This is a genomic window from Clostridium sp. AF28-12 (assembly GCF_003435225.1).
In the GTDB taxonomy this organism is placed as follows: Bacteria; Bacillota; Clostridia; order Lachnospirales; family Lachnospiraceae; genus Pilosibacter; species Pilosibacter fragilis.
Genome location: NZ_QWGJ01000020.1, coordinates 7,945 through 48,695, shown reverse-complemented (window position 1 = coordinate 48,695; position 40,751 = coordinate 7,945). Strand labels below are relative to the sequence as shown.

44 protein-coding genes and 1 pseudogene are annotated in these 40,751 nt (G+C 46.6%); 17 read left to right on the top strand and 28 right to left on the bottom strand.

Annotation, left to right across the window (positions count from 1 at the left end):
* Positions 1-87 precede the first annotated feature (87 nt).
* The 6 genes and pseudogenes from DWY93_RS14465 to DWY93_RS14440 form a co-directional block, all read left to right on the top strand.
* Positions 88-996 (top strand): annotated as a pseudogene (locus DWY93_RS14465) (hypothetical protein); the annotation flags it as partial.
* 180 nt (positions 997-1,176) lie between these two features.
* Positions 1,177-1,449 (top strand): type II toxin-antitoxin system RelB/DinJ family antitoxin, encoded by a 273-nt coding sequence (locus DWY93_RS14460; protein ID WP_117470666.1) that lies wholly within the window; start codon positions 1,177-1,179, stop codon positions 1,447-1,449.
* Positions 1,446-1,727, top strand: coding sequence for a type II toxin-antitoxin system YafQ family toxin (locus DWY93_RS14455; RefSeq protein WP_117470667.1), 282 nt, complete (start codon positions 1,446-1,448; stop codon positions 1,725-1,727). The genes DWY93_RS14460 and DWY93_RS14455 overlap by 4 nt, the downstream gene beginning before the upstream one ends.
* A 53-nt stretch (positions 1,728-1,780) precedes the next feature.
* Positions 1,781-2,191 carry a TIGR04076 family protein gene (locus DWY93_RS14450; protein WP_117470668.1) on the top strand — a complete coding sequence of 137 codons (411 nt, stop codon included), beginning with the start codon at positions 1,781-1,783 and terminating at the stop codon, positions 2,189-2,191.
* A 135-nt stretch (positions 2,192-2,326) separates the two neighbouring features.
* On the top strand, positions 2,327-3,172 hold the full coding sequence (locus tag DWY93_RS14445) for a phage tail tape measure protein (RefSeq protein ID WP_278286488.1): 846 nt from the start codon (positions 2,327-2,329) through the stop codon (positions 3,170-3,172).
* On the top strand, positions 3,173-4,084 hold the full coding sequence (locus DWY93_RS14440; protein WP_242990667.1) for a recombinase family protein: 912 nt from the start codon (positions 3,173-3,175) through the stop codon (positions 4,082-4,084).
* 62 nt (positions 4,085-4,146) lie between these two features.
* Here the strand turns inward: DWY93_RS14440 and DWY93_RS14435 are convergent, their stop codons facing one another.
* The 7 genes from DWY93_RS14435 to DWY93_RS14405 all read right to left on the bottom strand — a co-directional run bounded on the left by DWY93_RS14435 (position 4,147) and on the right by DWY93_RS14405 (position 11,577).
* Positions 4,147-5,778 carry a hypothetical protein gene (locus DWY93_RS14435; protein ID WP_117470669.1) on the bottom strand — a complete coding sequence of 544 codons (1,632 nt, stop codon included), beginning with the start codon at positions 5,776-5,778 and terminating at the stop codon, positions 4,147-4,149.
* Between the two features lie 281 nt (positions 5,779-6,059).
* Positions 6,060-7,736, bottom strand: coding sequence for a recombinase family protein (locus tag DWY93_RS14430; protein ID WP_117470670.1), 1,677 nt, complete (start codon positions 7,734-7,736; stop codon positions 6,060-6,062).
* 103 nt (positions 7,737-7,839) lie between these two features.
* Positions 7,840-8,031 carry a hypothetical protein gene (locus DWY93_RS14425; protein WP_117470730.1) on the bottom strand — a complete coding sequence of 64 codons (192 nt, stop codon included), beginning with the start codon at positions 8,029-8,031 and terminating at the stop codon, positions 7,840-7,842.
* A complete protein-coding gene (gene mobV, locus DWY93_RS14420) occupies positions 8,024-9,004 on the bottom strand; it encodes a MobV family relaxase (protein WP_117470671.1) in 981 nt (326 codons plus the stop codon). Before mobV ends, DWY93_RS14425 begins: the two co-directional genes overlap by 8 nt.
* Positions 9,004-9,219: an LLM class flavin-dependent oxidoreductase gene (locus DWY93_RS14415; protein ID WP_117470672.1), complete on the bottom strand. Its 216-nt coding sequence runs from the start codon at positions 9,217-9,219 to the stop codon at positions 9,004-9,006. The genes mobV and DWY93_RS14415 overlap by 1 nt, the downstream gene beginning before the upstream one ends.
* A gap of 440 nt (positions 9,220-9,659) precedes the next feature.
* Positions 9,660-10,979: a phage/plasmid primase, P4 family gene (locus DWY93_RS14410; RefSeq protein ID WP_242990665.1), complete on the bottom strand. Its 1,320-nt coding sequence runs from the start codon at positions 10,977-10,979 to the stop codon at positions 9,660-9,662.
* The gene (locus DWY93_RS14405) at positions 10,945-11,577 is read right to left on the bottom strand and encodes a CHC2 zinc finger domain-containing protein (protein ID WP_117470673.1); all 633 of its coding nucleotides are present in this window, start codon (positions 11,575-11,577) and stop codon (positions 10,945-10,947) included. Before DWY93_RS14405 ends, DWY93_RS14410 begins: the two co-directional genes overlap by 35 nt.
* 229 nt (positions 11,578-11,806) lie before the next feature.
* On the opposite strand from DWY93_RS14405, the gene DWY93_RS14400 reads away from it, so the two are divergent.
* From DWY93_RS14400 to DWY93_RS14375, 5 genes are all read left to right on the top strand, one after another.
* The gene (locus DWY93_RS14400; RefSeq protein ID WP_117470674.1) at positions 11,807-12,004 is read left to right on the top strand and encodes a helix-turn-helix domain-containing protein; all 198 of its coding nucleotides are present in this window, start codon (positions 11,807-11,809) and stop codon (positions 12,002-12,004) included.
* 26 nt (positions 12,005-12,030) lie between these two features.
* On the top strand, positions 12,031-12,870 hold the full coding sequence (locus tag DWY93_RS14395; RefSeq protein WP_117470675.1) for a helix-turn-helix transcriptional regulator: 840 nt from the start codon (positions 12,031-12,033) through the stop codon (positions 12,868-12,870).
* Positions 12,857-13,498, top strand: a complete 642-nt coding sequence (locus DWY93_RS14390) for a sigma-70 family RNA polymerase sigma factor (RefSeq protein WP_177610473.1) — start codon at positions 12,857-12,859, stop codon at positions 13,496-13,498. The genes DWY93_RS14395 and DWY93_RS14390 overlap by 14 nt, the downstream gene beginning before the upstream one ends.
* A gap of 692 nt (positions 13,499-14,190) precedes the next feature.
* Positions 14,191-14,751: an RNA polymerase sigma factor gene (locus tag DWY93_RS14380; protein WP_117470678.1), complete on the top strand. Its 561-nt coding sequence runs from the start codon at positions 14,191-14,193 to the stop codon at positions 14,749-14,751.
* Positions 14,748-16,226 carry a hypothetical protein gene (locus tag DWY93_RS14375; protein WP_117470679.1) on the top strand — a complete coding sequence of 493 codons (1,479 nt, stop codon included), beginning with the start codon at positions 14,748-14,750 and terminating at the stop codon, positions 16,224-16,226. The genes DWY93_RS14380 and DWY93_RS14375 overlap by 4 nt, the downstream gene beginning before the upstream one ends.
* A 65-nt stretch (positions 16,227-16,291) precedes the next feature.
* Here the strand turns inward: DWY93_RS14375 and DWY93_RS14370 are convergent, their stop codons facing one another.
* The 5 genes from DWY93_RS14370 to DWY93_RS14350 form a co-directional block, all read right to left on the bottom strand.
* Positions 16,292-16,540, bottom strand: a complete 249-nt coding sequence (locus DWY93_RS14370; protein ID WP_117470680.1) for a DUF6061 family protein — start codon at positions 16,538-16,540, stop codon at positions 16,292-16,294.
* Between the two features lie 11 nt (positions 16,541-16,551).
* On the bottom strand, positions 16,552-18,498 hold the full coding sequence (locus tag DWY93_RS14365; RefSeq protein ID WP_117472541.1) for a recombinase family protein: 1,947 nt from the start codon (positions 18,496-18,498) through the stop codon (positions 16,552-16,554).
* A gap of 55 nt (positions 18,499-18,553) precedes the next feature.
* Positions 18,554-18,715, bottom strand: coding sequence for a hypothetical protein (locus DWY93_RS17235; protein ID WP_002576183.1), 162 nt, complete (start codon positions 18,713-18,715; stop codon positions 18,554-18,556).
* Between the two features lie 79 nt (positions 18,716-18,794).
* Positions 18,795-19,145, bottom strand: coding sequence for a type II toxin-antitoxin system PemK/MazF family toxin (locus tag DWY93_RS14360; protein ID WP_002576184.1), 351 nt, complete (start codon positions 19,143-19,145; stop codon positions 18,795-18,797).
* Positions 19,146-19,630: 485 nt separating this feature from the next.
* Complete coding sequence (locus DWY93_RS14350) at positions 19,631-20,056, bottom strand: sigma factor-like helix-turn-helix DNA-binding protein (protein WP_025491709.1); 426 nt, start codon at positions 20,054-20,056, stop codon at positions 19,631-19,633.
* 490 nt (positions 20,057-20,546) lie between these two features.
* Between DWY93_RS14350 and DWY93_RS14345 the strand changes: the two genes are divergently transcribed.
* Positions 20,547-20,915 (top strand): helix-turn-helix transcriptional regulator, encoded by a 369-nt coding sequence (locus DWY93_RS14345; RefSeq protein WP_117472539.1) that lies wholly within the window; start codon positions 20,547-20,549, stop codon positions 20,913-20,915.
* Between the two features lie 79 nt (positions 20,916-20,994).
* On the opposite strand, the gene DWY93_RS14340 is transcribed toward DWY93_RS14345, so the two are convergent.
* From DWY93_RS14340 to DWY93_RS14305, 8 genes are all read right to left on the bottom strand, one after another.
* Positions 20,995-22,032 carry an AraC family transcriptional regulator gene (locus DWY93_RS14340; RefSeq protein ID WP_025580752.1) on the bottom strand — a complete coding sequence of 346 codons (1,038 nt, stop codon included), beginning with the start codon at positions 22,030-22,032 and terminating at the stop codon, positions 20,995-20,997.
* Between the two features lie 137 nt (positions 22,033-22,169).
* A complete protein-coding gene (locus tag DWY93_RS14335; protein WP_080637114.1) occupies positions 22,170-22,313 on the bottom strand; it encodes a FeoB-associated Cys-rich membrane protein in 144 nt (47 codons plus the stop codon).
* A 140-nt stretch (positions 22,314-22,453) separates the two neighbouring features.
* Positions 22,454-24,493: a ferrous iron transport protein B gene (feoB, locus tag DWY93_RS14330; RefSeq protein WP_117472537.1), complete on the bottom strand. Its 2,040-nt coding sequence runs from the start codon at positions 24,491-24,493 to the stop codon at positions 22,454-22,456.
* 6 nt (positions 24,494-24,499) lie between these two features.
* Complete coding sequence (locus DWY93_RS14325) at positions 24,500-24,715, bottom strand: FeoA domain-containing protein (RefSeq protein ID WP_002576189.1); 216 nt, start codon at positions 24,713-24,715, stop codon at positions 24,500-24,502.
* A gap of 13 nt (positions 24,716-24,728) precedes the next feature.
* Entirely contained in the window at positions 24,729-26,102 is a 1,374-nt protein-coding gene (locus DWY93_RS14320) for an MATE family efflux transporter (RefSeq protein ID WP_117472535.1), read from the bottom strand.
* A 207-nt stretch (positions 26,103-26,309) separates the two neighbouring features.
* A complete protein-coding gene (locus DWY93_RS14315; RefSeq protein ID WP_002578546.1) occupies positions 26,310-26,573 on the bottom strand; it encodes a metal-sensing transcriptional repressor in 264 nt (87 codons plus the stop codon).
* A 10-nt stretch (positions 26,574-26,583) separates the two neighbouring features.
* Positions 26,584-29,163, bottom strand: coding sequence for a heavy metal translocating P-type ATPase (locus DWY93_RS14310; protein WP_227108924.1), 2,580 nt, complete (start codon positions 29,161-29,163; stop codon positions 26,584-26,586).
* Between the two features lie 59 nt (positions 29,164-29,222).
* A complete protein-coding gene (locus tag DWY93_RS14305) occupies positions 29,223-29,513 on the bottom strand; it encodes a hypothetical protein (RefSeq protein ID WP_117472533.1) in 291 nt (96 codons plus the stop codon).
* Positions 29,514-29,554: 41 nt separating this feature from the next.
* Between DWY93_RS14305 and DWY93_RS14300 the strand changes: the two genes are divergently transcribed.
* A complete protein-coding gene (locus DWY93_RS14300) occupies positions 29,555-29,773 on the top strand; it encodes a cation transporter (RefSeq protein ID WP_002576192.1) in 219 nt (72 codons plus the stop codon).
* 101 nt (positions 29,774-29,874) lie between these two features.
* A complete protein-coding gene (locus tag DWY93_RS14295; RefSeq protein ID WP_002576193.1) occupies positions 29,875-31,755 on the top strand; it encodes a heavy metal translocating P-type ATPase in 1,881 nt (626 codons plus the stop codon).
* A 47-nt stretch (positions 31,756-31,802) separates the two neighbouring features.
* On the opposite strand, the gene DWY93_RS14290 is transcribed toward DWY93_RS14295, so the two are convergent.
* Positions 31,803-32,168 (bottom strand): metalloregulator ArsR/SmtB family transcription factor, encoded by a 366-nt coding sequence (locus tag DWY93_RS14290; protein WP_117472531.1) that lies wholly within the window; start codon positions 32,166-32,168, stop codon positions 31,803-31,805.
* An 83-nt stretch (positions 32,169-32,251) separates the two neighbouring features.
* On the opposite strand from DWY93_RS14290, the gene DWY93_RS14285 reads away from it, so the two are divergent.
* Positions 32,252-32,569, top strand: a complete 318-nt coding sequence (locus tag DWY93_RS14285; protein WP_002576195.1) for a metalloregulator ArsR/SmtB family transcription factor — start codon at positions 32,252-32,254, stop codon at positions 32,567-32,569.
* Between the two features lie 46 nt (positions 32,570-32,615).
* On the opposite strand, the gene DWY93_RS14280 is transcribed toward DWY93_RS14285, so the two are convergent.
* Positions 32,616-33,134: a nitroreductase family protein gene (locus tag DWY93_RS14280; protein ID WP_002576196.1), complete on the bottom strand. Its 519-nt coding sequence runs from the start codon at positions 33,132-33,134 to the stop codon at positions 32,616-32,618.
* 150 nt (positions 33,135-33,284) lie between these two features.
* Between DWY93_RS14280 and DWY93_RS14275 the strand changes: the two genes are divergently transcribed.
* Positions 33,285-33,641, top strand: a complete 357-nt coding sequence (locus DWY93_RS14275; protein WP_009003386.1) for a helix-turn-helix domain-containing protein — start codon at positions 33,285-33,287, stop codon at positions 33,639-33,641.
* A 53-nt stretch (positions 33,642-33,694) separates the two neighbouring features.
* On the opposite strand, the gene DWY93_RS14270 is transcribed toward DWY93_RS14275, so the two are convergent.
* The 6 genes from DWY93_RS14270 to DWY93_RS14245 all read right to left on the bottom strand — a co-directional run bounded on the left by DWY93_RS14270 (position 33,695) and on the right by DWY93_RS14245 (position 40,094).
* A complete protein-coding gene (locus DWY93_RS14270) occupies positions 33,695-34,246 on the bottom strand; it encodes a coproporphyrinogen III oxidase (RefSeq protein ID WP_227108925.1) in 552 nt (183 codons plus the stop codon).
* A gap of 284 nt (positions 34,247-34,530) precedes the next feature.
* Positions 34,531-37,092: an ABC transporter permease gene (locus DWY93_RS14265; protein WP_117472529.1), complete on the bottom strand. Its 2,562-nt coding sequence runs from the start codon at positions 37,090-37,092 to the stop codon at positions 34,531-34,533.
* Between the two features lie 12 nt (positions 37,093-37,104).
* The gene (locus DWY93_RS14260) at positions 37,105-37,770 is read right to left on the bottom strand and encodes an ABC transporter ATP-binding protein (protein ID WP_117472527.1); all 666 of its coding nucleotides are present in this window, start codon (positions 37,768-37,770) and stop codon (positions 37,105-37,107) included.
* Between the two features lie 155 nt (positions 37,771-37,925).
* The gene (locus DWY93_RS14255) at positions 37,926-39,209 is read right to left on the bottom strand and encodes an ATP-binding protein (RefSeq protein ID WP_117472525.1); all 1,284 of its coding nucleotides are present in this window, start codon (positions 39,207-39,209) and stop codon (positions 37,926-37,928) included.
* Positions 39,206-39,916 carry a LytTR family DNA-binding domain-containing protein gene (locus DWY93_RS14250; protein ID WP_117472523.1) on the bottom strand — a complete coding sequence of 237 codons (711 nt, stop codon included), beginning with the start codon at positions 39,914-39,916 and terminating at the stop codon, positions 39,206-39,208. The genes DWY93_RS14255 and DWY93_RS14250 overlap by 4 nt, the downstream gene beginning before the upstream one ends.
* Positions 39,917-39,920: 4 nt before the next feature.
* Positions 39,921-40,094 carry a helix-turn-helix domain-containing protein gene (locus tag DWY93_RS14245; protein ID WP_002576203.1) on the bottom strand — a complete coding sequence of 58 codons (174 nt, stop codon included), beginning with the start codon at positions 40,092-40,094 and terminating at the stop codon, positions 39,921-39,923.
* Between the two features lie 170 nt (positions 40,095-40,264).
* On the opposite strand from DWY93_RS14245, the gene DWY93_RS14235 reads away from it, so the two are divergent.
* Positions 40,265-40,621: a helix-turn-helix transcriptional regulator gene (locus DWY93_RS14235; RefSeq protein WP_117472518.1), complete on the top strand. Its 357-nt coding sequence runs from the start codon at positions 40,265-40,267 to the stop codon at positions 40,619-40,621.
* Positions 40,622-40,751: the final 130 nt, after the last annotated feature.

Sequence of the window (40,751 nt, the reverse complement as noted above, 5' to 3'; positions counted from 1 at the left end):
GTTTCTTTATATTATTTTATCTAGCACAACAGGTTAAATTAGATTGTAACATACATTGATTAACACATCTTAGGTTATCCGACTGGAGAATATCTAGATCCGGAAAGCTGGCGTTGCTCCATGGTATGGGCTGCCACGATGGGACTCCCCTTATCCCTTGAAGGAGTCGGAGCGGTTCTTGGACTTGAAAAGCAAAAGCTCACAGAAGGAAAAGACCTCATCAAATACTTCTGCCAGCCTTGTGTTCCCACAAAAAACAATGGGCAGCGTACAAGGAATCGTCCCTTCCACACTCCGGACAAATGGGCCATGTTCAAAAAATATAATATCCATGATGTAGAGACCGAAATGGGAATCCAGCAGAGACTTGCAAAGTTCCCGGTGCCAGCTCAGGTCTGGGAGGAATACCACATGGACCAAGAAATCAACGACCGTGGTGTACGTTTGGACATGGAGCTTGTTGCTGCTGCCATCGAAATGGATACTCGCTCCAGAACGAAGCTGACCAAAACCATGAAGAAAATCACAGAACTTGACAATTCTAACTCCGTCCAGCAGATGAAGGCCTGGCTTTCTGACAATGGTTTGGAAACAGATACCCTTGGCAAGAAAGCTGTGGCAGAGCTCCTAAAGTCTGCTCCTCCAAAGCTCTCACAGGTTCTCAACTTAAGACAGCAGCTTGCCAAGTCCTCTGTCCGCAAATATCCGGCGATGGAAAAGACCGTATGCGCTGATGGGCGTGCCCGTGGCATGTTCCAATTCTACGGAGCCAATCGAACCGGCAGATTCTCCGGTCAATTCTGGTGGGATGTAGATCATGCTGTCACAGAAGCCGTAAAATATAAGCACACGACTACCGAATACGGTCTTACCTTCTCCTGCCGAAGCGGCATGCTTTTTATCACACTACCTTCCGGCAGAAACCTGGCCTATGTGAAGCCAAAGCTCGGTACAAACAAGTTCGGCGGCACCTGCATCACCTACGAAGGCATCGGCCCAATCGGGATGGTGAACGATATGTACGCAGAAAGCAGCAATGATGAGTACAAAGGCTATGCGCAGATCGCTACGCAGAAGGATTTCGATGCATTTTAACAAAATGCATCTCACACAATGACAATGTATTGACATTGCCCGAATTTCCGTATATACTATGCTTGAATGGAGGTGTTCTGTATGGCAACAACTAATTTAAATATTCGTACAGACAAGGCAATCAAGGATCAGGCGGAGGAAATCTTCAATGAGCTTGGTCTGAATATGACAACTGCTGTAAATATGTTCCTGAGAACCGCTATCCGTGAGCATGGTATTCCTTTCGAATTAAAACTGGAAGTACCGAATGATACTACAGCCGCTGCCATTGAGGATGGGAGAAAAATGATGAAGGATCCTTCTGCTCCGCGTTATTCCAGTATGGATGCGCTGAAAGCGGCACTTGAAGTATGAAATATGATGTGCAATTTACCAATCAGTTTAAAAAGGATTTGAAGCTTGCCAAAAAGCAAAATAAAAATCTTGATAAGCTGTTTGAGGTAATCGCTATTCTGGCGAATGGCGGTACGCTGGATGCAAAATACAGGGATCATGACCTTACAGGAAACTACAAAGGTACTCGCGAATGTCACATCGAACCAGACTGGTTGCTCATTTATGAGATTCGTGGAGATGTGCTTGTTTTAATGCTCTACCGACTTGGTTCACATTCTGAGCTGTTTAAGAGATAATCCCAAAATCGGAATTAAATGAACTCAACACAGTGAAGACTCAGGAGGTTTTTATGAATTACGAATGCAAAATAACGGTATTGGAGACAAAGGTATTTCCGGAATTGCAGGAAAAGTATTTGGCTGATCCGAAATCAGGTCCGTGTCCCTGCTTCAAGGCTAGAGATACATTCCTCCTGAAAAGAACGCCGGAGCAGGATGACTTTTACCATCTAATGAACGGCAAATTCTGCGGCGAGGCATGGGATGCCATCAGCCGATATGTCTATGCGGCGCTGCAAGGTGGCTCCATTATGCGTAAGTGGACAAATGACGACAGGATGATGATCACCTGTTGCAATGACGGCACGCGCCCTGTTATCTTCAAAATAGAGCGGATTGATATTCCGGAAAACGAAGAAGAGAAGCAATGGTTGGAAAAGCAGAATTTTAAGAACACGGCAGATGATGCTTATACAGGCTGACAGCTTCCAGTTTGTAAATCTCAATAGAATAGCAGTTTATTAGCATCGGTCGGAGAAATCTGATCGGTGCTTTCTTTATGCTCGGCAGCAATGCCAGGCAATTTTTATGCCCATTTTGCAGAGAGGAGGTGCGCTATGGCGGGAAGTAGAATCAAGGGTATCACGGTCGAAATCGGCGGCGATACTACCAAGCTTCAGAGTGCCTTAAAGGGTGTCAATGCAGAAATCAAGAATACGCAGAGTCAGCTCAAGGATGTCGAAAAGCTCTTAAAACTGGATCCAGGCAGCACCGAGCTGCTTGCGCAGAAGCAGAAGCTCCTCTCCAGCGCCGTCAGTGAAACAAAGGAAAAGCTCGCTACTCTCAAGACTTCTGCAGAGCAGGCAAATCAGGCACTTGCGAATGGCGACATTTCCAAAGAACAGTACGATGCCCTGCAGAGGGAAATTATCGAAACCGAGCAAGATCTCAAAAAGCTGGAGACACAGGCAAATCAGTCTGCCACTGCTATGCAGAAGATTGCTACTGCTGGTGAAGGCCTGAAGTCTGCAGGCGATAAGGTTTCCTCCGCCGGTGAAAAGCTCCTTCCTGCCTCTGCTGCAGTTACAGCTCTTGGCGTTGCTGCTGTAAAAACAGCCTCCGATTTTGATTCTTCTATGAGCCAGGTGGCCTCCGTGTCTGGTGCAACCGGAGAGGACTTCGACAAGCTCCGCGCAAAGGCTCGTGAGATGGGTGCGAAAACAAAGTTTTCAGCATCCGAGGCTGCAGATGCCATGAACTATATGGCGATGGCTGGATGGAAAACCTCCGACATGCTGGATGGTATCGAAGGTATCATGAACCTTGCGGCGGCAAGCTCTAACGCAAATACAAATGTGTTCAGGACTTTGGCAGCGTATCAAGAACCTTGCTGGTACCGTATCTACGCCGATGATGGTATTTCCGGCACCAACACAAAAAACGTGAGGGCTTTAACCGTATGATTGACGATTGCGAAAGGACTGGAATCAGACGGCATTCTCACCGGTGCAGGCAAAACAAAATGGTGGACCAGCACCACCAACAAAATCCTCCGAAACGAGAAATACATCGGTGATGCCCTTCTTCAGAAGACCTACACCACAGACTTCCTGAATAAAACCAGAGTGAAGAACAATGGCATCGTTCCGCAATACTATGTGGAAGGCAACCACGAAGCAATCATTCCGAAGGACATTTTCTTGCGGGTACAGGAAGAGCTGATACGCAGGCGAGTGGTCAATACAAGCGCTAATGGCAAAAAGCGCTCCTACAGCTGCAACCACTGCTTTGCACAGATTGTCATTTGCGGCGAATGCGGTGAAATGTTCCGCAGAATTCACTGGAACAATCGTGGCTGCAAATCCATCGTCTGGCGCTGCATCAGTAGGCTGGAACCCACCGGGCAGGAATGCCACGCAAGAACCGTCAATGAGCCGGTATTGGAGAATGTGGTAGTTCAGGCGATTAACACGCTCCTTGGCGATAAGTCCACCTACCAGGCGCAGCTCCAGCAAAACATTGCAAAGGTGATCCAAAGCGCTCAGCAAAATACCGCTGATGGCATTGACGAAAGACTGCAGGAGCTCCAGAAAGAGCTTCTCAAAAAAGCCAATAACAAAGAGGCCTATGATGAGATTGCCGACGAGATCTTCAAACTCCGGGAACAGCGAGAAAAATGCACTGTTGACACTGCTACCAGAGACGCACAGATTGCCCGCATCAATGAACTGCAGGATTTCATCAAGCAGCAGACCGCACACCTGGAAGCCTTCGACGAGGCCCTAGTAAAACGCTGGCTTGCACAAATCATCGTCTGGGAGGACCACTTCACTGTGGAGCTTAAGTCCGGACTGAAAATTGAAATTGAAGGGTAATGCTTATAGACGCAAAAAGGCTCCCTCACCACTGGAATACATCTGGTGATGTGGAGCATTTTCTATTTAGCGTATGTTACTATTCCAGACAAATCTCCATCTGAGTGCTTTGATTTTATGGAATATTCAATATTGAAACTATCTGTTAACGGATTAAGTAATAAAGCTGGTCCTAACCATTTCATTTCTTTTGCCCTTAGCGAGCTTATAGAAAATTCAAACTCGATAATGTTTCCCTTGACATTAGGCATTGCAATATATTTTGTTATCTCCCTACCATAGTCATCCGAATTATATCGAGGATTTCCATTAATTCCAGCACCACTGAACTGGGCTCTCACTGCTGCCTGACTTTCTGCCAAGCTATCTGCTAATGTGTATGATATATCGGTATCATAGGAAATATCTGATGATTCAGGCATCATCAAAAGTTCTTTAATAACATCCTCTTCATAAATCAAACCCTCTAACCCTTGCATATCCGGATTTATAAGCTCCTTAGAGGGAATAATTGCTTCTGCGACATCTTTTTTTATTTTAATGTGCACATCCACATCCTCATCGTAAACTTTAGATGCATTTTCGATTGCAAGTGGGATAAAAAGCATTCCGTTAAAAGTTGTAACGTACCAATCCATCATTTGTACACGATGCAGATTATATTCAAGCATCATAATGCTATCATATTTTTCTTCTTCCTCTTTGGTTCCTTCATAAGAATATGATGACATCAAATCATATCTTCTTTCTAAGTTTCCTATATTAAAAAATTCTGTATCTTCAGATATATCTATTCCGAGATATTCTTTGCATAAACCTGTTATCGAACCTCTATCCTCATCATTTATGCATACTTTCTGTAACTTGAAAAGATTTAATTTAAAAGAGCTAGTAACTGGAGTTAGAATTGAGCCATCATTTCTAATAATAGGAGTAGCATCACTTGTTTTTTTCTCATCTTCATCATTTGCCTCTTCTTTGCTTTGGAGTTCAGATGGTTCTGTAATTTTGTTACTCCTAATTTGTTCTACCAATTTCAAAGACTCTTCTAAAATTTGTGTTTTATGCTTAACAAAAGATACTGAGCTTGATACTTCAATCGGACAAATCAAATTAAAAACAGCACCATCGACAAAACAACCCAGACGTAAGTCTGAGAATCCTGCTTTAACACGCTTTCCATTTACTAAAATATTTTCAACAGTATCTTGTATTACCCCTTTTATATACCGCCTTACCTCTCCCTTACTTTTTCCGTCTTTTAATGAGAATGGAGTCAATCTTCGACTTGCAATGTCAAAAGGCATGTTTTCTGGTGCACCGTAATCAGAGTTTAAAACACATATTACCCTATCCCAGCCTAAAACATGCGTGGCATACCCTAATTCAAGCATTACATTAGGATTTGGCATATATTTTATCTTACTATTTCCATCTTTATCGACTGTCTCATATTGACATACCGCACTAACATCAGCAATGAAAATATCACAATCGTCAATCTTTGAAAAAATTGTCTGTGCTATGTCCGGGGAACCAAATTCTCCCTTTGTGTCACGGTCAGCTTCAATATCAACTGTGTCTCGCAATAAACGAACTGCATCTTTGATACTGTCTTGAATTATATTTCTAGTATCACTTCCCGGCAAATCAGATTGCCAAGAATAAAAAATAGTAATCTGTGAATCACTCACATTAATACCTCCTCAACATCTAATCCACTGCCTGCAAACACCAAAACTGGTCGAGTTGCCGGATTGGTTGTCAATCCTTTCTTTTTTCCAAAAACCATCCCAAAATGCCTGACATCTAATCCACTGCCTCAAATCGTGACATCTAATCCGAGGTCACAACCTGACACAGATTTTTCGGTAGATATGTTTCCATATAAAATAACCGAGCTTTTTCAGATGTCGGGGCTTACATCCCAACTTCCGAAAAAGCCCGGAAATACGCCGCTTTCTGGCACTTGATTTTATTTCCTTGACACCAAGACAACCGACTCAACTTGTGTATCGTTGTCCAAACTTATTTCCATATCTTCCTCTATGATCGGGAGCTTGAATTTGATGGATTTCAGCCATTGTCCGTTCGGCTTCCGTTCCTCAAAGATATGGATTTCGGAGATCAGCGACTCCATAAGCTGTCGGCGTTCCTGTTCATCCATCACGGCGTACAGCTTATCAAAGTAAATCAAAACTTTGTAGATATTATCGGCAGTCAGCTTTTCAGCTTCGATTGCCATTTTCTTTGCTCTGGCTTCAATCAGCAGAGACTCCGTATCCTCGATTTTATCATACATCTTGTAAAGACGATCATCAAGGTCTGCCTTGCGTTTGATGTAATGTTTATCATCGGGGTCAAGTGTATCAATTTCCTCTATCAATCGGGACTTGATGGAATAGCTCTGGCGAAGCTGTTTTTCGTAGTTTGCAATCTCCTGTTCGATAGCGGAAGTATCCACTTTCATGCTGATTTTCTGCTGCATCAAAGCGGCAAACTTCGGATTGCTGACCAACTTGGTAATCACCTCTGCGACAGCGGTTTCCAAGAGTTCTTCGTGGATTTGCTTCTTATAGTCGCACTTGTGACCACGGGTCATGGTGCGGTGTTTGCAGCCGTAGTAGTAGAAATCCTTGTACTTCGTGCCGTCTGCCTTGTGCTTGACACTCTTATTGCCGTACATACCGGCTCCGCAGATCGGGCATTTGAGCAAGCCTGTCAGCAGATGCACCTTGTTATCCTTACCATGGTTGACCTTCTCGTATTTCTTTGCCTGGGCAACCAATTTCACCTGTGCATCATGCCAGAGTTCTTCGGAAACAAGTGCTTCGTGCAGACCATCGACCAACAGATAGTTGTCCTGTTCAATAAGACGGTAATCGTTTCTTGTGCCATGCACCTTTTCCGTCCTGCGTCTGCCATAGGCGATCTTGCCGCAGTAAACAGGATTTTTCAGTATCCTGCGGATAAGCGCCGCATCAAACAGAGGATTCTTGCCGTTCTGTCTTTGGATTTTTCCAATGCCATGATTGGCGAGGTATCGGGCAAGACCGTTTGCGCCCATGTCGGTATGCACGTACTTGTCAAAGATGATGCGGATTGCTTCTGCTTCTTCCTCATTCACATACAGCTTGCCTTTTTCAAGCGTATATCCATAAGGAGCAAAGCCGCCGTTCCATTTGCCCTCACGGGCTTTCTGGATTCTGCCCTCCATCGTCTGAACACGGATATTCTCACGCTCGATCTCGGCAACCGCTGACAGAACGGAGATCATCAGTTTTCCTGCATCCTTGGAGGAATCAATACCATCCTCAACACAGATCAGATTGACACCGAAATCCTGCATAACCTGCAAGGTGGACAGCACATCTGCCGCATTTCTGCCGAAACGGGAGAGCTTGAACACCAGCACATAGGAAACACCGTCCTTGCCGGATTTGATGTCCTCCATCATGCGGTTAAACTCTAATCTGCCCTCGATGGACTTACCGGATTTACCGGCATCCTCATACTCACCGACAATCTTATAGTCATTGTACTCGGCAAATGCTTTCATTCTGGCTTTCTGAGCATCCAGAGAGTATCCATCCACCTGTATCGTGGTGGATACTCTCGTGTAAATATATACTTTTATCTTGTCTTTTTTCATATCGTTATCCTCATTCGTGCCGCCGTATGCAGCACCGTTATGTAACCCCTACTCCGAAATCACTCTCAGAGTAGGTTTGGACACTTATCACACGTATATTATATCATGCAATGTCCGTTTTTTCAATAGATTCCTCAAAAAGTTTGGAATTGTTTACAATTTCTTTTTTCTCGCTGTCCAAACAAATCGGCGGCTCCGGAAGATTTTCAATATCCAGAACCGCCGCATATTTCTCTATTAAGTTGGCAAGTAAATCGGCAAAGCCGCTCCATTCATCCTTTTTTCTGTTATCTATAATGGCGTACCTCCTGCGTTTTGCTGTCACGATGTGTATATGCTCGAATGATCTCCGGCGGGATGCGGTCAAGAATGCCCTTGATGCGCTCATAATCGCTATGCAGCCGCATTTCCTGCAACTTCTTGACGGTGCTTTCTTTCTCGCTCTTTTCCAGAGCGGCGGTCAGCTCGTCATTTTTCTTTTCCAACGCTTTCTGTTTGCCGTCCGCTGTTTTGAAGAACTTTTTGTATTTCTTCATCTGCGTTTCCATAGCGGCAACATCGGGGATATACTTTTCAAGAAACGCCGCAATCTGTGCCGAACGCTCCTTGTAGTTCGTGAACTTCATATCGGAGAGCAGTTCTGCCAGCTTGTCATGCTGCTTGTTCAGACGTGCCATCTGTTTGAATACCCTTGTGGGGATGTGGTCACGCCCGGTCTCGCTGGCACTTTCGCCACGTTCCAGATCGGGATATTTCTTTACCATGTGTTCCCAATACTTGTCCTGCCACTGTGTCAGCTTCTTTTTGTTCCCTAAAATCTCCTTGGCACACAACCTTTTATCCTCCGTCAGAGGTACAAAGCAAAGGTGCATATGGGGCGATTTCTCGTCCAGATGCACCACAGCGGATATGATCGTTTCGGGAGCTTGATTCTGCTTGATGAACTCCAACGCTTCATTGAAGAACTCACGGATTTCAGCTCGTTTCTTTCCCTTGAAAAACTCCGGCGTAGCGGTTATGAGAGCTTCCACCACACGAACGCTGTCCGAGCGTGTGCGGCATCCGGCTTCTGCAATCTGACACTCGGATTCAGCTCTGTACTTCCTTTCGGGCTTGATAAGATGGAAATTCAAGTGTGTACGGGACGGGTCAATGTCTGGATTGCTTGCGTATTTCTCCTTGGTGCGCTCGTTATGAGCTTCAATGCCGCTGATCTCCGGTCCCTTGTATTTCGCAAATCTTAAAATAGCGTACTGTGCATTTGCCATTATTTGCCCCTCCTTTTCTGCCATACGATGTCGTAGCCCAGCACATCGGCAAGCTCCACGACTTCCTTGTATCGGATACTTTCTCTCTGTAGTTTTGCGGACAGATTGGAAACGCTGTCGCTCCATCCGTACTCGTCCGAGAGCAGGTCAACAACTTCCTGCATAGTCATTCCGGTACGGATGATCTGTGCCTTTATTTCGTTGCGTACATTCATATTGATAAAATCCTCCATAAATTTTGTTTGTAATGCGGCGAAAACGGTACGCTCTACGGCATACCCACTTCACCGATTAGTGAAAATCTGCAATCTCTGAAATCCGTTCAGAATTTTGCTTGTGATGTCCTGCCCATATATGACCATATCCCACTTTACTGTTCCGTGTGATTTGCTCTGGAACAGAGAAAATACCTATTGTTCCGTAAGCGGGATACATTGTTCAGAGAAGCACGATTTCGTGAAATGGTTTTGTTCTGCGGTCAAAATCTTTCCTGTTTTCATTACCATTGATTTTCAATGCCCAAAAACAGGGCATCCGCCAACAGCATTGAAAAATAATAGTGAAACGGACTGAAAAGTACGTGTACCAAGTGTACTTGCTGTACCGTGGTACACTTGGTACGGATGGTACACGTATTTTCGGGTCAATATCATTTTTACAGAAATGGTCTTTGCAGAAGCTCGATGCCGACAAATCCTCTGGCATACCTCCCGCCGCCGATATTGACCTTATTGGTGTACTCGATGTTGTACCGACTCTCATTCTGTTTGAGAAACGAGCAGAAACTCTTTTGGGAAAGGCTGCTCAAAGCGTTATCATCACACCACAGCTTGTAAACGGCGTACAGGTCTTTGGAGCTGACCTCATAATCTGCCTTGAAGCGGATATACCCCTCGGAGCTTAAAAACTCGATGATGTTGTTTCCGTCCGATACGGCAGCGTCCATGTTGTCCTGTGCCGACTGGCTGACCGTAAACTTGTAATCGTTGTCGATCAAACGGTGCAAGCCCTCCAACGCCCACAGGAAGATGCCCTCCGCTTCGGCGCACATCTTTTCAGCGATATAGGGATCGTCCTTTCTGTTCGGGTCTTTCTCCTTGGTGGAGAGGATGATCTGTCTGCGGAAAAAACCAACGCTGCGGTCATAGAGAGATTGCAGGACACCGTTACCCAAGCCGATGAAGCGTACATACAAATCACCTTGATAGCTCTGCTGTCCCTTTTTCTCCAAATCCATCGGCAGCTCCGCTGTGATAATCGCCTTGATGTTGTTGGTCTGGGGGAGAGCTTCCAGTTTCATATCATCGTCCAGCATCACAAGTTCATGTTCCAAATCTGCACGAGCAAAGGGACTTGTCTCCACCTTTGCGATACTGCCTGTGTTCATGTTGCTGCCAAGCAGCGCACGAAGGACGATACCGATGCGGCTTTTCCCCTCGCCGCCCTTACCGATCAGCAGGAGCATCTTCTGTCCCTTGGTGGAGGGGATAAAGCAATATCCCATAAACTCCTGCAAGGTCAGAATGTCCTCCGGCTCTAAAAGTTGGGATAAAAAATGCAGCCATGTCACAGGCTGCGGAGCATCGGGATTATAGGCAACGGGCAGACGGTTGCGGCAGAAATCCTTTTCGGGACTGAATGTGCCGTTCAGATAGTACGTGCCGTTCGCCACATGGATACGGTCTTGGTACAGAGATAGCTTTGCGGTGCAGCACTCCATACGCATGACATCCAGCAGATTGGTGACTTTCTTTGCAACGCCGCTGGTCACATAATACTTGATGCGGTCATAGATGACCTTTTTCAAGCGGTTTTCATCGTGTACTCTGCCATTGACCGTGAAAAAAGCATCGTTCACCGTGACCATCGGATAATCACGGAGAAATTCTTCACAGAATACAGTTTCATTGATTTTCTTTCCGTCAAACCACGCCGGACACTCAAAGGGCGAGGTCTGCATCATTTCTTCGCTCATGGCGCATATCCTCCTTTTTCTTTCTTGTGGTGTAGTCCTGTAGGAACGTGATCTTGCCATTTTTCATCAGCTCGTCCACCACGGCAACACGTTCTTCCAGATCACCTACGGTCAAAATATCTGCCAGATATTCGATATAATCAATCATCTGGCAGGCTTCCACAAAGCGATCATCCAGAGCATCATCCGGCGTTTTCGGTGCATACCACACTTTCCAATCTTCCAGCAGATGCAAATAATCCGTCAGCACTCGGAAGCACAGCATTTCGTCCTCCCGGAACTGACGGATATAGGGATGCTTTAACTTGTGGGGAACTGCCACAGGCTGTCCCGGCTCGGTGCTGATACCGAAGTCCGCAGCCAGTCTTTGCGCCGCTTCGTAGCTGCTCAGATCAAAGAGCCTTGCCACGAAGTCGATCACATCCCCCTTGGCTCCGCAGCCGAAGCAGAAGAAATATTCCTCGTTCAGCTTCAAGCTCGGATGCCTGTCATTGTGGAACGGGCAGCAAGCCATGCCGTTGCGGCTCACTTTCAGCCCGTAGTGTTCGGCGGATTGCTTTACGCTGATTGCCGCCTTGATGCTTTCATAAATGTTCATCGCATTCCTCCATAAATTTTTCTCGACGATTTTGTTCGTCTGCTTGAATATACGGAGAAAATGTCTATAGACCGAAAAATCACGCACAAATGCAGGAAAACAAAAAAGCCGCCCTGCAATTTTGCAAAAATGCAAAACGCAGGACGGCGATTGTTCACAGTTATGATATTGATTTTATTCCACTTGTGGTATATAATATAAAGTAGTACAGGAATGGAGGGTAATACCGATGAAATATCTTTCTACCTTTGAGGTTGCAGAAAAATGGGGCATTTCCCACCGCCGTGTCGGTATCCTCTGCAATGAAAACCGCATCCCCGGCGCACAGAGGGCGGGTGGACGATGGATTATCCCCGAAAATGCAGAGAAGCCCGCCGATGCAAGAGTCAAGAGCGGAAAATATATCAAGTCAAAAACAAAAGATTGATGCCAATAGGAAAGGGGGCGCAGAGCATGGAGCGCAAATACTTATCCGGCAACATCAGAGAGCGTTTGCAGGATTTGATGAAAGAACGTAAGATCACGCAGAGTGAGCTTGCCGCAAAAATTGGAATGGATGTCAGCACACTCAGCAGATTTATCAGCAATGCAACAGGCAAACTCGGTGACGAGAATATCAAAAAGATCGCAAAGGAATTTGAGGTATCCACCGACTTCCTGCTCGGCGTTACCGATATTCCCGACCGCATGAATTACGATATAGCCGAACTCGGCTTGTCGGTACAGGCGGCAAAAAATCTCTACACAGGAAAGGTCAATGCTGAGGTTGTCAATCGCTTACTGGAAAACAAAAACTTCGCCGCAATGACCAATATGATCGCACATTATTTTGATGATACCCTTGCTGCCGGATATGCCGCACAGAATCAGATGTATGCCACATTGAGTGCGCTGTTGATGGGAGAAGCAAAGCAGCATCCCGAAGATAGAGAAGCCATTACAGAAGCCGCAAAGACTGTCAGCGTTTCAAGGATGCCGATGTATCAAGCTGATCTTACTGCTATTCAGAACACCTTTATGAATGTGTTGAAAGAAATCAAGAAGGAGATCGGCTCCAATGTCTCAGACGCACAAGCCATGAGCAAAGAAGCGGCACAGCATATGTACGCAGAGCTGACAAAGGGGCAGGATGTGACAAAGCCGAATATCACGCCCGAAATGGTTGCCGAAGCGATCACGGGCAGCGTCAGCGGCATGGAGGGTGTTGACCCCGAAGCATTAAAACAATTCAATCAGGCATTGATCGGACTGCTCACGGTCAAGCCAACAGAAGATGAACATGACGGCAGTTGATAACGAAAAACTGTGTGCGCTGGCGCAGAACGGGAACATGGATGCGCTGAACAGTCTTGTGGAAAACAATCTGCGTTTTATCAAAATGACGGCGCATGAAATATGGAGCGCACAGATAGAAGTCAATCGGGCACTCGGTGTTACCTTTGACGATCTTGTGCAGGAAGGCTGTCTGGGACTGATGGGATGCGTGGAGAAATTCAATCCCGATGGCGGCAACAAATTTCTGACTTACGCAGCTCCGGCAATTCGCAATTCCATGATCGACTACATCCGAAGTCAGAGTACATCCTTTGAAGCAAAGCACATGGGCGAGATCGTCAGTCTGGATGAGGTGACGAAATTTGAAAATCGGGATCGTCATGCCTTTGTCCCCGATTCCAATATGACCAATCCCGCACAGATTTATATTGCAAAGGAAACGCACGAAGAACTTCACGCCGCCCTTGATGCAATCAGCAATCGAGAGCGTGAATATCTGTTGTACCGTTTCGGATTTGAGGACAATATAGAGCATCCTTTGACGGAGACAGCGGAGCATTTCTTCCTGTCAGAGAGCAGAGCGAAATCCACGGAGAGGCTGGCGTTGGATAACGTATGGTTGGAACTGCCGTGGTGGTTTCACTAACGAGGGGAACAGACGCTGCGGCGGGTTTTATATACCTCTTGCGCCCCCGTTGTCACAGAAAATCTTTCCGCACAGCTTCAAGATTTCCTATGCCAACTACACACGAACAGGCGGATTTTGCTCATGCTAAATCCTTCGTTTTGTGTTCCTTTCAGCCCACAAAATCCGCCTGTTCTGCTTCCGCCGAAAAGTGTCTGTCTGGCGTGGGACAGCCCCTTTCCAGCGTCAGCGGTCGCCAAAGGTATAACACACTAGACTTTGCAAGCAAAATCGTGTGCCAATAGGGATGCTGCTCACCCCTATTGGAAACCCAGAGCCAAGGGATTTCACCCCTTTGGATACCCCCATCATTTTCTCACAAATGGTACCCACATTGAAAAAACTGCGTTTTACCATGTCGGACCTTTTCTCGAAAATGCCACAGCACACGACATTCATTTTTGCAGAGGCTTTGCAAAAATCTCAACCTGTGCCGTGGGGTGCCGAGCAAAAATTCCGTGTTTGCCAACACAGAAAATTTCCTCGTCACGCTGCTGCGGCAGAAAAACAATAGCGGACTTTTTGTTGATAGTACCTGGTCTGCTATCTCAAAAATATTTTTCAAAAAATTCCAATAAAAGTGTAGTGAACAGCGTGTAACCCCGGTGTATTAGGGTGAAAGGCCTTGATACAAACGAAAGGAGTGTGATGATATGGATGATAGCAAAATCATAGAGCTTTACATGGAACGTTCCGAACAAGCCATATCTGAAACTTCCAAGAAATACGGAAGATACTGCCACTACATTGCCTACAGCATTCTGCATAACGATGAAGATTCGGAGGAATGTGTCAACGATACATATCTCCGAGCATGGAACTCCATTCCACCTAAACGCCCGAGCAAATTGCAGACGTTTCTTGGAAAAATCACTCGCAATTTATCTTTGAATAAATGGGAAAAGCTCTCTGCTGAAAAGCGTGGTGCGGGACAAACCTCACTAATTCTCGACGAACTATCAGAGTGCATCCCTGCTGAACAAGATGCAGTAAATACTGTTGAGAATATGGTCATCAGAGATGTACTCGACCGTTTCCTTGATGAACTCCCAGCAGAAACAAGAAAAATATTTGTTCGTCGTTATTTTTATATGAGTCCCGTAAAAGAAATTGCAGATGAATATGGCCTTTCTGAAAGCAAAGTGACAGTTACCCTTTTCCGTACAAGAGGTAAACTTAAATCTGTATTGGAGAAAGAAGGTATAACGTTATGAAAAACAAACGTCTTTTAGACATTTTTGGAGAAATTGATGATCGACACATTGCCGAAGCAGCTCCCGTTGCAAAGAAATCTCGAAATAAGCCAATTTGGTTTAGATGGGGTACAATCGCTGCCTGCATGGTCTTAGTCCTGTCCGTTTGCTTCGGTTCCTTTGCGGTTGTTGCTGAAGCAAAGGAATATAAAGCTGCTGTTCAATTCTTTAATGACTATGGTATGTCTACGGAAGGACTTACTCGTGGTGAGATTAAGGAAGTGTATCGTGATATTACAACGAAGTCGTTCACTTATTCTAAGACCGCCGAAGTGATTCGAAACAGTATTTCTTCCGATAATATCGGTGGTTACGAGATTGTTCAAGACAATCCAACACCAGAGGATATTGAAAATCTTTGGAATTATAAAAATTATACCGGTGGTTTTATTGGTGCCACACAAACAGGCGTACACTATAAATACCATTCGGAATACAAAGAAGATGAATCTCTTGGCTTAGAGGTGCACGATAAGAGCTATCTCGAGAAATACGATGGAGATAACTTGCTTTGGAGTGTTTCTATTTCCGATTTTTGGATTGAAGATTATAGCACCGTATCGGATGGTGTAATTGCCTACGGTAGAACCGACACTTGGTCCAGTACTCAAATTTCCCATGCATGGATGGCTAAAATCGACTTAGATGGTAATCTCGTTTGGAAACACATGCTCAATAACGGATTTGACGATGAATACATCGCTTCCGTTTTGGAAAATGCTGATGGCAGCTATGCCGTAATCAGCCGTGGTGATCTGAAATATTTCTGTCTTAGCCAGTATACGGTGGATGGAAAAGAAACCTACTTCCATAAAACCGAAGTAGGTAACTACGGGATTTGGAATGCAGCTCGGTTTGAAGATGGTTACATGGTTCAGCTCGGTAGCTATATGACGAATGAGCACGCAAAAATCGTTAAGGTTGACCGCGAAGGTAATATTACAGAGTCCTTCTCCTATGGCGATGAAGATTCTTACTATTACATTACCGATATGATTGAATATAACGGAAATATCTATTTGTCTGCGTACGCTGTTCCGAGACTTGCTAATGAAGATCAGAGTGCAGGCGGTAGATATGAAATTGCCGGAGTATTGAATTATCTGTTTGATAATAACATCTGGGAAATTTCCAGTGATGAACTGACGCCTATGGTACGGGACAACTACACCGCAATGTTGTTGGTATGTGAGCCTAATGCAGGGAAACCCCAAGAATACTACTCTGTCAACGGGTCTCTTGGTGGAAAGCTTTCTGTGAGTGATACGGGAAATCTACTTTGGGATGTAGAAAGCATTACCTCCACATTCTTCTCTCCCGCAACAAGTTCCTTCACAATTGGCGGCACAAGCTATGTATTCAGATACACTTTTGATACTTCTGGAATGCTGATTAGCCAGGAGAAAACAGGTGAGGTTGTGAATTACAGAAGATAATACAGTTAAAATATGGCTGAAAACACAGCCCGTAGGATTTTGACGTCCTACGGGCTGTTTCCATGTCAGCTATCCAACGGCTTATACTGCGTGACCGCTTTCAGATACTTCTCCGGATCGCCGTTCAGTATCAGATCGGCGTACTCCAACGGCGCATTGTAGATCAGCCAGTCCAACTCTGACCGCTGATACATATTGTCGGCAACCTCGTTCTCCACGGCAATGGTGTCAATGGCAATCATACTGCCGTCGTTGAATTTCAGTTCCACACAAGCGGTATCCATGTTGAACTCACAAGAAATCAAATACGTCATATCCGCCCTCCTTAAATCATGCCGAAGTGCGTCAATGCCTCCTTGATTGCTTTTTCTTTATCTGGCGGGCATTGCGGCTGTTTAGCGTCCTCAGACTTCGGCTTATTGTAGTTCTCACGCTCAATGATACCGCACTTCTGTTTTACCTGTGCGATATACAAGCTGCTAACTTTCAAGCCGCTGTGCTCCAACACATAATCTTTGATTTCTTGGTAGGTGGCTTTCTTTTCCGCATCGGTCAAATCCAGCTCGTCCATATCCAAGTTAATCTCGATATGTTGCTTCGCATTAAGTTTGGACAATAAACATATAGTCTCAACGGTATTCCCTTTGTCCCACAAAAGCTCCGTAACTTCCCCGCCATCCTTGAACACCGGAAAATTCAGACCAATCCGCTTTAGCGGATATTCAGACTCGTCATTCCTGTAAATTTCAATTTCCTTAATCAAGGCTGTGACCACATTTCTCTTTTCTTCGTCATTTATTATATTATAAACGCAGTCGAAATTCACCATGATTTTGTAAATATTCTCAAGAGTAATTGCCTGCTGCTTAATTGCATCTCGCCGAAGTCTGGCATCTTCGATTTTTTCCTCCAGCTCAACAATGACATCATATAGGGAATCTAACCGCAAGGTCATATCATGGAGCTTTCGTTCCCGATATTTTGCATCAGCAGGGAGACTGTCAATTTCCCGTTCCAATCTTGTTTTATTCAGATCAACTTCCTTCAGCTTTGCCTGATAGCCCTCCAGTTCTTTATCCACTGCTTTCGTGTCAATCTGAACGCCAATCCGTTTTTTAATGGCTTGGGCATATTCCTCATTCCTTACGATCTCACGAATTGCCTCAATGACCATCGGTTCAATATCGGTCTTTTTCAGCATCGCCTTATATTCACAATGCTTCCCCCGGACCATCCTATTCCGACTACATACATAATAGTAAATTTCTTTGTAAGTGCCATCTTTATTTGTCCATGCGTGTTTATTCGTATACATGGGACTTCCACAAACCGGGCATTTCAGCAGACCGGATAACAAATGAACTCGATCTCGCCCAATTTTTGACGGTTGCTTTACTCCGGTTCTAAGACGCTTGGCATGAGCCTTTTCCCATACCTCCTCACTAACGATTCCTTTATGCTGTCCCTCTGTCAGAATGTAATCGTCATTTCTTTTCATCTGGTAATCGTTTTTTGTGCCTTTGACTTTTTCCTTCGTTCTCCGTCCATAAGCAATTTTACCGCAATAAACCGGGTTATCCAATATCAGTTTAATAAAATGTCCTGTCCAATCCTCTAATGTGCCATTCTGCCTCGGAATTTTCCGTATACCTTGTAAGTTCAACTGATTCGCAATACCACCCAAACCGATTTCCGATGAAGTATATAATTCAAAAATCTTCCGTATTGCCACAGCCTCTGTTTCTTCAATCATCAGCTTGTTATCTTCCAGTGTATATCCGTAGGGAGCAAAGCCACCATTCCATCCACCCTGCCGTGCCTTTTCGCGCCGCCCGTTCATCGTCTGCTCGATAATATTCTCACGCTCAATCTCAGCCACAGCAGATAGTACAGAAATCAAAAGTTTTCCGCTTGTCTGAGAGGAATCAATCCCTTCTTCTATGCAAATCAGATTTACACCATAAGATTGAACCAACTCCAAAGAGTTAAGTATATCTGCTGCATTACGACCAAACCGTGACAGCTTATACACTAAAATATAGTCAATGTCCAAGCCATCCTCAATATCTCTGAGCATTTTTTGAAAGGCAGGCCGTCCCTCAATGGATTTACCGGATTTACCGGCATCTTCATAAGTATCAACAACAATCATTTCCTCACGATCCGCAAATCGTGTCAGCATATTTTTTTGACCTTCCAGACTGTATCCGTCCACTTGCATCTCTGTGCTGACCCTCGGATACAAAACACAGCGTTTTCCATATCGGTTCATAATTCATACCTCCAAAATTTACTTTTGGAAAATATCCTATGTAAAGCTGCGATTCTCACGCAGCTCCGTCAACCTCGCCCAGCACTCTCATACCATATTTCTCGATGATATGTGCCAGCGAAGTGATAAACGCTTCAAATTTTTGTTCCGCCAGACGTTCTTCTGACCGGATTTCATCTGAAGGAATCAATGCGCTTTTATTCTGGATATTCTCCATTCAGAATCACCTCCGCAATTCCTAACGAAATTATAACTCTACTTGCACGGCCTGAAAATGATACGGCCTTTCGGCACTTTTATGTAATCCCCAGACTGCACAAGAGCGTCTTGTTTATGTTTTCCATGTCATCCTTGTTTAGATGACCAATATAGTTTTTTAACCTCGACTTGTCGATTGTTCTGATCTGTTCCAGCATAACAACAGATGGTTTAACCAAACCGCATCTGTCATTTAAGTGGTAATGCGTGGGGAACTTTCTGCTTTTTTTGCTTACACTGGTAATTGCTGCAATAATAATCGTAGGACTGAAACAATTTCCCACATTATTTTGAAGAATGAGTACAGGACGAGAGCCACTTTGTTCAGAGCCGATACCAGGGCTTAAATCAGCCGAATATATGTCACCTCGATGGAATTTTTCAAACATCACTCTCGCCTCCTTAATATCTTAATACTTAAACAGCCGCACCAGTCTGAAAGAAATCTTCGGATAAAAACCTGGTGCGGCTACTGTTATTCTGTTCGGATTACTCGTCATATTTGCCACGCCCCCTGACGATGGGAACACAACAGGTCTCCGCTGGCGCGGCTGTCATAACTCCGCAGCATCGTTCGTATCGTGTGCCACAGGGTTCCCCCCAAGTCTTTGGCGGGCCGTGAGGAAGTATCTTTAAGCCCCCATGCAGTCATCGCGCCGGATCTGCCACAATCCGTTTTATGAAATCGTAGATCGCTCCGAAGCAGTTCTTTCATCACCTCCCTGACTGCTCCATCTTCGCGGCGTTTCACATTCGCTCGTACATGAGTTATGTACCTGTTGTGCTGTCTATTCAGTTTTCAAAGATCTTGAGGTCACGAGGATAGCGTGTCCTTCTAATAACCGTGAGGCTTTGAGCCTTTCTTTCAGGGGCGTTACAGACGATTTTTAAGGAAAGTCTCCATGTTCCGAAGGCCGCGCTGGATAGATTCGCTGACCGATGCAACGCTGACTCCTTCGCTCTTGGCAATCGCTGATTCTGTCAGTCCTAGGAAGTAGTAAGCATAGATGCGCTTGGCCTGCTTGTCCGGCAGAGCGGCAATCGCAGCGTGAAGCTGCTCCATCGTCACTTTGCGCTCATACAGCTCACAAGGGGTCATGGAAACGAAAAGGGCATCATACTCAATTCCGTCTCCGCGATCCAGAGAATAATGCGCCTTGTGGTAATATGTACGGCGGCGGTATGCGGCCTCCAGGCGGTCATGCTCTTTCATAACAGCGGCTACTTCATCAGGAACCTCAATAATGTAATCGGTCTTATAAAAATCGGGATACTGCTCCCGCAGATTGATCTTGGTCATAATTTCCTCCATTTCAGTTGTTAGGGACAAAGGGCAACCGAAATGGCTATGGCGGAGAGCGACACCGTGGATGTTCGGGAAAATTCCCGTAAAATCGACAAAGAAAAACGTCAGACGGCCTTAATAGCTGTCTGACGCATTTTGTATGATATGTTGTACGATTGTGCGGATTATTTACGCTTGATTGCGCGTGTCCGTGTGTATAATTTCTCTTTGGTAGGTCATTGATTTTTTTAGGTAATCACCTACCTGAAAACCATAATTCTGCTGAAATAAATAACCGCCCATCGTAGACTCCTCAAACGGCAGTCACGGGCGGTAATGGAAATATGCCCTGCCGTGAAAGGCCGTTTTTTTTATTGGCCTCCCGTCAGGGCTTTTATGTATATTTTATCTTTCAAAAGTGCATGATAAACACATATCAATACGCGTGATTGGGTGATGGTAACTTCCTCTTACGCACGATAGAATGTAATAGAGGTGAGCAATCATGCCGGAAGATGTATTTGTATATTTGGGACAGTGCCTCAGAGATGCAAGAGAAGAATGTGGACTGACCCAACAGGAGCTTGCGGATCAAACCGGCAGAGGGCTTCGTCATCTCCAGGACATTGAAAAGGGCAAGAAAAATCCGTCTTACGATGTACTGGCATCCTTTATCAAGCGATTAGGCATTTCTGCTAATGAGCTGTTTTATCCTGACGCTTCGGAACAGGAAAAGCAAGTACAGCATTTCATGGGAAAGTTTCTGGCCTGTACCGAGGATGAGCGGCAGATTATCTTGAAAACACTGGATTGTATGGCGGAGCAGTTTATCAGCCGACGTTACAAATCCTCCGATCCGCAAAATTATGAATAAAACCAGCAGGGCAAAATGCAATTTGTTTCTGCTGGTTTTATTTTGCCTCCGGCAGTAGACGTAAATTTTCCTAGCCCAATCAATCGCCACTATTTTGTTTCCGGTATTCAGCCGGTGCAATCTTCATGACATCTCGAAATGCTGTTGCAAATTTACTCTGATTCTCATATCCAACCTGGCTGGCAATTTCTGCTATGGTTGCCTGCGTCTGACGAAGCAGAGCAGCGGCCTGTTTCATGCGGTACACTTTCATATAGGTTCCAATGGGCTGTCCATAAACTCCCTTGAACGTATCCTTTAAGGTTGCCGTATTGATAAGATACTCTTTGGAAAGTTCCTCAATCGTTGGCCGTTCCTGCAAGTTGGAGATAAGCCGCTTGTGAATGTCCCGTACAATCTCCACCTGGGGAGAAGTATATAACTCTCGCTGCTTTTCTTTATTTACATCCACCATACACAAGAATAAGAGAAGCTCCTGCACCTTCAGCATGAAGTATGGCTTTTGCAGGCGATCCGGTACGGAATACAGTTCAGAAAAGATATGCTCAATCTCATCCTTGGCCCGCATGACAAAGCATGAGCCATCGGCACAAAATTTGTTTTTGAAATCTGCAATACCAATACCGCTCTCGGCGAGGATTCCAGGCGGATTTTGAGAAACCAGCTCCAGATCAAGCACTACTGAGATTCCGCGATAATGTCTCAAAGGAAAGGCCATTTCAGAAGCACAGTTATCCATTGTATGAATGGAAAGATCCCCTTCTCCGAGGTACAGGCAGGAACCGCTTTGCAATACGCTCCCTTCACGCCCTTCCCGGCAATGATTGATCTCTAGCACATTCTTATCAATGGTTCCGTCCCAATAACAACTCGTTGCTTCAAAATCATTGTAAATAAGCTGGATACCGGGATAAACCTGATAGACTGTCATAAGCCCCAGGCCATCCTCACAGTCCATTTTATAGACGGTGCAATATCCGTCATTATCTTTTGGAATAATCGCAGATAACCCCGTAGCATTGGTGATAGGGTTTTTGTTCATAGTATTCATTCCGTTATCTCGTATTTGTTCTGCCAGGATTCTCCTGGCGTCTTTTATTATATAGTTTTTTCTCATTTTATACCGCTCCAATCGGCAGGATGTGCAATCCAATCAGAAAGCAAATTCTATTATAGTGCAGCCCTGCCGAATGTGCAAATATACGAAAAAGCCGATGCCCTCCAAAACGGAAAACATCGGCTATATGCGGGATTTTATTTGCTGCAATATTCCTTTCCTACACAACCGGAACAACTGCCGCTACAACAAGAACCATTTTTGCGGTTCTTATGGATTTTTCGCACAGCCCATATTGCATAGAAAACAATCCCGATAAGGATTATACCAGTAACAAGCATCTAAAACTCCTTTCTGACTGGAAACTCACAACTTATTAGCTTTGGGTTTCCGATCCTCTTTTCAAAATCCAAAGTCCAAATGCGACCACTGATAAAATGGCCGCTGAACGAAGCACTTTTCCAAACGTCATATTCATACCTCACAGCAAAAGTCCAACACGATAAACCACAAAAGTAACAGCCCAGGCCACAACCAACTGGAACAGGGCCGAGAACAGCATCCACCTTGTACTGCCGGATTCCTTGCGAATTGTAGCTAGGGCCGCTGCACAGGGAACGTAAAGCAGGCAGAAAATCATCAGGCAAAACGCATTGAGCTGTCCAAAACCGGCTGCACCCAGGATGCCGACCAATGTATCCATTCCCGCGCCGGAGTTGATATTGGGAATCCCAAACAGAACGGCACAACTGGACACCACAACCTCTTTTGCAGAGATGCCAGCAATCAGAGCAACCGCTATCTGCCAGAATCCCAGTCCAATCGGTGCAAAGATCGGTACAAGCCAATGGCCCAGGATAGACCCGAAGCTGTCTGCCATTTCCGTAGTATAGCCATGCGGCCCAAAGTTCAGGATCACCCACATGAGGATAGATGCTACAAAGATGGTAGTACCTGCTTTGGTAAGGTAGTCCTTTACCTTTTCCCATACATAGATTGCCACAGTTCTGGCGCTGGGGGCCTTATATTCCGGCAGCTCAATCAGCAGATAATTTTCCGATTTTCTCCGGTCAATCAAATGGATGATCGCCGCTACCAGGATAGCGACCACCAGGCCGATCAGGTACATGGAATAGGCCACGAGCATGGCGCGTTCCTGAAAGAACATCTCGGCAAACAAGATGTAGATTGGCAGACGGGCGCTGCAACTCATAAAGGGCGTAATCAACATGACCTTAAAACGGTCACGCCGGTTTTCCAAAGACCGTGAAGCCATGATTGCCGGAACAGTGCAGCCAAATCCCAAAATCATGGGGATAAATGCCCGTCCGGAAAGTCCCAGCTTGCTCATAATCCCTTCCATGACATACGCAACACGGGCCATATATCCGCTGTCCTCCAGAAAAGCCAATGCCAGAAACAGAATGAAAATGTTCGGCAGGAAAGTCAGGATACCGCCCACACCGGCGATGATGCCGTCTACCAGCAGGGAGCGCAGCACTTCATTGACCCCGACAGCAATCAGTCCATCGCTTATCAATGCCGACAGGCTTTCAATTCCTAATTCCAGGAATCCTTTCAGCCAATCGCCAATGGTAAAGGTCAGGAAGAACACCGCCGCCATGACAACGAGGAAAATCGGGATGCTCCAAAACTTATGCGTCAATACACGGTCTGCCTTTTCCGTCAAAGCGTCTTGACGATCCTTATTGACCAGAACCTCCCTGATGATTTCCTCGATAAAATCATACTTCTCATTGATAATGTCGGATTCATAGTTCCGGTCGATCACATCTGGCATATTGACCGGATAACGTGCAGAGATTTCCTTATCCCGCTCCAGCAGCTTAATGGCGTGCCAGCGGTAATTGGACAGGTTCGGATATTTCCGCTTCAGCTCTGCCATGATAAGATCAATCTTGTCCTCAATAGCATCACTGTAAACCATTGCGTATTCTGAATGGTGGTCGTGCCGGTGTTTTGGAGTATATTTATGATGATGAATCAGACACTCCGGATCTTTACAGTCTTTATGGTGCGCGGCTGCATGAAGTAGCACATCCAGTCCTGTCCGTTTTCTGGCTGAAACTGGAATGACCGGGATGCCCAGCATTTCCGGCAGTCTGTGTGTGTCAATCTCCATGCCGCGCTTTTCCACAATGTCCATCATGTTCAGCGCCAGCACAACCGGCTTGCCCAGCTCCAAAAGCTGCAAAGTTAAGTATAGGTTTCGCTCCAGAGCGGAAGCGTCCGCAACATCAATAATCACATCGACTTCATCGCTTAGTATAAACTGTCTGGATACCTGTTCTTCCATTGTGTAGGAGGTCAGGCTGTAAGTGCCAGGAAGATCGACCAGTCGAATATTCAGATCATGGTCTTTAATGGCACCCTCTACTTTCTCAACGGTTACACCTGGCCAGTTTGCCACTTTCAGATTTGCACCGGTGTAAGCATTGAAAAGTGTTGTCTTTCCGCAGTTCGGATTTCCGATGAAGCCGATAGTCAAATTTTCTCTCATCGGAATTTACCCCACTAAAATATTCTTTGTGATATTGCGCCCAAGTGCAAAGCGTGTTCCCCTGACTTTCACAATCAGGACACCCCGACTTTTGCTGTTCAGAACAGCGATAGAGGTTCCACGGGTCATCCCAAGGGCCTCCAAACGCTTTTCTATATTGACAGGCAGATCAATATCCTCAACTTTATATTCATTTCCTATTTTTCCATCGCAAAGATACATGAACGCTCCCTCCTCACCGATTTACGGAAGAAGTCTCCGGCAGCTTGCCAAACTCATAAAGCATCATAGAAACGGTAATAACCACCAGAATTGCATCTGTCAGAGCAATCGCCAGCCATACGCCACGAATACCCATGCCGCCGATCATCGGAAGAACCACGCAGAGAGGAATAAACAGAATGATCTGGCGGAACAGCACCAGCCAAGTTGCCTTTTTCGCCTTGCCCAAAGACTGGAACAGGGTTACGGCAATCATAAAGCTGCCTTGCAGGACATAAGTGCTGAACATGATGCGGAAGTTGGTTGCACCCGATGCCGCGATACCCGGCGTTGTCAGGAACATGGATAAAATCTTCTCTGGAAACAGCTCGGCAGGAATATAGAACACCAGCGACAGCAGCGTTGCAGCAGTAATAAAAACCCTGGTCAGCGTCTTTACCCGGTCATAGTCCTTTGCACCATAGTTTGTACCGGCGGCAGGCTGGAATCCCTGACTGATCCCCCACAGAGGAACGAAAGAGAAATTCCAGAAGCGGAGCGCCGCACCTAAAAGAAGCTGTGAAGTTTCCCCGCCATAGTTCGATGCCACACGATAGATCACTGTCTGCTGTACCAGGGTCAGAATCTGCATCAACAGAGCAGATACCCCGACAGAAAGAACCTGGGGAAGCAGTTCTCCGTCAATGCGGATGCGCCCAATCTTCACATGAGGACTTTTTTTCTTGAAATACCACAGCGTAATTGCAGCCTGGACAAACTGGGAGAAAATCGTTGCATAAGCAGCCGCCTCAATGCCCATACCGTAGGGATTCAGGATACTGATAAAAATAGGGTCAAGAATGATATTCAAAATAGCGCCGCTGGCAATAATGGTCATTGCCCTTTTGAGCTGGCCTTCTCCACGGATGACCATGTTGGCGCTCTGGAAGAAGTTTACGAACAGAGAACCGGCGAATACGATCCGCAGATATTTCTCAGCGTAATTCAGAATGTTATCGCTGGCTCCGGTCAGGGACAGAAGCTGGCGGGTGAAAACCATACCCACAACAGTGTAGATGACGGACAACAGAAGAACCATCGCAACCAAGTTGCCCATGATCTTCTTAATTGTGTTCTCGTCCTTCTTGCCGATAGCGCGGGACAGTACCGATGCAGAACCCACGCCCAGCATGGCCGCTGAACCGGCATTGATAAGCGTCAAGGGATAGGATACCGATATGGCTCCCATCTGCACGTCACCGACCATCTGGCCGACAAAGATGGAATCCATCATGTTATAAAGCCCAACGACCACCATGCCAAGAACCGCAGGGATGCTAAGTTCAATCATCAGCGGCCAGGGGCTTTTTGTTAAGAGCTTTGTTCTTGTGTCAAGTGCCTGTTTCATCACTCTATTCCTCCTGGTCTATTTTAATTTCGAGGTATCCAGCAAAGCGCGCCAGTGACGTGCCTTGCTGGATTAGCCATATCTAACTAACCACTTAAAGTATATAAAATCCGGGCTTCTTTGTACGCTCCCAACCGCAGGATTTACAATCCAATCTGAAACGAATTTAGGAGCGGAAAGGACATAAGGCCCTTTCCGCTCCCGTTGTTACTGTATCATTTTTTCCAGTAGTTTCAGGGCTTCTTCCAGTTTTGGATTTACGGCGTCCGTTTGCAGGGCCTCCCGGACGCAGCTTCGTATATGGGCTTGCAAAATCTGCTGATTGGCGCTTTTTAATAACGCCTGCGTAGCAAGAAGCTGATTGGAAATATCCACGCAATAGCGATTTTCCTCAACCATTTGCAGGATACCGTCTAACTGTCCTCTGGCGATTTTTAGCTTGTGAACAATATCGCCTTTCTTGGCCTTCATAAACGGCCCGTTACTGGATACTGACGAGCTGATAGCCAGCGTCCTCGATAGCAGCTTTCAGCACAGCATCCGGCACATCCTGGTCAAGCTGCACCTGGGCCGACTTACTCTCCAGGGAAACATCCACATCCTTGATGCCCTGGATGTCCCGCAGCGCCTTATCAACGTGTTTTACACACATTCCGCAAACCATTCCTTCGATGTTCAATACTTTTTCCATGTGAATTGCTCCTTTTCGTTCTTGTTTAATCGTTGTTTGTTCATGCATAGGGACTGAATCCCGTTCTGTATTGGCCTGATGCTTCGCCTTGAACCACCGCAGACGCAGGGCATTGGACACCACGAATACCGAACTGAAACTCATAGCAAAAGCGCCGATCATGGGGTTCAGCTTCCATGCAAAGGGAAGATAGAATACGCCTGCCGCCACCGGAATACCGATGATGTTGTAGATAAACGCCCAGAACAGATTTTGCTTGATGTTGCGGATAACCGCCTTACTAAGCTGGATTGCCGTGGACACATCCAGCAGATCGCTTTTCATCAAAACAATGTCCGCTGACTCAATCGCCACATCCGTTCCGGCCCCGATAGCGATACCAACATCCGCTCTGGCAAGGGCCGGAGCATCGTTGATACCGTCACCGACCATCGCCACCTTCTTACCGACGCTCTGCAAACGGCGGATTTCCTTCTCCTTATCCTGGGGGAATACCTCTGCCACGACACGATCCACGCCGACCTGACGCCGAATCGCTTCTGCGGTCTTTGCATTGTCGCCGGTCAGCATGACCACCTCAATGCCCATGCCGGTCAATTCCGCTATGGCCTGCTTGCTGGTGGGCTTAACTACATCCGCCACGGCAATGACACCAATAAGCTGACCGCCACGGGCAAAGAACAGAGGTGTTTTCCCGTCAACCGCCATTTCCTCGCCCAACTGAAGGAGTGCGCCGCCATTGATGCCATTTGCCGCCATCAGTCGGCGGTTTCCGGCAAGGCACGTTTCGTTTCCGATCTGACCCACAAGGCCCTGACCGGGAATCTGCTTGAAATCATCCACCGGGAGGAAGGAAAGTTGTGCTTTTTCGGCCTCTGCCACAATCGCGTCCGCCAGCGGATGCTCGGACAGCTTTTCCAGCGAAGCAGCGATTTGCAGCATCTCCTTTTGTGGAACACCCTCTTTGCAGAGCATATTTGTCACCACGGGCGTACCCTGGGTAATCGTGCCGGTCTTATCCAGCACAACCGTATCAATGTTATGGGCCGTTTCCAGGGCCTCCGCCGATTTAATCAGGATACCGTTGCTTGCGCCCTTGCCGGTTCCGACCATAATGGCCGTAGGCGTTGCAAGGCCCAGCGCACAGGGACAGGAAATGACCAGGACAGAAATGCCGATAGATAGGGCAAATTCAAAGCCATATCCCAACAGCAGCCAGACAATGACTGCAATCAGCGCGATGCTGATAACCACCGGAACAAACACGCCGCTGACCTTATCAGCCAGTTTCGCAATAGGGGCCTTGGAGCTGGTCGCTTCATCCACCAGACGGACGATCTGTGCCAGCGTGGTATCATCGCCCACCTTGGTGGCCTGCATCTTGAAATAGCCGGACTTACTTGTGGTCGCGCCGATCACTTTGTCCCCGATATGCTTCTCCACGGGGATGCTCTCGCCGGTCAGGGCAGATTCATCAACGGAGGAAAAGCCCTCGATGACAATACCATCCACCGGCACAGACTCACCGGCCTTGACAATCAGGGTTTCGCCCAACTGCACTTCTTCCACAGGCACCTGAAGCTCTTTTCCATCCCGCTCCACGGTAGCTGTTTTGGGAGCCAGATTCATCAGCTTTGTAATTGCATCCGAAGTCTTACCCTTTGCGCGGGCCTCCAGGGTTTTGCCCAAGGTGATAAGGGTCAGAATCATGCCTGCGGATTCAAAATACAAATCCATCATAAAGCTGTGAACCGTAGCCATATCCCCATGACCGAATCCGATGCCGATTTTGTAAATGGCGTAAATGCCATAAACGATTGCGGCGCTGGAGCCTATCGCAATCAGCGAATCCATGTTAGGCGAGCCGTGGAACAGGGTCTTGAAGCCCATCCGGTAATATTTGAAGTTGATGAACACCACCGGGATCAGCAGCAGGAATTGGGTAAATGCAAAGCTGATTGCATTTTCCATCCCCAGCAAGGAGCTGGGGATCGGCCACCCCATCATGTGACCCATAGAAATATAAAACAGTGGGATCGTAAAAAGGGCAGAAAGCAGCAGCCGCTGTTTCATCTGCTTGTATTCTACCTGCGCCGTACTGACCTCCGGTTTTGCTGCCGGTGTGGTCGTGCGGCTCTTGTTTTGTGCGGAGGCTTTGGGAATCGCGCCATAACCGGCCTTTTCAACGGCCTGGACGATTCCCGCCGTATCCAAAACGGATTCATCATAAGAAGCAACCATGCTGTTTTTTAACAGGTTGACGGACACTTCTTTGATGCCAGGTAGCTTTGCCACGCTCTTTTCCACTCTGGTAGAGCAGGCCGAGCAAGTCATACCCGTAATGTCAAATTGCTCCTTTTGCAAAATCATCCCTTCTTTCTTATAAAGATTTGTGCGAGTACCCCTCCCCCGTAGGGAACTAAATACCGTTATGAAAAGGGGCGTTTGGCATCTTGGGGGAAAGATGCTAAAGCCCCGAACATAAAGTTTACGCACAAGGTCTTTGACCGTTTTTCATTATACTTATCCTGCTTCTCCTTTGTCTGCTCCAAAGTGGAGCTTTTTTTATCCAAAGAGAAATGAGGTTTTTTGCTGGAAATCCAATCGGCAGGTTCTCCAATCCAAAGGGCAGAACCGCTCCCAAATCCATTGACTTTGAGGGTTTTCGTGAATATACTGGCAGCATGAACGATTAAACAATCTTTTAATTGTTCAGCCATATCAAGCCAACCAAATACCAAAATGAAAGGGGGCTTTCTCAATGAAAAAGACCATTAAACTGCTTGACCTGGACTGCGGCCATTGTGCTGACAAAATCCAGAACGCCGTGAAGAAGATTGATGGTGTGACCAGCGTATCCGTCAACTTCCTGGGTCAGAAGATGGTTCTGGAAGCGCCGGACGATCAGTTTGACGCTGTTCTGGCCGAAGCAAAGACGCTGATTAAGCAGATCGAGCCGGATGTGACTGTTAAGGCGTAATGAAAAGCTGGACACCGGCTGCCACAAGGTAGCCGGTGTTTTTCATCAATAGACAGAAAAAGCGTGACACGCTTTATGCTGCAACGAAAGGAGAATACACTATGACACGAAAACAAAGGCACTTGCTCACACGCATTATCGTGGCGGCGGTGCTGTTTCTTGCAGGCAGCTTGCTCCATCTCCCTGAATTGGCGGAGATGGCGGTCTTTCTCGTCTGCTATGTGGTTGTCGGCTGGGATATTGTCTGGAAGGCAATCACGAACATCCTGCATGGACAGGTGTTTGACGAAAATTTCCTGATGACGATTGCCACCATCGGCGCACTCATTTTGGGCGAACATTCCGAGGGTGTCGCCGTTATGCTGTTTTACCAGGTGGGCGAATGGTTCCAGTCCTATGCGGTGTCCAAGTCCAGAAAATCTATCGCAAGCCTGATGGACATTCGCCCGGACTATGCTAACATCGAAAGGGACGGAAAACTGGTTCAGGTTGACCCGGACGAGGTTCAGATCGGAGAAACCATTGTTGTGAAACCGGGAGAGCGCATCCCGCTGGACGGTACGATTCTCAAAGGCTTCTCCACCCTGGACACTTCGGCCCTGACCGGAGAATCCATGCCCCGCGAGGTGGAGCCGGGAATGGAGGTCATCAGCGGCTGTATCAACCAGACCGGCATCCTGAACATTCAGACCACAAAAGAATTTGGGGAATCCACCGTAGCCAAAATCCTTGACCTTGTGGAAAACGCAAGCGATAAGAAGGGCCGTATTGAGAATTTCATCACACGCTTTGCCAGGTATTATACCCCGGTAGTGGTATTTGCTGCTCTGGCGCTGGCAATCCTGCCGCCGCTGATTACCCAGCAGCCATTCAGCACCTGGATTTACCGGGCCTTGACCTTCCTGGTGATTTCCTGCCCCTGTGCGCTGGTCATCTCCATTCCGCTTAGTTTCTTCGGAGGCATCGGCGGCGCGTCCAAGATCGGCGTTCTGGTAAAGGGCAGCAACTATCTGGAGGCCCTGGCAAATACCGAGGTCGTGGTCTTTGATAAGACCGGCACACTGACAAAAGGCTCCTTTGCGGTCAGCGAGATCCACCCTGTCGGCATGAAGGAAGCGCAGCTTTTGGAGCTGGCCGCATACGCTGAGGACTACTCCAACCACCCGATTTCTCTTTCTATTAAAAACGCCTATGGACAGAAAATCGACAACAGCCGAGTTTCCGATGTCCAGGAAATTGCCGGTCACGGCGTGCAGGCCGTGATTGACGGGAAAACGATTCTGGCCGGAAACACCAAGCTGATGGAGAAAGCGCATATTAAGTACACGCCATCCTCAGCTGTCGGCACCGTGGTCTATCTGGCCTGTGACGGGAAATACGCTGGATGTATCATCATTGATGACGAGATCAAGGCCGATGCTCCAGCCGCAATCAAGCTGCTGAAATCTGCCGGTATCCGCAAAACGGTCATGCTGACCGGCGATGCAGATGCCGTTGGAAAGAAAGTCGCAGGGCAGCTTCATCTGGATCAGGTTTATACTGAACTGCTGCCCGCTGATAAGGTTGACCGCGTGGAAAGCCTGCTGAAGCAGAAAAGCGAAAAAGGTATGTTGGCCTTTGTTGGGGATGGTATCAATGACGCTCCCGTACTGGCGCGGGCCGATGTCGGTATTGCTATGGGCGGCTTGGGTTCCGATGCGGCCATTGAAGCTGCTGACGTGGTTCTTATGACGGATGAACCGTCCAAAATTGCCGCTGTTATGAAGATCGCCCGTAAGACTATCCGCATCGCAAATCAGAATATTGTGTTTGCCCTGGGCGTGAAATTCCTGGTTCTGATTTTAGGTGCGCTAGGCTATGCAAATATGTGGGCGGCGGTGTTCGCGGATGTAGGCGTTTCCATTATTGCGATTCTCAATGCCATCCGCGCCATGCGGGTCAAGCTGCCGGATATGCCAGCGGGCAGCACAAATCAGGGTTAAGCGCAATAGAAATGCGCCGCAACTTTCACACGCTGCGGCGCATTTCCTTATTGTTCAGTCGGGCATGATACTTCAAACAACGCATCTATGGCATAATGCAGGAGCTTTGCCTGCGGCGTGTCCGACAGCGAATAATAGACTTCTTTTCCGTCCCTGCGGCTTGAAATGATCCCGCTCTTTTTTAATATCCGCAGATGATGTGACACAGCAGGGGCGCTCATATCCACAGCCGCCGCGAGATTGCATACACATTCTTCACAATGGCACAGCAGCCACAGAATCCGCAGCCGGGTCGGATCGCCAAGCTGCTGAAATAAAAATGATATATCCTTAAACCCTTCCGCAGAGGGCATCTTATTTAAGACTTTTTCAATATTCTGTCCGTGGTTATGGGGTAGATTGTAATGCGGCATAAAAATCAGCTCCTTCCTGTGACTATGATACTGACATAATTCTTGTCTGTCAAACAGCTTCATTATAGATTGGAGAAAAATACATGAACGAAACAGAGAAAAAAACTTTTTCCGCTCCAAGCCCTGGCGAATTGGAACAATTAACCGAGCTTCACAAAGCGATGGGCGATTACACACGGATGCGGATACTTTGGTATCTGATGCAGAAAGATTCTTGCGTCAGCGAACTGGCACAAAAGATGGAGGTCACAGAATCGGCCATATCCCACCAGCTTCGTGCGCTTTGGATTGTCCGGTTAGTGCAATCACGCAAGGCCGGGAAAAACGTGATTTATTCCTTGCAGGACGAACATATCCGGTGGATTCTTGAAGAAACCTACGCTCATATTTCAGAAAGATAAAAACGCAGCCCCTGTGCTGTTTTGCAGGGGCTGCGCGGGTATTCAATTACAGCGTTTCGTAGGAAACCAGCTGGCTCATCGGGATGCGCTGCTTATTGAAGCGATTGGGGTCGCCGGTTCCTTCATCGGAATAGCCGACAACCAGAATGTTGACCGGCTCCAGGTTGGCCGGGAGGTCAAATTCCTTGCGCAGAACATCGGGCTTGAAGTAGCATACCCACACCGTTCCAAGGCCCAGCTCTGTGGCCTGGAGCATCATGTGGTCGGTCAGGATGGAGGCGTCAATGTCACCGGTCTGCTTCTGATCGAAAGGCCGTACCCACGCCTTATCGTGATCGGCGCAAACAATAATAGCCAGGGGCGCACCGTAGATATTGGCCGCTTTACTGATCTTCGCAAGACCTTCCTCGCTCTGAACGGCAATCAGGCGAATCGGCTGAAGGTTGGCAGCGGTCGGGGCCACATGAGCAGCCTCCAGAATCTGCTCCAGCTTCTCAGGTTCTACCTTCGTTTCCTTGTAATCGCGTACCGACATACGCTGCTTTGCAATCGTGATAAAATCCATAATATATAGTCCTTTCAGTATTTTTATTTTGAGCATATCAAATCAACCATTGACCTAATTGTAGCACTAGAACACAAAACCGCAAGAATGCACTTTTTCGGAAGATACTTCCCAAAAAGATAGCACCTTGCGGGAAAGGAGAGCCATTTTATGAAATGTGAAAAAAATCAATTCAACTGCCCAGTTGAGGCAACCCTGTCTTTGATCGGCGGCAAGTATAAGCCGTTGATCCTCTGGCATCTGATTGACCATCCATTACACTATATGGAGTTACAGCGGCTGATTTCAAACGCCACGCCGAAGATGCTTTCGCAGCAGCTTCACGATCTGGAAAACAACGGCATGATTCATCGTGAAGTGATTCCAGAAAAGCCGCCCAAGACGGTATATTCTCTTACCCCATTTGGACAGAGTATTGTTCCTATTCTGGATGCAATGTGCCAGTGGGGAAACAACTATCTGGACGGCCTGGATGTTCAGCCGCCATGCTGTCAAAGTCGCAAATAAAAGGCTGGGCATAGCTGACGAAAAACGGCTATGCCCAGCTTATATTTTCTGCTCTAAATTTGTGACTGCCGGACGTAATTGCACAGCGCGGCAAAGTCAACATGGGGATTCTTACTTAAAATCTGTTGCAGGCTTTCCCCGGCCTTTTGATGCAGCTTCGGCTTTTTCAGATCGTCCAAGCGGAAGAAGATATTGAGCCGCCTGCCGACAGTAAACAAAAGCCTTTCATCCGGTGGCAGGGTCAGAAAGCGGTCAATCGTAGAGAGCATTTCCTGTTTCTCTGTTCGCAGATTTCCCCTGACCTCCAGAAGCAGATTGACGATGTGTTCATTCACATAGTAACTGTCCATCTCATGTAGCTGCTGCAAGAATAACTTTTGCTCTATAACGATTTCTTCCTCCGATTGCAGAGTAAACGAGCCATCCCTGACAAACTCGCCCAGCTTGGACTCTAGCTTAATACCCGTGGCGTGGACACGGATAAAATCAGGCTGGATGATGTTCAACGCCTTTGCTGTTTGAGCAGCATTTTCTTCAGACAGCTCCTTGCCGCCGATCCCCAGCAATATGAACTCCGACAAGATCATGTCCGCATCTTTTGCCATGCAGCCGCTTCGTACAACGGTAGCGGAACCGTTCATTGCTAAAGCGGTTGCTATTGATTACCCGAAGCAGATAGTCGGTAAACTTTGGTGGCATGATGCTCTCAATACTTACCACAACTTTTCGCTCCGGGCTGTTATGAATTTGAGTAATCAGGGAAGAAAGCACCTGCGGAGATAAGATGATAAAATCCATTTCTCCCTTGATAATTAGCGTGTACTCTTTCATTTTAGGTCCCTTTTTCATACGGCCAGTGTAACCGACACTGGCCGTATGTTAGAATACATCAATCAGTTGCCCGCAGTCTTTCCACGATACTTTGCTTCTCCAAATTCTTAAAGCAGATATATGGAATAACGATTGCAAACGCAATCAAAATCGGCGTACAGATTCCCAGCGGCAATAGTGTAAAGTGGAATGTTGCCGTCCAGTCACCGGCTACCATCATACGGACACCAACAGCTACTGCCACAGTGCCTAATACATAAGCTGCCAACAAAGTGCTTCCCGCGTAATACAAGCCCTCGTCGATCAGCATACGCCGGAGCTGCCGTTTTGTCATGCCGATGCTCTGGATCATGGCAAATTCTTTCTGGCGGGAAACAATCGCTGTTACCATCGAATTGACGAAATTCAGAATACCCACAAAAGCAATGATAAGGCTGATTGCAAAGCCCATCACAGTGTTCGCCCGTGTCTGTTCCTGATAATGCTCAATCAAAGTGGATTTCGCAGTATAATTCAGGCTCTTGTCCACGTCTTGTTGATATTGGATCAGCATTTCTTCCGCCTGCGGCTGGTATTCCTCGACTACATCAAAGAACAGCTTCCGCAGAGTGTTATCCGGGTACATGGCCCGGAATGTATCGGCAGGAAGATAGAAAGAAAGGAAATCTTGTGTGCTGCTGTTTACGCCCTCGGTAATGGTGGGAATATCCGCCACAATCGCCATAACCTCGTATTGCTGGCCGTTCAACTCTACCGTATCACCAACAGAATAAGTCGGCTGTGTTTCTTTCCCACTGTCCTCTGCACCGGTAGCCGCTTCCATCACTACATAGCCCCCGGACAAGAATTTCCCTTTGTCAAAGGTGCCATCCAACATCCTGCCGTCCTGTGCAAAGGTGTCCAGAATCAGGCCGTCAATGCCGTATAGAATGGAAGTACATTCGCCGCTGTCGATCATGTCGTGATAGGCTTCTGCCAGCCCTGCATCCGTTGCTTCAATATAGGTCAGCCGGTCATCAGCGTTATAGTAGGTCTGGATATTTTCAAGAGCAGACGCCCCGATTTTATGTGTAAATACCTGCGAATACAAACGCCCTGTTGCTTCCAGCCCGGAAAGTCCCTCAATGTTCTGTACCAGCTCCGGGGAAATGGTGGTGCCATAGGGATTATAGGTGCCAAAGGTGGAAGAAATCGAACTGTCCTCTACCTCAAAATCACTAATAACTGTCTGGCTCATGTACTTATCAATATCGAAGCTGGCATTTTTCGCATAGACACATGAAAGCAACACAAGCCCCAGCGTCAGGGAGCAGATTACCGTAATGGTACGCTTTTTGTTCCGGCCTAAGTTAGCCAGAGCCATCTTCGGGATGCTTGCGCCGCCGGTGCTTTTCTTTGTTTTCCGTTTGCTGTTCGTTCCGGTGTCGGTGTAGCGCAGAGCTTCCATTGGGGAAACCTTACCGGCGATTTTCGCAGGCTTCATGCAGGAGATCAGAACCGTCAAATAGGCAAACAGCGCAGAGCCGATGAAGATATAGGGATTGACCGCTGTTTTGGCTTCTCCCGTTGTCCCGGTTATCATTACCGGCACCAGCACAGCCCCCAGCAGATACCCGATCACAAGCCCGATAGGAATACCAATCAGCGACAGGCGGTTGGCCTGTCCGTAAATCATCTTCTTTAACTGTCTTTTGGTTGTCCCCAAAGTTTTCAGTCGGCCATAAAAGCGGATGTCACTGGCAACGGAGATCTGAAAGATGTTATAGATAATCAGATAACCGCTTGCAAATACCAGAACCATGCAAATTGCCATCGGCAGAACTTCACGGTTGATATTCTGGTTCATTGTGGAATCATAAGCGGCATTGGGAGAAAGGGACACATTGGAAAGGCCGGTGTCGGCTAAAATCTGTTCCGCCGCCCCTTCCAAATTGCTGTCGCTGTATAGGTCGATATGGAGCATCACCGTTCCTAATACCTGCCCGTTTGCCAACTGTTCCACTTGGTCGATACCTGCACACTGGCTTTGAACAAAGGCTTCGGAAACCCATGCCATACTTGCCATAGCAGCAGAATTTCCATTCCAATAGCCGGAGAGGGTGAATATACTGGTGGTGATTTCTTCACCGTTTAAGTCCTTACGCCATTGCAGGGTGATTTTCTGCCCCAATTCATAAGGCAGCCCCATTTTATCAAGGGTAATGGTGTCCAAAGCAATCTCGTTTTCCTGCACCGGCATGGTTCCCTCGGTGGGATAGGAAAAGCTGGAACGGGCATAGTTTTCGTCCGCATAGCGGATTTCTACCTGCCGCCCGGTCAACTCCTTGTTTTCAGCAATTCCAACCACAATGCTTTTGCCAAAGTCCCGGACAGCTTCATGGGTGGTGATCTTCTCCACATCCGCGTCCGTCATGATGCCGGAACTCAAATGGCTGTTATATCCGGCCTGCTGAAAATTCATGTTCCGCAGGTTTTCAACCATGCTCTGCGATAGGACAAACAGGGATGTAAACATTACCGTTGTCAGAACAATGGCAAAGATGGCAACCAGATTGCGCGTTTTGTTTGCCTTGAAACTGCGGTTTGTCAATATGCGTATCATTGATTTTTGTCTTTTCATGGTATCACCGCCTTACTCTGCAATCCGGCCATCTTCGATATGAATGGTACGATCTGCCTGCGCTGCAATTTCCGGGTTATGGGTAATCATTACAATGGTCTGATGAAATTTCTGACTGGTGACTTTCAAAAGCTTGATCACTTCATCACTGGTCTTGCTGTCCAGATTGCCGGTCGGCTCGTCGGCAAGGATGATCGCCGGTTTGCTTGCTAAAGCTCTGGCAATGGCGACGCGCTGCTGCTGGCCGCCGGACAGTGTATTGGGCATATTGTAGAGCTTCTTTTCCAGTCCCAGCAAAGCCACGATCTCTTTGATAAATTTTTGATCCGGCTTTTTCCCGTCAAGCTGGATGGGCATTACGATATTTTCATACACATTCAAGATGGGAACCAGATTGTAGTTCTGAAAGATAAAACCGATCCGCTGGCGGCGGAACACAGTCAAGTCCTCGTCTTTCAGCTTGCCCAGCTCGTAATTATCTACCCTGACAGAGCCGGAAGTGGGGCGGTCTAATCCCCCCAGCATATTCAACAGGGTTGACTTGCCGCTGCCGGATGTGCCGATGATGGCAACAAACTCGCCCGGTTCAATCGAAATGTTTACGCCGTCCAGCGCCTTAACAATATTCGGCTCGGTGCAGTATTGCTTTGTCAGTTGTTTGGTGCTTAAAATACTCATGTTCTATAACCTCTCTTTGCTTTTTTGTGTTTTTTCTTCATTATATCCGGGCAAAAGAAAGGCACAATGGAAAATGCGTAAACTAACATCTACAATGAAAAAACTAAGTCTGCACAAAAAGAAACGCCGCTTCGTGAAGAAGCGGCGTCGATCCGTTAAGGAATTGGGATCAGAATTTTCAAAAGGTAAGTTCCATCCTCCTGACGGAAGCTGCACTGTCCGTCATATTTTTCAACGGCTTTTTTGATATTGGGAATACCAAAGCCATGTACGAAACGATCTTTCTTTGTGGTTCCATCGGCTGGCTGTGTTCCCGGTAAGGTGTTGTTTTCCACCGTGATAATCAGCATATCCCGAACACGCTCGGCCTTGACAGTAACCAATCGTTGATCTTCCGGCAACCGTTCGCTGGCCTCCATAGCGTTGTCAATGGCATTGCCAAATATGGTGCTGATGTCCAACGGTTCTATGAAGTCCACACCCTTGAAATCAACCAAAGCCGAGAAATCAATCTGCTTTTCGCGGGCTTTTGCTGCCTTATCCTTTAGAATGATGTCAAGGAACTCGTTTCCTGTATGCACATAGTCCTCATAGTCTGCAATTTGAGAGCGGAGTGTTTCGGCCATCTGCCGGGTTTCTGCTGTATTCTGCCTGCTTTCCATGACAAGCAGGTGGTTTTTCAGGTCGTGGTAGATGGAGCGGACACGTTCTTCTTCGGCAATGCGCTCTTTGTAATAATCCCGCTGTGTTTCCATCTGCTGTACTTGGTATGCCGTCTGCATGGAATCATAGATATAGGCCGCTAGATACATACACCCGAAACTGGAAAAAATAGAAGCCCAACAGATGGGATAAACAATCGCAGTATTTTCCGGCATAAAGTAGATAATGGTGGAGATTGCCTCAAATGAGGCAAGAATCAGCATATCAATAATCAACCATGTCTTTATGTTAAGATGGGACGGAATTTTTCCCAAAAACCTCCGCAAAACCAACCACGCGCCGATCCAGAACAGTAAGCGCAGTAAAAGTGACACTGTATGAATAGCTGCACCGATGAGCATTAGTGTTGGGGATTGCAAAGTCTCCTCATAACTTGCTTGGGTTATGATTTTGAATAATCGGCCCCCGGTGTCAAGCATTAAGTAGTTAATGGCAATGAGTGATGGATAAAAAACAAGCATGACCGATAATTTCTCCATGAATGTCCCACGATAAAACAGCAGAACATAGAGAAAAAACAACAACATCGTACCGAACAGACTTCCGGCATCATTGGAATAGATAATAGAATCAGCCAAATAGCCACAAACCAGAAACGCTATAACTTTCAGCACCACATTTTTGCGGAGAGGAAGAAAGGATTTCAGAATAAGAAAGAAAACCGCTGTATATCCCCATGCCAATAGAAAAGAGAGAATTTCAAAAAAGCGCATCATAAGAAATCCCCCCAATAGTCCGTCAGCCGTTCCATAAATTCTTTCCGTTTGGGCTGGCTGATGGGAATGACCTCACCTGTAATCAATTCAATATCCAGCTTCTTGATGCCTTTCACATAGAACAGATTGACAATATAGCTGGTATGGCAGCGCACAAAGTCTTTGTCGCAAAGTTCCCGTTCCACCTCTTTCATGCTCTTATAGCAGATAATATTTTCCTGCTCGGTATGGAACATCAGATTGCGGTTATAGGTTTCAACGTATCGAATGGATTTCAGCGGCACCTTATATTTGCCGGTATCATTGGTAATCACCAGAGAGGGGATATCTTCTTTCTGGCTGCGCTCCACGAATTTGTCCATTTCTGATTTGAGCCGGGCATATTTCATGGGCTTAATGATGTAGTTCGTCGCATGGTATTTATATCCCTCAAGCCCATACTGTGTAAGAGTAGTCAGGAAAATAATACCCACGGTTTCGTTCATCTGCCGGATGCGCTCGGCAGCATGAAGTCCGTCTACCATCTTCATTTGAATATCAAGGAAAATCAGGTCTATGGTTGGATCGTATTTCTCGATCAGCTCCATACCGTCATAGTACGGGATAATCTTTATGTTCCGGCCTGTTTCCTTGCTGTATTGGTTCAGTAAGTCGGTCAAATACTGAACAAAGTCTTTTTCATCATCACAAATTGCTATATGCAGCACTGTATCACCTGCTTTCGTTATACCGTCTGTCCTTTGGCTTCTCTGCCTCCTTGGGGATCAGCCAGACACCGGCCATTTTGACAGCACCGGGGATGCGTCCATCGGTGCAGTAATAATTTATCTGACGGGACGAAACGCCCCATTTTTCGCTTGCCTCTTTGAGCGTCATGTAATCCATGTTCACACCTCTAACAATTTATTTTATTATATTTCATTTGCTCGAAGAATACAAGCCCGCAACCATGCTGTCAAAAAAGAAAATCGGTATAATCGTACATCTTGTCAGGCATAATAAGGTCATTCCATCATATAAACCGGAACAATACAATATTATTGAGGTGAACGATTATGCCGATTGATGATTTAACTGCTTTAGGGCAAAAAATGCGGGAAGCCCGAAAGAATAAAGAGCTAACACAGCAGGAGCTATCTGATCTGAGCCATGTTTCTGTAAAGCAAATCGCCAATATCGAAAAGGGGAAAATGAATCCCTCTTATTTGATTTTAAGAGCATTGGCAAAGGTCCTGCACATCTCTTTAGATACGCTTATAAATCCAGATATTTCTCTGGAAGATGAAGGTGTCAATCAGATGAAAATGCTTTATTCCACCTGTCCGCCAGAAATGCGTGACACCCTGTCACATCACACACAGGAAACGGTGAAAGAACTGACAGAGTTGTCCGAGAAATTTGAAACGAATTGAGCCAGTGAGTGAAATTTAACGATTCTCTCACTGGTTCTTTTCATTTTCGGTGAAAAGAGGCAAGCAATGCCTGTGTTAATACACACAGGCCCGCAGAGAAGAAAATCCCTTTGTGATTTTCCTCTCCGCT

Excerpts from the sequence above, each read along its gene's own strand:
- DWY93_RS14460 (WP_117470666.1), top strand. The coding sequence starts at position 1,177 with ATGGCAACAACTAATTTAAATATTCGTACAGACAAGGCAATCAAGGAT.
- DWY93_RS14455 (WP_117470667.1), top strand. The coding sequence starts at position 1,446 with ATGAAATATGATGTGCAATTTACCAATCAGTTTAAAAAGGATTTGAAG.
- DWY93_RS14450 (WP_117470668.1), top strand. The coding sequence starts at position 1,781 with ATGAATTACGAATGCAAAATAACGGTATTGGAGACAAAGGTATTTCCG.
- DWY93_RS14445 (WP_278286488.1), top strand. The coding sequence starts at position 2,327 with ATGGCGGGAAGTAGAATCAAGGGTATCACGGTCGAAATCGGCGGCGAT.
- DWY93_RS14430 (WP_117470670.1), bottom strand. The coding sequence starts at position 7,736 with ATGAAAAAAGACAAGATAAAAGTATATATTTACACGAGAGTATCCACC.
- mobV (WP_117470671.1), bottom strand. The coding sequence starts at position 9,004 with ATGGCAAATGCACAGTACGCTATTTTAAGATTTGCGAAATACAAGGGA.
- DWY93_RS14415 (WP_117470672.1), bottom strand. The coding sequence starts at position 9,219 with ATGAATGTACGCAACGAAATAAAGGCACAGATCATCCGTACCGGAATG.
- DWY93_RS14410 (WP_242990665.1), bottom strand. The coding sequence starts at position 10,979 with ATGAGCGAAGAAATGATGCAGACCTCGCCCTTTGAGTGTCCGGCGTGG.
- DWY93_RS14405 (WP_117470673.1), bottom strand. The coding sequence starts at position 11,577 with ATGAACATTTATGAAAGCATCAAGGCGGCAATCAGCGTAAAGCAATCC.
- DWY93_RS14400 (WP_117470674.1), top strand. The coding sequence starts at position 11,807 with ATGAAATATCTTTCTACCTTTGAGGTTGCAGAAAAATGGGGCATTTCC.
- DWY93_RS14395 (WP_117470675.1), top strand. The coding sequence starts at position 12,031 with ATGGAGCGCAAATACTTATCCGGCAACATCAGAGAGCGTTTGCAGGAT.
- DWY93_RS14390 (WP_177610473.1), top strand. The coding sequence starts at position 12,857 with ATGACGGCAGTTGATAACGAAAAACTGTGTGCGCTGGCGCAGAACGGG.
- DWY93_RS14380 (WP_117470678.1), top strand. The coding sequence starts at position 14,191 with ATGGATGATAGCAAAATCATAGAGCTTTACATGGAACGTTCCGAACAA.
- DWY93_RS14375 (WP_117470679.1), top strand. The coding sequence starts at position 14,748 with ATGAAAAACAAACGTCTTTTAGACATTTTTGGAGAAATTGATGATCGA.
- DWY93_RS14370 (WP_117470680.1), bottom strand. The coding sequence starts at position 16,540 with ATGACGTATTTGATTTCTTGTGAGTTCAACATGGATACCGCTTGTGTG.
- DWY93_RS14365 (WP_117472541.1), bottom strand. The coding sequence starts at position 18,498 with ATGAACCGATATGGAAAACGCTGTGTTTTGTATCCGAGGGTCAGCACA.
- DWY93_RS17235 (WP_002576183.1), bottom strand. The coding sequence starts at position 18,715 with ATGGAGAATATCCAGAATAAAAGCGCATTGATTCCTTCAGATGAAATC.
- DWY93_RS14360 (WP_002576184.1), bottom strand. The coding sequence starts at position 19,145 with ATGTTTGAAAAATTCCATCGAGGTGACATATATTCGGCTGATTTAAGC.
- DWY93_RS14350 (WP_025491709.1), bottom strand. The coding sequence starts at position 20,056 with ATGACCAAGATCAATCTGCGGGAGCAGTATCCCGATTTTTATAAGACC.
- DWY93_RS14345 (WP_117472539.1), top strand. The coding sequence starts at position 20,547 with ATGCCGGAAGATGTATTTGTATATTTGGGACAGTGCCTCAGAGATGCA.
- DWY93_RS14340 (WP_025580752.1), bottom strand. The coding sequence starts at position 22,032 with ATGAGAAAAAACTATATAATAAAAGACGCCAGGAGAATCCTGGCAGAA.
- DWY93_RS14335 (WP_080637114.1), bottom strand. The coding sequence starts at position 22,313 with ATGCTTGTTACTGGTATAATCCTTATCGGGATTGTTTTCTATGCAATA.
- feoB (WP_117472537.1), bottom strand. The coding sequence starts at position 24,493 with ATGAGAGAAAATTTGACTATCGGCTTCATCGGAAATCCGAACTGCGGA.
- DWY93_RS14325 (WP_002576189.1), bottom strand. The coding sequence starts at position 24,715 with ATGTATCTTTGCGATGGAAAAATAGGAAATGAATATAAAGTTGAGGAT.
- DWY93_RS14320 (WP_117472535.1), bottom strand. The coding sequence starts at position 26,102 with ATGAAACAGGCACTTGACACAAGAACAAAGCTCTTAACAAAAAGCCCC.
- DWY93_RS14315 (WP_002578546.1), bottom strand. The coding sequence starts at position 26,573 with ATGAAGGCCAAGAAAGGCGATATTGTTCACAAGCTAAAAATCGCCAGA.
- DWY93_RS14310 (WP_227108924.1), bottom strand. The coding sequence starts at position 29,163 with ATGATTTTGCAAAAGGAGCAATTTGACATTACGGGTATGACTTGCTCG.
- DWY93_RS14305 (WP_117472533.1), bottom strand. The coding sequence starts at position 29,513 with ATGGCTGAACAATTAAAAGATTGTTTAATCGTTCATGCTGCCAGTATA.
- DWY93_RS14300 (WP_002576192.1), top strand. The coding sequence starts at position 29,555 with ATGAAAAAGACCATTAAACTGCTTGACCTGGACTGCGGCCATTGTGCT.
- DWY93_RS14295 (WP_002576193.1), top strand. The coding sequence starts at position 29,875 with ATGACACGAAAACAAAGGCACTTGCTCACACGCATTATCGTGGCGGCG.
- DWY93_RS14290 (WP_117472531.1), bottom strand. The coding sequence starts at position 32,168 with ATGCCGCATTACAATCTACCCCATAACCACGGACAGAATATTGAAAAA.
- DWY93_RS14285 (WP_002576195.1), top strand. The coding sequence starts at position 32,252 with ATGAACGAAACAGAGAAAAAAACTTTTTCCGCTCCAAGCCCTGGCGAA.
- DWY93_RS14280 (WP_002576196.1), bottom strand. The coding sequence starts at position 33,134 with ATGGATTTTATCACGATTGCAAAGCAGCGTATGTCGGTACGCGATTAC.
- DWY93_RS14275 (WP_009003386.1), top strand. The coding sequence starts at position 33,285 with ATGAAATGTGAAAAAAATCAATTCAACTGCCCAGTTGAGGCAACCCTG.
- DWY93_RS14270 (WP_227108925.1), bottom strand. The coding sequence starts at position 34,246 with ATGGCAAAAGATGCGGACATGATCTTGTCGGAGTTCATATTGCTGGGG.
- DWY93_RS14265 (WP_117472529.1), bottom strand. The coding sequence starts at position 37,092 with ATGAAAAGACAAAAATCAATGATACGCATATTGACAAACCGCAGTTTC.
- DWY93_RS14260 (WP_117472527.1), bottom strand. The coding sequence starts at position 37,770 with ATGAGTATTTTAAGCACCAAACAACTGACAAAGCAATACTGCACCGAG.
- DWY93_RS14255 (WP_117472525.1), bottom strand. The coding sequence starts at position 39,209 with ATGATGCGCTTTTTTGAAATTCTCTCTTTTCTATTGGCATGGGGATAT.
- DWY93_RS14245 (WP_002576203.1), bottom strand. The coding sequence starts at position 40,094 with ATGGATTACATGACGCTCAAAGAGGCAAGCGAAAAATGGGGCGTTTCG.
- DWY93_RS14235 (WP_117472518.1), top strand. The coding sequence starts at position 40,265 with ATGCCGATTGATGATTTAACTGCTTTAGGGCAAAAAATGCGGGAAGCC.